The sequence below is a fragment of the Coprococcus sp. AF19-8AC genome, assembly GCF_003603115.1.
GTDB classification, from domain to species: Bacteria; Bacillota; Clostridia; order Lachnospirales; family Lachnospiraceae; genus Coprococcus; species Coprococcus aceti.
On sequence record NZ_QTMI01000001.1, the window covers coordinates 807,399 to 865,069 of the forward strand.

General features: G+C 43.8%; 50 protein-coding genes and 1 tRNA gene (1 of these 51 only partly in view). 5 read left to right on the top strand and 46 right to left on the bottom strand.

What is annotated here, in order from left to right:
* Positions 1 to 58: 58 nt before the first annotated feature.
* From DWX57_RS03665 to DWX57_RS03675, 3 genes are all read right to left on the bottom strand, one after another.
* A complete protein-coding gene (locus DWX57_RS03665) occupies positions 59 to 943 on the bottom strand; it encodes a phosphatidylserine decarboxylase (protein WP_118017579.1) in 885 nt (294 codons plus the stop codon).
* 87 nt (positions 944 to 1,030) lie between these two features.
* Positions 1,031 to 1,723 carry a CDP-alcohol phosphatidyltransferase family protein gene (locus tag DWX57_RS03670; RefSeq protein WP_118017577.1) on the bottom strand — a complete coding sequence of 231 codons (693 nt, stop codon included), beginning with the start codon at positions 1,721 to 1,723 and terminating at the stop codon, positions 1,031 to 1,033.
* 102 nt (positions 1,724 to 1,825) lie between these two features.
* Positions 1,826 to 3,520: a S8 family peptidase gene (locus tag DWX57_RS03675; protein ID WP_165852755.1), complete on the bottom strand. Its 1,695-nt coding sequence runs from the start codon at positions 3,518 to 3,520 to the stop codon at positions 1,826 to 1,828.
* Positions 3,521 to 3,812: 292 nt separating this feature from the next.
* Between DWX57_RS03675 and DWX57_RS03680 the strand changes: the two genes are divergently transcribed.
* Together DWX57_RS03680 and sigE are read left to right on the top strand one after the other, a co-directional pair.
* Entirely contained in the window at positions 3,813 to 4,268 is a 456-nt protein-coding gene (locus tag DWX57_RS03680) for a sigma-E processing peptidase SpoIIGA (RefSeq protein WP_022216507.1), read from the top strand.
* Complete coding sequence (sigE, locus tag DWX57_RS03685; protein ID WP_015534897.1) at positions 4,246 to 4,983, top strand: RNA polymerase sporulation sigma factor SigE; 738 nt, start codon at positions 4,246 to 4,248, stop codon at positions 4,981 to 4,983. The genes DWX57_RS03680 and sigE overlap by 23 nt, the downstream gene beginning before the upstream one ends.
* A 110-nt stretch (positions 4,984 to 5,093) precedes the next feature.
* On the opposite strand, the gene DWX57_RS03690 is transcribed toward sigE, so the two are convergent.
* From DWX57_RS03690 to ruvA, 10 genes are all read right to left on the bottom strand, one after another.
* Positions 5,094 to 5,315, bottom strand: a complete 222-nt coding sequence (locus DWX57_RS03690; protein ID WP_118649130.1) for a hypothetical protein — start codon at positions 5,313 to 5,315, stop codon at positions 5,094 to 5,096.
* A 96-nt stretch (positions 5,316 to 5,411) separates the two neighbouring features.
* A tRNA-Leu gene (locus DWX57_RS03695) sits at positions 5,412 to 5,495 on the bottom strand.
* A gap of 45 nt (positions 5,496 to 5,540) precedes the next feature.
* Complete coding sequence (locus tag DWX57_RS03700; RefSeq protein WP_120123053.1) at positions 5,541 to 6,395, bottom strand: class B sortase; 855 nt, start codon at positions 6,393 to 6,395, stop codon at positions 5,541 to 5,543.
* Between the two features lie 63 nt (positions 6,396 to 6,458).
* Positions 6,459 to 6,911, bottom strand: coding sequence for an NUDIX hydrolase (locus DWX57_RS03705; protein ID WP_022216509.1), 453 nt, complete (start codon positions 6,909 to 6,911; stop codon positions 6,459 to 6,461).
* 121 nt (positions 6,912 to 7,032) lie between these two features.
* Complete coding sequence (locus DWX57_RS03710; RefSeq protein WP_120123054.1) at positions 7,033 to 8,484, bottom strand: peptidoglycan D,D-transpeptidase FtsI family protein; 1,452 nt, start codon at positions 8,482 to 8,484, stop codon at positions 7,033 to 7,035.
* A complete protein-coding gene (locus tag DWX57_RS03715) occupies positions 8,465 to 9,964 on the bottom strand; it encodes an FtsW/RodA/SpoVE family cell cycle protein (RefSeq protein WP_120123055.1) in 1,500 nt (499 codons plus the stop codon). The genes DWX57_RS03710 and DWX57_RS03715 overlap by 20 nt, the downstream gene beginning before the upstream one ends.
* A 23-nt stretch (positions 9,965 to 9,987) precedes the next feature.
* Positions 9,988 to 12,342 carry a peptidase U32 family protein gene (locus DWX57_RS03720; protein ID WP_120123056.1) on the bottom strand — a complete coding sequence of 785 codons (2,355 nt, stop codon included), beginning with the start codon at positions 12,340 to 12,342 and terminating at the stop codon, positions 9,988 to 9,990.
* Positions 12,332 to 12,733, bottom strand: a complete 402-nt coding sequence (locus tag DWX57_RS03725) for a cell division protein ZapA (RefSeq protein WP_015534892.1) — start codon at positions 12,731 to 12,733, stop codon at positions 12,332 to 12,334. The genes DWX57_RS03720 and DWX57_RS03725 overlap by 11 nt, the downstream gene beginning before the upstream one ends.
* Positions 12,734 to 12,746: 13 nt before the next feature.
* Positions 12,747 to 13,754: a Holliday junction branch migration DNA helicase RuvB gene (ruvB, locus tag DWX57_RS03730; protein WP_117548993.1), complete on the bottom strand. Its 1,008-nt coding sequence runs from the start codon at positions 13,752 to 13,754 to the stop codon at positions 12,747 to 12,749.
* A gap of 25 nt (positions 13,755 to 13,779) precedes the next feature.
* Positions 13,780 to 14,382, bottom strand: coding sequence for a Holliday junction branch migration protein RuvA (ruvA, locus tag DWX57_RS03735; RefSeq protein ID WP_120123057.1), 603 nt, complete (start codon positions 14,380 to 14,382; stop codon positions 13,780 to 13,782).
* Positions 14,383 to 14,584: 202 nt separating this feature from the next.
* Here ruvA and DWX57_RS03740 point away from each other — a divergent pair, with 202 nt between their 5' ends.
* Entirely contained in the window at positions 14,585 to 15,643 is a 1,059-nt protein-coding gene (locus DWX57_RS03740) for a ribonuclease H-like domain-containing protein (protein WP_120123058.1), read from the top strand.
* 71 nt (positions 15,644 to 15,714) lie between these two features.
* Here DWX57_RS03740 and DWX57_RS03745 read toward each other — a convergent pair whose 3' ends face one another.
* The 19 genes from DWX57_RS03745 to DWX57_RS03835 all read right to left on the bottom strand — a co-directional run bounded on the left by DWX57_RS03745 (position 15,715) and on the right by DWX57_RS03835 (position 39,964).
* Positions 15,715 to 17,664, bottom strand: coding sequence for a bifunctional 4-hydroxy-3-methylbut-2-enyl diphosphate reductase/30S ribosomal protein S1 (locus DWX57_RS03745; RefSeq protein ID WP_055222594.1), 1,950 nt, complete (start codon positions 17,662 to 17,664; stop codon positions 15,715 to 15,717).
* Positions 17,665 to 17,680: 16 nt separating this feature from the next.
* A complete protein-coding gene (gene cmk, locus DWX57_RS03750; RefSeq protein WP_120123059.1) occupies positions 17,681 to 18,343 on the bottom strand; it encodes a (d)CMP kinase in 663 nt (220 codons plus the stop codon).
* Positions 18,344 to 18,383: 40 nt separating this feature from the next.
* A complete protein-coding gene (locus DWX57_RS03755) occupies positions 18,384 to 19,643 on the bottom strand; it encodes an NAD(P)/FAD-dependent oxidoreductase (protein WP_120123060.1) in 1,260 nt (419 codons plus the stop codon).
* Positions 19,644 to 19,741: 98 nt separating this feature from the next.
* Positions 19,742 to 21,148 (bottom strand): oxaloacetate decarboxylase subunit alpha, encoded by a 1,407-nt coding sequence (locus DWX57_RS03760; RefSeq protein WP_055273021.1) that lies wholly within the window; start codon positions 21,146 to 21,148, stop codon positions 19,742 to 19,744.
* 41 nt (positions 21,149 to 21,189) lie between these two features.
* Positions 21,190 to 22,320, bottom strand: coding sequence for a sodium ion-translocating decarboxylase subunit beta (locus DWX57_RS03765; protein WP_055222592.1), 1,131 nt, complete (start codon positions 22,318 to 22,320; stop codon positions 21,190 to 21,192).
* A gap of 41 nt (positions 22,321 to 22,361) precedes the next feature.
* Positions 22,362 to 22,730 (bottom strand): biotin/lipoyl-containing protein, encoded by a 369-nt coding sequence (locus DWX57_RS03770; protein WP_117548997.1) that lies wholly within the window; start codon positions 22,728 to 22,730, stop codon positions 22,362 to 22,364.
* Between the two features lie 19 nt (positions 22,731 to 22,749).
* Positions 22,750 to 23,727, bottom strand: a complete 978-nt coding sequence (locus DWX57_RS03775) for an OadG family protein (RefSeq protein ID WP_117548998.1) — start codon at positions 23,725 to 23,727, stop codon at positions 22,750 to 22,752.
* Between the two features lie 15 nt (positions 23,728 to 23,742).
* Positions 23,743 to 25,158, bottom strand: coding sequence for an acyl-CoA carboxylase subunit beta (locus tag DWX57_RS03780; protein ID WP_055273023.1), 1,416 nt, complete (start codon positions 25,156 to 25,158; stop codon positions 23,743 to 23,745).
* Positions 25,159 to 25,398: 240 nt separating this feature from the next.
* Positions 25,399 to 25,923: a CDP-diacylglycerol--glycerol-3-phosphate 3-phosphatidyltransferase gene (pgsA, locus tag DWX57_RS03785; protein WP_015534884.1), complete on the bottom strand. Its 525-nt coding sequence runs from the start codon at positions 25,921 to 25,923 to the stop codon at positions 25,399 to 25,401.
* Positions 25,920 to 27,233 carry a 30S ribosomal protein S12 methylthiotransferase RimO gene (rimO, locus tag DWX57_RS03790; RefSeq protein ID WP_120123061.1) on the bottom strand — a complete coding sequence of 438 codons (1,314 nt, stop codon included), beginning with the start codon at positions 27,231 to 27,233 and terminating at the stop codon, positions 25,920 to 25,922. Before rimO ends, pgsA begins: the two co-directional genes overlap by 4 nt.
* Positions 27,234 to 27,261: 28 nt before the next feature.
* Positions 27,262 to 28,104 carry a bifunctional methylenetetrahydrofolate dehydrogenase/methenyltetrahydrofolate cyclohydrolase FolD gene (folD, locus tag DWX57_RS03795; RefSeq protein ID WP_120123062.1) on the bottom strand — a complete coding sequence of 281 codons (843 nt, stop codon included), beginning with the start codon at positions 28,102 to 28,104 and terminating at the stop codon, positions 27,262 to 27,264.
* A gap of 12 nt (positions 28,105 to 28,116) precedes the next feature.
* Positions 28,117 to 29,787, bottom strand: coding sequence for a formate--tetrahydrofolate ligase (locus DWX57_RS03800; RefSeq protein WP_117874238.1), 1,671 nt, complete (start codon positions 29,785 to 29,787; stop codon positions 28,117 to 28,119).
* Between the two features lie 19 nt (positions 29,788 to 29,806).
* Positions 29,807 to 32,704 carry an FtsK/SpoIIIE family DNA translocase gene (locus DWX57_RS03805; RefSeq protein ID WP_120123063.1) on the bottom strand — a complete coding sequence of 966 codons (2,898 nt, stop codon included), beginning with the start codon at positions 32,702 to 32,704 and terminating at the stop codon, positions 29,807 to 29,809.
* Positions 32,705 to 32,725: 21 nt separating this feature from the next.
* A complete protein-coding gene (locus tag DWX57_RS03810; RefSeq protein WP_117549004.1) occupies positions 32,726 to 33,607 on the bottom strand; it encodes an undecaprenyl-diphosphate phosphatase in 882 nt (293 codons plus the stop codon).
* Positions 33,608 to 33,666: 59 nt separating this feature from the next.
* Positions 33,667 to 34,344 (bottom strand): ClpP family protease, encoded by a 678-nt coding sequence (locus DWX57_RS03815; protein ID WP_243106164.1) that lies wholly within the window; start codon positions 34,342 to 34,344, stop codon positions 33,667 to 33,669.
* A gap of 91 nt (positions 34,345 to 34,435) precedes the next feature.
* Positions 34,436 to 36,838 carry a GH36-type glycosyl hydrolase domain-containing protein gene (locus DWX57_RS03820; RefSeq protein ID WP_120123064.1) on the bottom strand — a complete coding sequence of 801 codons (2,403 nt, stop codon included), beginning with the start codon at positions 36,836 to 36,838 and terminating at the stop codon, positions 34,436 to 34,438.
* A gap of 158 nt (positions 36,839 to 36,996) precedes the next feature.
* Positions 36,997 to 39,093: a polyribonucleotide nucleotidyltransferase gene (locus DWX57_RS03825; RefSeq protein WP_120123065.1), complete on the bottom strand. Its 2,097-nt coding sequence runs from the start codon at positions 39,091 to 39,093 to the stop codon at positions 36,997 to 36,999.
* 305 nt (positions 39,094 to 39,398) lie between these two features.
* Positions 39,399 to 39,665, bottom strand: a complete 267-nt coding sequence (gene rpsO, locus DWX57_RS03830) for a 30S ribosomal protein S15 (RefSeq protein WP_004851136.1) — start codon at positions 39,663 to 39,665, stop codon at positions 39,399 to 39,401.
* A 128-nt stretch (positions 39,666 to 39,793) separates the two neighbouring features.
* Positions 39,794 to 39,964, bottom strand: coding sequence for a chorismate--pyruvate lyase (locus DWX57_RS03835; protein ID WP_120123066.1), 171 nt, complete (start codon positions 39,962 to 39,964; stop codon positions 39,794 to 39,796).
* Positions 39,965 to 40,250: 286 nt separating this feature from the next.
* Here DWX57_RS03835 and aroC point away from each other — a divergent pair, with 286 nt between their 5' ends.
* On the top strand, positions 40,251 to 41,348 hold the full coding sequence (gene aroC, locus DWX57_RS03840) for a chorismate synthase (RefSeq protein WP_022216531.1): 1,098 nt from the start codon (positions 40,251 to 40,253) through the stop codon (positions 41,346 to 41,348).
* Between the two features lie 195 nt (positions 41,349 to 41,543).
* On the opposite strand, the gene DWX57_RS03845 is transcribed toward aroC, so the two are convergent.
* From DWX57_RS03845 to recA, 6 genes are all read right to left on the bottom strand, one after another.
* Positions 41,544 to 42,392: a formate/nitrite transporter family protein gene (locus DWX57_RS03845; RefSeq protein WP_055222574.1), complete on the bottom strand. Its 849-nt coding sequence runs from the start codon at positions 42,390 to 42,392 to the stop codon at positions 41,544 to 41,546.
* A gap of 34 nt (positions 42,393 to 42,426) precedes the next feature.
* Complete coding sequence (xerD, locus tag DWX57_RS03850) at positions 42,427 to 43,305, bottom strand: site-specific tyrosine recombinase XerD (RefSeq protein WP_117549009.1); 879 nt, start codon at positions 43,303 to 43,305, stop codon at positions 42,427 to 42,429.
* Between the two features lie 225 nt (positions 43,306 to 43,530).
* Entirely contained in the window at positions 43,531 to 44,085 is a 555-nt protein-coding gene (locus tag DWX57_RS03855) for an NUDIX hydrolase (protein ID WP_120123067.1), read from the bottom strand.
* A 157-nt stretch (positions 44,086 to 44,242) separates the two neighbouring features.
* Positions 44,243 to 45,796 carry a ribonuclease Y gene (rny, locus tag DWX57_RS03860; protein WP_022216535.1) on the bottom strand — a complete coding sequence of 518 codons (1,554 nt, stop codon included), beginning with the start codon at positions 45,794 to 45,796 and terminating at the stop codon, positions 44,243 to 44,245.
* 74 nt (positions 45,797 to 45,870) lie between these two features.
* Positions 45,871 to 46,503, bottom strand: coding sequence for a regulatory protein RecX (locus DWX57_RS03865; protein ID WP_243106165.1), 633 nt, complete (start codon positions 46,501 to 46,503; stop codon positions 45,871 to 45,873).
* A complete protein-coding gene (recA, locus tag DWX57_RS03870) occupies positions 46,484 to 47,542 on the bottom strand; it encodes a recombinase RecA (RefSeq protein WP_022216537.1) in 1,059 nt (352 codons plus the stop codon). The genes DWX57_RS03865 and recA overlap by 20 nt, the downstream gene beginning before the upstream one ends.
* 290 nt (positions 47,543 to 47,832) lie before the next feature.
* Here recA and DWX57_RS03875 point away from each other — a divergent pair, with 290 nt between their 5' ends.
* Positions 47,833 to 49,077, top strand: a complete 1,245-nt coding sequence (locus tag DWX57_RS03875; protein ID WP_117549011.1) for a tRNA(Met) cytidine acetate ligase — start codon at positions 47,833 to 47,835, stop codon at positions 49,075 to 49,077.
* A 480-nt stretch (positions 49,078 to 49,557) separates the two neighbouring features.
* On the opposite strand, the gene DWX57_RS13970 is transcribed toward DWX57_RS03875, so the two are convergent.
* From DWX57_RS13970 to DWX57_RS03920, 8 genes are all read right to left on the bottom strand, one after another.
* A complete protein-coding gene (locus DWX57_RS13970) occupies positions 49,558 to 50,022 on the bottom strand; it encodes a hypothetical protein (RefSeq protein ID WP_147344391.1) in 465 nt (154 codons plus the stop codon).
* Between the two features lie 47 nt (positions 50,023 to 50,069).
* A complete protein-coding gene (locus tag DWX57_RS03890; RefSeq protein ID WP_117549013.1) occupies positions 50,070 to 50,813 on the bottom strand; it encodes a hypothetical protein in 744 nt (247 codons plus the stop codon).
* Positions 50,814 to 50,859: 46 nt separating this feature from the next.
* Entirely contained in the window at positions 50,860 to 51,348 is a 489-nt protein-coding gene (gene coaD / locus DWX57_RS03895; RefSeq protein ID WP_117549014.1) for a pantetheine-phosphate adenylyltransferase, read from the bottom strand.
* Complete coding sequence (gene rsmD, locus DWX57_RS03900) at positions 51,341 to 51,907, bottom strand: 16S rRNA (guanine(966)-N(2))-methyltransferase RsmD (protein WP_117549015.1); 567 nt, start codon at positions 51,905 to 51,907, stop codon at positions 51,341 to 51,343. Before rsmD ends, coaD begins: the two co-directional genes overlap by 8 nt.
* Before the next feature lie 104 nt (positions 51,908 to 52,011).
* On the bottom strand, positions 52,012 to 53,604 hold the full coding sequence (locus DWX57_RS03905; protein WP_120123068.1) for a cellulase family glycosylhydrolase: 1,593 nt from the start codon (positions 53,602 to 53,604) through the stop codon (positions 52,012 to 52,014).
* 20 nt (positions 53,605 to 53,624) lie between these two features.
* Entirely contained in the window at positions 53,625 to 55,661 is a 2,037-nt protein-coding gene (gene recG / locus DWX57_RS03910) for an ATP-dependent DNA helicase RecG (protein WP_120123069.1), read from the bottom strand.
* A 42-nt stretch (positions 55,662 to 55,703) separates the two neighbouring features.
* Entirely contained in the window at positions 55,704 to 57,395 is a 1,692-nt protein-coding gene (locus DWX57_RS03915) for a DAK2 domain-containing protein (RefSeq protein WP_055144575.1), read from the bottom strand.
* A gap of 18 nt (positions 57,396 to 57,413) precedes the next feature.
* Positions 57,414 to 57,671, bottom strand: partial view of an Asp23/Gls24 family envelope stress response protein gene (locus DWX57_RS03920; protein WP_015534873.1) — the 3' portion only. It continues 102 nt past the right edge of the window; only the last 258 of its 360 coding nucleotides appear in the window; its start codon lies beyond the right edge, outside the window — the gene reads right to left on this strand; it ends in the stop codon at positions 57,414 to 57,416.

Sequence of the window (57,671 nt, forward strand, 5' to 3'; positions counted from 1 at the left end):
TAGCTCCATAGCAAGCTATACGCTGTTCCTGTTTTATATGGAATATATAATATTGCTCTTAACGTACATATCCAACCAGCTCGCCCTGTCTGACTCTGGTCTCAATATCTTTTCTAGAATTCTCAACTATTCTGTCTAAAGGAGCGACTTTGTCTTTCTGGATGAGAAGAATGATTGTTGAGCCACCAAACTCAAAATAGCCCTTTTCCTCTCCTCTTCTGACATCCGTGGAATCCACATACCTGTTAACTATACGACCAACCAGAAGTGCTCCAACCTCCATATCAATGATGGTTCCCGCATCCTGCGTCCTTATAAGACAATACTCTCTGGTATTTTCTTTGTAAATGTCGTAATATTCACTGGCTATAGGGTTAACTGTGTGATATAAGCCTTCTATACGTCTGACATCAGACTGCTTTCCAGACACGTTATATATGTATCTGTGATAATCATCGACACACAGTCTGAACAGCCACAATTTTCCACCTCTGTAGTGTCTCGCAAGCTTTTTGTCCCTGAGGAGGGATGCCACCGTGTACTCTGAATCCTTTATATTGAAAGTCTGTCGTTCTGTGTCTTCTATATCATATACCGTAAGCCTGCTGTCACATGGACTCACAAAACCTTCATCGGTAATATCTATGGCCCTTGCTCCCGGCACCAGCTTTCTCTTGAAGAAATCGTTATATGAGTCAAACTCATTCTTCTGACACACAGATATATCAATATCATTTTTCTTAATGAATGGATTGATCATGATTCTGGATAATCCAGTGTCCATGAATCTTCCCACAAGCTTTGACACCTCTGGTCTGATCAGCCATCCCAGCACCATACGTCCCGCTCCGTTGCCATATAACAGGCGCAGGACTCTGTCCTGTGTCGATACACACTCATTATGTTTTGATCTTTTGTATATTGCATATTTGTTCTTTATCATATCTTATACATCATCCTTCATCGCTTCTGTATATCCGGTATAGCCAAATTACTTCTATATCTTTTATTTTCCATAGCTCCTATACACTTATAATAGAAGGGATATAAAATAAGGAATAGTTATGATATGACGTCTGACCATGTATCTTATCATAAGCCAAACTACGGCAACTGCCACAATGACAATTATCACCATAAGTTCCTTTGTGGTTGGCTTAGGGAATCTGAAATCTGTTATGAAAAGTATCATTGCAAGTATCATGATTCCATGAAGCAGAATTGGGAAAGAGGACCCAAGCAAAGGTGACGTAACATATATTATAGGAAGCCCCACCGATATTGCGGTGATCGGCATTCCATGGAAATACTTTCTTCCATCCGACTGCTCTATGACCTCAGCATCATCATCGTCATTGTTCTTCTTCTCCTCGAGCACGTTATAGTATGCAAGTCTTATCATTCCAGCCAGACAGTACAGTGCAAGAATAACCATTCCAAACGGCGTGTTCATTCCTGAATACCAGCACAATACAACAGGAAAAACTCCAAAACTCACCAGGTCACAGAGAGAATCTATCTGGATACCAAATCTCTTCTCATCCATAGTCCTATCCTTCTTGCTCCTTGCGACTTTTCCGTCAAATGCATCAAACAGACCGGAAAGTGCAAGACACAATATTCCTATGCTAAGGTGTCCGGTAAATGTAAAGAACATGCCTGTGATAGATGACACCAGGCTCATATATGTCAAAATAACTGTATAATTATAAAATCCTACCATGTGTGAAATACCCCGTTTTTTTCTTTTATACTTGCAAAAAACACGTACGAATTAAATTATACACAATTACTTGACATAAAACCACATCTTTTTGCAAATCTTTCATACAATTAATCCTTTGAAGCTGTTTTCCATACACACGGTCCCCCAGCCTGTATATCTGTTCGGGTAACTGCCCAGTGAACCGAGAGGCTTTGCTCCCCTTATAAGCTGAGCCTTAACCCTCTCTCCGTACATATATGGATCGTTCCCCAGGACTATCCCCCATTCCATGATAAGTGCCGCACAGCCAGACACAAATGCCGCCGCCAGCGATGTGCCATCGGCATTTCCGTATCCATACTCACCATAGCTGACAGTCACTCCGACACCCGGAGCTGCAATATCCGGTTTTATGGCATTATCCGACGTAAAACCCCTGCCAGAAAATCCCGTTATGGATGCATTTACCTGATCATAGGCAGCCACCGTTATTATATTTGATGCCGTACCCGGGATCGTGAGGGTTCCATACACCGAAGGATTCTCAAATGCAACCTGCCCCGTCACATAACTGTCACCGGGTAGATACGCATTGAATATCCCATTTGTAATGCTCTTCGGTGCAATCCTCACATGCCATATCCCCTGCTCTATATCCCCGGTCTCAGACTGGAAAAATACATATATGAGCTGCTTGACATTGTAAGGTGAAGGTCCCTGGAATATACCAAGCAACTCCGTGCTCCCATAATACGCCCCGGATACTATCTGTCCCTCCGTGAGATACGCCACAAGGTCGTAGGACGGCGAATAGACGAGCACATCGAAGCTGTCGATATAGTTTTTCCATATCTGCAGGCCAAAGTTTTTCACACCGGCCGCCACCGCAATGTCAATACTCGCATAGCTTACATTTCCAAGCATACCGCTGGTATGCAGTTGTCTTCCACCGTCATTTCCTGAACCCGTGACAACACACACCTTAGCCATCTGGGCCACAGAATTAACAAACAGCTCAAGTGTCGACGTGCCATCATGGGCTCCAAAGTTATTTCCATATGAAAGATTTATCACTACCGGAGTTCCAGTCTCTATGCTGTATCTCACAAGCAGATCTATCCCCATCATTATACCTATCGTGTCCGGCAGCGCGCGTTCAAGCGACTGTTCAACGACAATGATCCGGGCTTTTCCCGCCACTCCTATATTGCTCCCGGCGGCCACAGATGCAACCTCCGTGCCGTGCTGCTCTCCCATGACACCGGGCAGCCGCCTGTCCTCATACATTTGCCCGATCTCACTTTGATCATATATCCGTCCAAGACCATAGCGGTTTGGGTAAGTTCTTTCATAATCTGTATTCTGGTTCCAATACATGACTATCCTGGAGCCGGCGTCATCTGCAAATTCCCGGTTGAGGATATTCACGCCGCTATCTATAATTCCGATACATACGCCTTCGCCTGTGAGCCCATACTTTGACATGAAATTTTCCGTTATGCAGGATACGTATCTGTCATAGGCGACACCCGCACCATAACTGTAATATTGAGCTTTATCGATATAAAGTACCCTCGGCTCCTCCTGAAGCCTTTTTATATTGTAGGAATACACGTTCACTATGGCATATCCCCCGAGCAGATAAACGCAGCTATTCAGAATATCTCCCTCAAGATCATCTATGTCACCGGAATGTCTGATTATCAGCATCCACGAATCATCGGATGCGTTATATCCAAGATAAAGACTGCTGTACGGCATGTAACCATCCGCATCCATGGCAAGTTTAAGTTCAGGACTTATTTTGTCATCCATACATATACATTTCTCATTTTTTATCATTATATTGCACAAAATATCGCTCTATGTCGCAAATTGTTTGCTTATTTCGCACTTTTTAGGATGTTTTAGCACTTTTCCACATTATCCACAGATTTATACACATTTTTCAAATATATAGTCGTATATTGAAAAACTTAACCACATTTCCATCAACAAATTAAAAATTCAATCGAAATATCGATGCTTCATTTATTGTAATACGACCATTTTCTTACCAGCCCACATATATAATTCCAATTGCACTACATGAAAAGAAGTGAATTATTTGAACTTTCTGACAAATGTATTACTAGGCAGACATTCAAGGATCACCAATGCTATCGGTTACCTGGACACAGGTAACACGCTAAGATGCAATCTCACAGGACGCAACGTCGCCGTGACTACATACGCCGTAGCCATCGAACTGGCTCCACCGGAACTGACTCCACTGCTCGATGACTACATCAAAAAACCGTCTTCCATATATGAATATGATTACCGTGATGACATTCCGGCCGGAATACACATAATTCCCTACAATACAATATGCTCCGGAAATCAGCTTATGCTCGCCATGGACATTGACTACATGTTCATCGACAGCTCATACATGGAACACAGACCACTGATCGGTATCAGCCCAAATACATTTAATATACTTCACACAGACAAATGTATTCTTTTAAGCAAATATTATATGAAAAGAGGCAAAAGACATGTTAAACACAATAAGGGGTAACGACTTCAAATTTACTGTTGCCAGCAATATTTCACTGCGCTCCCTGAAAAGCGGCAAAGATATATATTATATTGGAGGAACCGAGGTACTTCCCGCCCCGCTGGAGCCCCACGAGGAGGCCGTGGTCATAAACGAACTCACAAACAACCAGTCTGATTCCGCAAAGAAAATGCTGATAGAGCGAAATCTGCGACTTGTCGTATACATTGCTAAAAAATTTGACAACACGGGTGTCGGAATTGAGGATCTGATATCCATAGGCACGATCGGTCTCATCAAGGCCATAAACACCTTCAAAAATGACAAAAACATAAAGCTTGCTACCTACGCATCAAGATGTATTGAAAATGAGATACTCATGTTTCTCCGTCGCAACAGCAAGCTCAGAACAGAGGTGTCCATCGATGAACCGCTGAATGTTGACTGGGACGGCAACGAACTGCTTCTGTCCGACATTCTGGGAACGGATGAGGACGTAGTCTACCGTGATCTGGAGACAGAGGTAGACTACAATCTCCTCGACAATGCCATATCAAAGCTCTGTGAAAAGGAACGCACCATCATAGAACTGCGGTATGGAATAAACACCATAGGTGGGGTAGAAAAGACTCAGAAGGAGGTGGCTGATCTCCTGGGAATATCCCAGTCCTACATATCCAGGCTGGAAAAAAGAATAATCAAGAAGCTTCGCAGAGAGATAATGAAGCAATACTGATACACACAGACAAATATGACCGGGAAGCTGCATACATCCGTTGTTCTGCAGTCTCCCGGTCATAATCTTTCAGTGACGATATTATGTCATTATGACATACTGACATACTGTCAGTGATGATATCCCACCATACGTCTCTTGTAATCATCCACTTTATCCCTCAGTTTGGTGTAGTCCTTTTCCTTGAGCTGCCCCTCCTCATTAAGCTTCGTAACCAGCTCATCAAGTTCCTTCAAGGCTTTATGCGCCAGATCCTTGTAATTGTTCGCCAGATTCATATCCAACTCATTCACAGCCGAATTCACCTGCTGTTTTACCTTTCTACTCATCATAATATATCACCGCCCATTCATTTCAAGATCTTATTCCCACGTATACCAAAAGAGCCTGAAACCCTTGATTCTACTCAGGTTTCAGGCTCAATATAATGCCGGCTGCGGGACTTGAACCCGCACGATGTTGCCACCAACAGATTTTGAGTCTGCCTCGTCTGCCAATTCCGACAAGCCGGCGCTTGCGACATTTGTTATATTAACACATGCCCCATTTAGTGTCAACTACTTATCATCCCCTGTTATCCTTCGCGCAACCACGACAAATCTGCCATCCTCAATGTGTGAAGCGCATGTTGAAAGTGTGATGAGTTCATCACCGTACTCAGCCGTAACACCGCTGTCATATGCTGTGTTTGACTTGACAAAATCAATATATTCATCAAATTCCGCCTTATCCGCAGCGTTAAAGAACTCATAATAATGATAGTGCTCCGTGTCATCGTCAGGATATATCTCCGATCGGAATGCACCGATGACCTCGTATGTTCCGGTCTCATACAACGTGTCAAACTTGATATTCTTATGCTTCTTATAAAAGCTCTCGTCCTCATACTGAAGCAGCTCTCTGAACATTATTCCCGACTTCATGTTATGTCCGTATATGAGAACATTGTCCGTTCTGTCATCAAACGGTCTGCAGTTCGTATCTATGAACGGTGTACCCGGATCACTCCAGTTCTTATCGAAGTCCAGATGCAGATAATAATCGTTGTCATCGGGAGTGTACATGACCGGATAATCTATGGTCGTGCCATCGATCGTGAGCCATCCTGCAATATCACTGTTCTTCTCGTATAACTTCTCGAATTTCTTGAGTATCTTCTTCTCGCCATTGTCCTTACTTTTATCCGAGACCTCCACCGTAACCTTTTCGGTATCATCCCCATCGGTATCGAGCATTCCTTTAAGATCATTGAAGTTATTCTGCGCATTCTTCGCAATATAATAATACCTTACAAGATACGCACCGCTCCCAACTGCTATAAGTAAAAAAACGACCAGCAGTATGTCCAGAACTATATCCTTTGCTGTTCTCTTTTTCTTTTGTTTTGATCTGTCTGCATTCTTTCTGTTCATGTCTTACCCTCAAAAGAAAACTAAAAAGGCTTCTGTACCTGCATACAGAAGTCCTTTTGTTGATTAATAATACTTCTTGTTTCCCCACAGATTCTTTTTCTTAAGATCAACATACTCTGAATATGCCTGTTCAAGTATCTGCTTCTCGTTAGGAAATTTCAGAAGGTGGTAGGCTTCATGGTATTTGTAGTAACCGGAATCCACGAAATACTCTTCTCTCTGTGGCTTGCTGTAATAGCTGTCAGACATCATGAGATACCAATGAACATCCTTATTTACCACATCAAATGCCGTGTTAAAAGTGTAATTGCTCTTTCCCACGTATTTGATTATAGATGCGCTTACACCTGTCTCCTCTTTCACTTCTCGCAAGGCGGTCTCATCGTGCTCCTCGCCCTTTTCAACAGTTCCCTTGGGGAGAACCCATCCTTCGTATTTGTTCTTGTAGTTCTTATACAACAACAATACTTTTCCTCTGAAGATTACCACCCCTCCACAGCTTGTTGCTTCTATCACTGCAATTCCTCCTGTTTCTTCCGGGTGTGTAATTAAAACTTGAAGTCAGTATATCATATGTCAAATTATTTTTAAAGTAAATATGATCACGTATTAAGGGCATACGCATCATTTTGTGCAATTATTTCACATAATTATAGTATGCGTCAAAGAGCTGTCTGGCAATATACTTTGCTGAAGCTCCAGTTGAGCTTGCATTCTCAACTATGACACATACGACAATATCCGGATCATCAACATTTGAGAATCCAACAAACCACGAATGTGAATCCATGTTGTCGTTGAACTCCGCAGTACCTGTCTTTCCGGCTATGGTATATGAGCAATCTGCAAATGCATCCGATGCCGTACCATATGATGTTACGCCAAGCATCAGATCCTTCAGAAGTCTTGCGTCAGATGCAGATATGATCTTACCGTAGGTGTTCGGCTTGAATGTCTTTACAAGATTGCCATCGCATGTCTCTATCCTGTCGATGAGATATGGGGACATCATGACTCCTCCGTTTGCTATGGTGCTCATGATCATGGCACTGTGCAGAGGTGTTATAAGTGTGTCGCCCTGTCCTATGGCTGTCTGCGGTATCTCCGAATCATCTGAGGTTGCATTTAACTCGAATACTGATTTTCTGTAATATCCGTCATAAGGAAGATCCTTGTTAAACAGGAACTTCTCACACAGATCCTTGTACGACTGCTTGTTGAGCTTCATTCCTATATTGGCAAATGAAGTGTTACATGATTTCGCCAGTGAGTCCGCCAGATCCACAGTTCCATGAACCGCATAATCTGAGCAGTGTATCTGTACTCCGTCAAATATATCCTCGCCCTCGCACTCATACGAATATTTCTGATAATTGCTGTTCTCATGAATATACTCCAGAACCGTGAGTACCTTGAAGGTTGAACCAGGTGGATACAGACCCTGTGTTGCACGATTCAACAGATAAGAGCTGTCAGAATCCTGTGAATCCTCTATCACACTGTCTATATAGTTCGGATCAAAATCAGGCTTTGAGACCATGGCAAGGATCTTTCCAGTATCCGGTTCCATAACCACAACAGCGCCGTCATTATATCCCAGTGCATCGTAAGCCGTGCTCTGCAGCGTGGTATTCAGTGTACTTATGACATTGTTTCCCAGACTCTTCTCATTCCTGAGCTTGTTGTATGTCTGCGTGATTATGTTCTGGTTTGATGTCAGGAGATAGTACGCGGAGCTCATCTCAAGTCCCGCCTGTCCGTTGCTGTCATATCCGACAACATGTGCGAACACATTGGAATATGGATAATTTCTGTACTCGTTTCCATCATCATCCGTCAATGTCTCCGCAAGGACATTTCCATCGCTGGATATGATGCTTCCCTTCTTTATCTTCTCCGCATAGAGAGACTGTCTCCCATTGTATGAATTGGCGATGAATGTTCTTGAATCCCTCACCATAAACACGATAATATATGCAAACATACAGATAAAGATTATGACAACAAAATATGTTATAACCAGAACAGGCACATTCTTTTTGTCATTTGTCTTCTTGTCCAGAATGTCACTATTCTCCCCAGAATTCATCTGAGTTCGTCTCTTTCCTGTCGTATCCTGTCTTTGCTTTGCGCTGGACTGGCTTTTTCTGTTTGCGTTGTTTTTCACCGCTGTTTGACTGACCTCTGACCGCGACTGGGGTCTCTGGCCACTCTTCCCTGCTGATACTTTCCTGTCTGACATTTTTATCAACTCCACTGTTCTCTAATACACATATACCCTGAATTATTCCAAATATAATGAGTGTGCTGACAACCGAACTCACTCCATAGCTCACAAGCGGCAGCGTCACACCCGTAGATGGTATGAATTTCACAACACCGCCAACGTTCAGGAATATCTGGAATATGAAGCATATTGTAAAACCAAAGGCTACATTCTTATAAAAAGCATCTCTTATCTTCATCGATATATTGATGAAATATATGAAGCAGCTCAGATACATAAGAAGCAGGCAGAGTCCAAATATAACTCCAAGCTCCTCACATATCGCAGCAAATATAAAATCACTGGACACGACCGGTATCGATGTCGGAAGTCCCTGGCACAGACCCGATCCCTCGAATCCTCCCGAGCCTATCGCAAACAGACTCTGTGCAACCTGATATCCACTTCCATCTATATATTCAATCGGGTTAAGCCATGCATCGATTCTCATGGTGACATGGCTGAAATGATCCTTCAAAAGCATATATCCAACCACAGCAAGAACCGAACCTCCGAGGCCTCCGCCTATGAGTATGCTGTGCTTACCAGTGGCAAGGTACAGCATCATGACAAATACCATGAAAAAGATCACCGCACCACCGAGATCCGTCTCCGCCACCAGAACCAGCATGAAAAGTCCTGCTACACAGATTGTTTTCATCATATCCTTAATGTTCTTTGCCTTTTCAAATGAGCTGGCAAGGAAGAATACAAATATGATCTTGACTATCTCCATAGGCTGCATCGATATTCCGCCTATGCTTATCCAGTTGTTTGAACCATATTTATCAACTCCCACATGCGGGATGAACACCGTGCACAGGAAGCCTATACCAAACACCGCATAGAATATAGTCCATTTCTTTATCTGCGTGAACTTGACCACAAACAATGGCACAAATGCAGTCACCACCAGCATGATCGTGGCAAATAGAAACTGCTTCTTCGCCAGGTCAAAATCAAGTCTTGTCAGCATGACATAACCTATGAGAAGAAGGAATGACATGTTATTCGTTATAAGTCTCGATGAGCCCTTATAAATGGTATGATATGAAACCATATATGTTATGGATACTATCATCTGCAACAGATAAAATATAAGTATGCTCTTCTTCTCATAATGCAGATATAATGTCAGATAGCAAAGAAAGTGTATCATGAACACATAAAATATCTGCACATTAAGCGCCCGCCGTTTCTTATCGGCAGGCACAGGCTTTAAAACCGTAAAGCATTTTACGGTGTATAAAACCATAAAAAATATGATCAAATACTTCGCTATCTCCGTTACTATTGTTATCATGTTTCCACCTTTATCAAAAAGTCTTAATCGATTCCTTTGTAATAATGTCCCCTGGTATACTGATCTACAGACATGGATACCGCTTTCCCCCCTGACAGGGCAATCTCCAGACTGTCCATTATATCCTTCACTTTATTAGTATCCTCAATAGTAAATTCAATATAACAGTCTTTATCTGAAATACCGGTTTCAGCCAGTCTGTCTATCATATTTGTAGGAACACCATTATATATAATGTTATAGCAGTGCGCACAGTCATTTCTGACGTAAAATCTGTTTCCCCTGTCATCCGTCAGGACATTCCTGGACATCTTCCTTGAGGCACAACCGTTCATGTAATTGCCTGCTATACAGTTTGCAGTGATCATAACCTTCTGATGACCATAGAGCTTTATGAGTGTATCATATGAAAGACCATGTATCTCATCAAGTGTGAGCTCGTTTGAGCACATAAAGCACACATCACCCATATTCTCTCTATAGAAATCAAACGCATTATCATTATACGCATAGAGACTGGCATCTGCGATCACGAGTCCCTTATAGTCCAACTTCTTTAGAATTCCCAGCTCGTCATAATTTCTGATCATCACACCGTCAAATGAACCAAGTTCACCGGAAAGACCTGAATATCTGTCAAGCTCTCTCTGCCGCAATACCTCAGGCAGAGCAAGGATCACTCTGAATCCGGCCTGCTTCAATTCATCTGCATATTTTCTGACATTATAATCTACTATTACATTGCTGACCCATTTATAATTCTTAACAATATTTACATGGTCAGCGTCCGACACTCCAACTGTAACACCGTGAACAGTGTTGTTTTTCACATTTTCAAGAGGTCTTTCAGCGCCAGGCAGGCCAGTTCTTACTGCACCGCCATCCCGCCTGTAACTCTGTGAGATCTGCAGTCCAAGCTGTTCAAGCGCCTCCCGCCTCAGGTTGTTCACTGCGCTTATCTGTACAAACAGGTTGTCAGATACATCAGCAGTTATATCCCCGAGCACATAATCTGTACCGCCTGTCTTTTTGATCTTGTCAACTATCTGCGACTTCGTGACAGGCTTGTTAAGTGCCTGTGTACACACAGGCCCCTCGACTGAGACAGAACACTTTCCTTCTACAGTTGAAAGCTTAAGCTCTAATGGCTGATCCGCATACGCACTGACATGTGCAACGAGCTCTATCTTCCTGTCGGCATTTATTATATTATTCTGTATATCTTCCAGAAGCTTACCGTTTCTTGTACGGTATACATCATTGAACTTTGCAATGCTCCTGAATGACTTCGCCTTAAGTCTGACATTCTTTCCCGCTTTTGCCGCCACATTGCATGTGAGCTCCACATCGCCATTTCTGCCTCTTATCTCAAGGACATCGCCTGCGGATACATTCTCGTCAAGTTTTATATCCACATATGGCTTTTCTACCGCATTCACACGCCCAACCTTAATTCCTGTGTGGTTCGGTCTGCTGTTCGCAAGCATCTTTTTGCCATTGGATGTGTAATAATAACCTGAGCAGAATCCGCCCCTGTTATATATGTCGAGAAGCTTCTTCTCCTGCTCCTCTGCCAGTTTCTCCACTGATTCGCCCGCCAGATAAGCATCTCTGACCTCACGGTACGCAGTCACGGTTGCAGCCACATACTCTGGCTTTTTCATTCTTCCCTCTATCTTGAAAGAATCAATTCCCGCATCTATGAGCCTGCTCAGACTCTTCAACATGCACATATCCTTCAGGCTGAGCATATACTCATTTACATCATTTGAGGTATACTGCTTTCTGCACGGCTGGGCACACCTTCCCCTGTTACCGCTTCTTCCTCCGGCAAAGCTGCTCATCAGGCACCTTCCGGAATAGCTGTAACACATCGCTCCGTGGACAAATGTCTCCACCTCTATATCAACATTTTTCTTGATCTCTGTGATTTCTGACAATGACAATTCTCTCGATGGCACAAATCTGGTCATGCCTATGCTTTTCAGAAACGCAGCGCCCTGTGAACTGGACACGCTGAGCTGTGTACTTCCGTGCAGTGGAAGGTCTGGAAACGACTTGCCCAGAACGGAGACAACTCCCATATCCTGTACAATTATCCCATCCACGCCCTGCCTGTAATAAGGCTCCACATATGATGGGAGCCTTTGTATCTCTTCATTCTTAAGCAGTGTGTTGATCGCCATATAGACCTTCACTCCGAATCTGTGACAATAGTCTATGGTATCAAGCAATTCTTTTTCATCAAAATTACCGGCAAATGCCCGGGCACTGAACATACTGCCTCCAAGATATACCGCGTCTGCATATGCATTGACTGCAGCTTTCACCGCCTCCGTGTTGCCCGCCGGTGCCAAAATTTCAGTCTTATTTAACATTTTTCTCCGCTTCAAGTTTTATGATCTGTCTCTGAAGTTCACTTATCTTCTCTTTGTATTCCTCTATCATCTTCTGTGCAGACTCATACTTTATCTGCACCTCGATAACCTCATGTCTCAGATCATATATCTGCTTATCCTTGTCGTCATCCTCGGTGAGCATCTGATTGACCTGATCCTTTGCCTTAAAGTAGTCATCGGCTATATTCAGTGCAAGCAGAACATTCTGATACTCTGCGTTAAATCTCCTGTACGCCTCAGATGACTGACATTCTGCTATCTTGCCATTGATATATGTCGCCACATTCTGGAGATAGTCCTCGCTCTCCTGGCCGCTCAATGTATATACTTTATTGTTGATTACCACCTTGATATCATTCTTCTGTGCCATATCCCATTCTCCTTTACTTATCCTTTATAAATGCATCCAGTCCAAAATGTCTGTAACATAGATCAGTGACAACTCTTCCCCGGGGAGTTCTGTTTATGAATCCATTCATTATGAAATACGGCTCATACACATCCTCTATCGTGCCCGGATCCTCACCGACGGCAGCCGCCAGTGTATCCAGACCGACAGGCCCTCCTGCAAATTTCTCTATCATTGTCATTAATATATTTCTATCGTTCACGTCCAGTCCCACGGAATCGACCTGAAGCTTGTCCAGAGCGGCCTTAGCAACATCGTGATCTATATGGCCGTCATGACACACCTCAGCATAATCCCTGCAGCGCTTGAGAAGTCTGTTCGCAAGTCTCGGTGTACCTCTTGATCTTCTTGCGATCTCAAGTGCACCCTCCTCGTCTATGTCAACTCCAAGAACCTCCGCTGACCTCATCACTATCTCTCTCAGATCGTCATGGGTATAAAATTCCAGCTTGTCCACCATTCCAAATCTGTCCCTTAGGGGAGCCGACAACATTCCGACCCTCGTCGTTGCACCTATCAGTGTAAATCTTGGCAGATCAAGTCTGATCGACCTTGCACCTGCGCCCTTGCCTATCACAACATCTATTGCGTAATCCTCCATAGCCGGATAGAGCACCTCCTCAACCTGTGTGCTGAGTCTGTGTATCTCATCGATAAACAAAATGTCGTTGTCCGACAGATTGTTGAGTATCGCGGCAAGCTCACCGGGCTTTTCTATGGCAGGTCCCGAGGTGATCTTGATATTTACCCCCATCTCATTTGCCACAATGGTCGACAGCGTCGTCTTACCAAGTCCCGGCGGTCCATACAGAAGCAGATGATCCAGTGGCTCATTTCTCTTCTTCGCCGCCTCTATGAATATGTGCAGATTATCCTTGACCTTTTTCTGTCCAATATACTCCGACAGATACTGAGGTCTGAGATTATATTCACTTTTCTGTTCTTCTATGTCCAAGCTTTCTGTTGAAATAATTCTGCCCATTTTTTCTACCTATCTGATCAATATTCTATATCATAAATCTGAGTGCCGCCTTAAGGAGCTGCTCCTCATCCATATCCGCTGAACCATCTACATGCGAAACAGCACGTCCCGCCTCAACACCTGAATATCCAAGTTCTGTGAGAGCTGATATGACATTTGTTCTCACATCGCCTGCAGCGGTCTGCACAGCAACCGAATCATTGTATGCTGCATCTATCATATCCTCCATGCTCAGCTTATCCTTGAGCTCCAGAATGATCCTCGAAGCGCCCTTTGCCCCGATTCCATTAGCCTTTGATATGGCCTTTACATCCTCAGATATGACCGCAAGCCTGAGCTCGTTCACGGTGAGTGTTGACAGAAGAGACATGGCAACCTTTGGCCCCACACCGCTCACTCCCAGCAGTATCTTGAACACATTGAGTTCATCTGCATTCTCAAAGCCAAACAGACATATCTCATCCTCGCGTATATACATGTATGTGCTTACTTTTATCTCTGAATGTACCGGTGGAAGCTTCTCCATAAACTTTCCGGATACCATGAGCTGATACCCTATTCCACCACACTCGATCACTATATAATTGTCACCCTTTATTTCAAGTGCTCCTCGAATATATGAAATCATCCGTTAACTCTTCCTGTCCTGTAATATATGACGGTATATCAAAATCGCATAGAAACCGACATTAAATCTTCGTAATTATATCATATTATTTATCAATTGTGAATATATGTTTGCTTTTTTGAAAAACGACAGCTACTATATATATTGCATAACAATGCACGTTCTATAATGTACCTTACGCAAGGAACCAAAAGGAGCCATTATGATAATTTTTAAATATACTGAAGACATAAATGTAGATACAGCTCACATATCGGACGAGCTGTCGGATATACTCTATTTTGATATAGAAACAACCGGCCTCAGCGCCAAACGTTCGGATCTCTATCTGATCGGATGTTCATATTTCTCAGACAGTGCATTTCGCACCCAGTTGATATTCAATGACAACGGAACTTCAGAGCCTGAAATGCTGTCCCATTTTGAACAGATCCTAAAGAATCACAAAATACTGGTGTCATACAACGGCGATACCTTTGACATCCCCTACTTGCTGAAAAAGATGGAGCAATTCGACGTGGACACTACGCTTGACAATATACAGAGCGTGGATATATATAGAACAACCAGAAAATACAAAAAGCTTCTGCGTCTGGACTCGGCTAAGCAGTTTGACATAGAGCATCTGATTGACTTCCAGAGAAATACTTTTATATCAGGAGGCGATCTTATATCCGCCTACAAGCATTATCTGAGTTCTCACGACGAATCTCTGCTTGACGATATGCTCACCCATAACCATGACGATATAAGAGGGCTTATATCTATATCTGAATTTGTGAATATCCCTCATATTCCTGATGACTTTCAGATAGATGATATATCCGATACCATCGATTCAATAACATACAACTGTTCCATTCCAAAGCTTCCATGCCGCATAACGGAATCCCTGAATGGAATTCTTGTAAATGCATGTGACACACATATGCATGTGGTCGTTCCAAAGACCCGGGACACCGAAATGAAATACTTCTTCAAGGACTACAAAAATTATTACTATCTACCTATGGAGCACATGGCCATACACAAATCAATGGCGGCTTATGTGGACGATGCCCACAAGGAAAAAGCGACAAAGGACAATGCTTTCACCACCAAGACCGGCAGCTTCATACCCTGTCCACCAGGATTTCACGGAGAGATATTCTATGATACAGATCTTAAAGGAAACCGTTTTCTTTCGGACAGCACCGAATTACACGAAAAATGTGAGCAATCCCACGCCTATATCCTTGCAGTCCTGAACAAACTATTCTGATATAAATATTCTGGCATAAAAAAACCGTAGTCATTATCGACTACGGTTTTCTTAACTGTCTATATATCAGATTACTCCTCTGTGTCCTCTGCTACATCATCTGTATACTCTGGAGCTGGAAGTAATTCCTTTACGCTGAGACTGATCTTCTTGTCATCTGCATTGCACTCAACAACAACTGCCTCAACCTCATCGCCTACCTTGTATACATCCTCTGGCTTGTTAACATGCTCATATGAGATCTGTGATACATGGAGAAGTGCGTCAACACCTGGCTCAAGCTCGATAAATGCACCGAAATCAGCCATTCTTGCTACCTTACCTGTAACTACTGTTCCAGGAGCATACTTCTCTGCTGCGTTAAGCCATGGGTTTGTATCATCAAACTTAAGGCTGAGAGCAATCTTCTCGCCGTCAATGTTCTTGATGAATGCCTTAACAGTATCACCAACCTTGAGAACTGACTTAGGATCGTCAACTCTTCCCCATGACATCTCTGAGATGTGAAGAAGTCCGTCTGCTCCACCGAGATCTATGAATGCACCGAAGCTTGTAACGTTCTTTACAACACCCTCAACTATCATTCCAACTTCTATTCTATCAAACAGAGCCTTTGCAGCCTCTGCCTTTCTTGCTGCAACGATCTGCTTTCTGTTACCAATTATTCTTCTCTTCTTTGGCTGGTACTCTGTGAGTACAAACTCGATATCCTGATCAAGGTACTTGTCAAGATTCTTCTCATATGTATCTGAAACAAGACTAGCAGGGATAAATACTCTTGTCTCATCGTACATAACGTTAAGTCCACCGCTTACAACCTGAACAACCTTACCTGTAAGGATCTCTCCTGACTCAAGAGCAGCCTCAAGCTTCTCATTAGCCTTCTCTGCAGCAACTCTCTTGTATGAGAGAAGAACTGATCCCTCGCCATCGTTTGTCTTAACAACCTTGGCTGTTATCGGATCATCAACATGTACAAGCTCTGTCAGATCTGCATTAGGTGTGTTGGTATACTCGCTTCTAGGAATAATACCATCTGACTTGTAGCTGATGTCTACCAGAATCTCATCAGGCTTAACATCGATAACTCTACCTTCTACTATCTCTCCTGTCTTGATTGAGACTCTGCTCTCATCATTCTTTAATAATTCTTCAAAATTCATCTCGTCCATCCTACCATGAACCTCCTTAATAATTTTGTTTGGGGTAGATGCCCCAGCTGTAATACCTACCCTACTAACGGATTCAAAAGTAGTCAAATCCAAATCAACGAGTGTCTGTATATAGTAAGTATTCTCACATTCTTTTTTACTAATCTCATATAACTTCTGAGTATTAGAGCTGTTCCGACCACCTATAACAATCATGGCATCTACCTTTGATGCAATCTCCTGCGCCTCCCTTTGACGCACAGACGTAGCATTACAGATAGTCTTATAAGCAGTAACATTATACAATTTATTTCGAATAATATCAACAATATAATTAAATTTTCTGTAATTAAAAGTTGTCTGACTAACTATCGATATATTATCCGCTGTTTTGACCTCTCCGTCAATATATTTTCTTACAAAAGCCTCAGCCTCCTCCTCGGAACCTATGACTACCGGAGGCTCTACACACCAGCCCACGATTCCTTTCACCTCGGGATGGCTTGAGTCGCCTATGATGACGACTGTATTTCCTTTCTGTCCTTCCTCGCGCACTATGTTGTGTATCTTCTTGACAAATGGACAGGTCGCATCTATCACCGTATTCCCACCAGCCTCCAGAATGTCATATATCCTTTTCTCAGCGCCATGGGATCTGATTATGACCTTGCTGTCTTTTATCTCAAGCAATTCGTCATCACTGTCGATCACCTGCACTCCGTGCTTTGTAAGATCACCAACCACCTCTTCATTGTGTATTATCTGACCATAAGTATACACATTTTCCTCATCAGCATGTTCGTATGCTGTATCCACCGCACGCTGAACGCCAAAGCAGAATCCGGCACTCTTTGCAAGTAATATCTCCATATCTAAACCACCTGTATTACATTCTCTCTCTTGCAAGTCCGACTATAGTGTCTGTAACCTGCTCTATCGTCATATCTGAGCTGTCGATAAGAACCGCGTCATCAGCCCTCTTTAAAGGAGCTGTTTTTCTCTCCATATCCTGCTTATCCCTCTGGATTATATCCTGCTCTATCTTCTCTATATCAATATTCTCGGCGCCCTTTGCGACAAGCTCGTCATATCTTCTTTTGGCCCTCACTGCCGAAGAGGCGGTAAGGTATACCTTGAGCTCTGCTGAAGGAAGTATATTTGTTCCTATATCCCTTCCATCCATGACAACATCATTTGAAGCAGCGAGATCCCGCTGGAGTGACAGAAGCTTTTCCCTGACGCATGGAAGTGCAGATGCCTTTGAAGCCATATTACCAGCAGCCTCAGTTCTCAGCTTTCCTGTTACATTCTCGCCGTTAAGGTAGACCTGCTGTGCTCCATCCTCATATTTTATTTCCACGGAAATGTCCGCTATGCTTTTCTCCACCAGATCTTCATCGCTGGCAGATATATTGCTTTCTGTGAGATATACAGCCACCGCCCTGTACATAGCACCTGTATCCACATATATAAAACCAAGCTCGCCTGCCGCCTTTTTTGCTATCGTGCTTTTGCCTGCACCTGCAGGTCCATCTATTGCTATATTCATATCTTCGTCTCCCTGTAATTAAATTGACTGTCGTCCACGCCTATTGTAAACTCTCGGAAGCAGAAAGTCCAGCCAGATATCCAGTCGACCACGCCACCTGCAGGTTAAATCCACCTGTCAGCGCATCGATATCCAGCAGTTCTCCGGCAAAATACACGCCCCCCACAAGCTTAGACTCCATGGTGGAAGGATTTACCTCTTTTACGCTCACTCCGCCTCTTGTGATTATAGCCTCATCATATCCCCGAAGCCCCACAAATGTAAGTCTGAATTCCTTCAGCACATCTATAAGTCTCTGTCTTTCTTCCCTGGTCACTGAGTTGACCTTCTTATACGGATCGATACCGGATCTCTCCACAACCACATCTATCATCTTGATCGGAAGCAGATCTCCAAGAGAATTCTTGAAGTCTTTGTTTGCATATTTCTTGAAATCCTTGAGGAGTCTGGCATCAAGCATATCTCTGTCCATAGCCGGCTTCAGATCTATGTACATGTCTATATCTTTTCCAATATACCTGTGTATATATGCGGAGGCCTTGATCACCAGCGGCCCACTTATGCCAAAGTGGGTAAACAGCATCTCCCCCTGTTCGTCAAATATTTTCTTCTTTCCACTGCTTATGTGAAGTGCCACGTTTTTAAGCGACAGTCCCATCATCATGGAGCAGCATTTCTCTTCTATCTCAAACGGAACCAGTGATGGACTTAACGGCTTTATCGTATGACCCATATATTCTGCCAGTCTGTATCCGTCTCCGGTAGATCCCGTGAGTGGATACGATCTTCCGCCGGTACAAATTATAACAGCATCACAGTATATCCTGTCATTGCCTGTCCCGCCGTTATCTCCTGATACGTCAACACTCTTTATCCTGCCATCCTCTATATTGATTCCTGTAACCTTCGTATTCAAATACAGACTTATATTTTTATTTCTGTTTATAAGAGTTTTGAATGCTCCTATAACGTCTGAAGAATGATCGCTTGTCGGGAACACTCTTCCTCCGCGTTCTATCTTGAGCGGACATCCGGCCTTCTCCAGATAGTCCATTATCATATTGTTGTCAAATGTATAAAAGGAGCTGTACATAAACTTGCTGTTCGTGACCACTGAATTAAAAAATCCGTCAGCGTCACATGCATTTGTCACATTACAACGTCCCTTACCTGTTATAAATAACTTTTTTCCGATCCTGTCATTCTTTTCAATGAGAATGACCTTATTCTTCTGTGCCGCTGTCAGTGCAGCCATTACCCCTGCAGCTCCTGCTCCTATAACCACTATTTTTCCTGTCATATTATCTCCATATATTAAACAAAAGGACAGAGACTCCGCTCGCGGAGCTCCGTCCCTTTTTATGATCATTTATATATCTGACCTTATGAATTCAGTTATTAAACTGGATAAGCTGTGCTGTCCTTGTCAGCAAGTGTGACATCGACCTTCTTATCCTGAGCCTCTCTGTACTTGAAGAAGTCAGTTGCAACCTGTGGGAACAGTGCATATGTGAGTACATCCTCATCCTGCTTCTTGTACTGGATCATCTCCTTCTCAATCTTGTCGAGCTCGTTCTCAAGAAGATCTGCTGGACGGCATGTGATCTGCTCCTCATCGCCGATAACCTTCTTCTTAACCTCTGGATCAACAGGCTTTACTGACTGACCATACTCGCCACGTACAAGTGCCTTTGACTCCTTTGTACACATCTTGTATCTCTCGCCTGTTACGACGTTGAGAACTGCCTGCGTGCCAACGATCTGGCTTGAAGGAGTAACAAGTGGTGGCTCACCATAGTCCTTACGAACTCTAGGAACTTCCTCAAGAACGGCCTCAAACTTATCCTCAGCACCCATCTCCTTGAGCTGTGATACGAGGTTTGAAAGCATTCCACCAGGTACCTGGTAGAGAAGTGTCTTAACGTTAACGCCAAGAACCTTTGGATTTAAGAGACCGCTTGCGATCCACTCTTCTCTGAGTGGTCTGAAGTAGTCTGCTATCTCAGCCAGAAGCTTCTGATCCAGACCTGGATCAAACTCTGTTCCCTCAAATGTCTTGGCCATAACCTCTGTTGCAGGCTGTGATGTACCAAGCGCAAGAGGTGAGATTGCTGTATCGATGACATCACATCCAGCCTCTACAGCCTTGAGGTATGTCATTGAAGCTACACCTGATGTGTAATGTGTATGAAGCTGAATTGGAAGGCTTGAACCATCCTTGAGTGCCTGTACAAGCTCTGTAGCCTTATTTGGAACAAGAAGTCCGGCCATATCCTTGATACAGATTGAATCTGCTCCCATATCCTCGATTCTCTTTGCCATATCCTTCCAGTAATCCAGAGTATATGCATCACCGAGTGTATATGAAAGAGCTACCTGGGCATGTCCACCCTCTTTATTACAAGCCTTAACTGATGTCTGAAGGTTTCTAAGATCGTTCAGACAGTCAAATATTCTGATGATATCAATACCATTTGCGATTGACTTCTGTACGAAATACTCTACAACATCATCTGCATAATGACGGTATCCGAGGATATTCTGTCCTCTGAAGAGCATCTGCAGCTTTGTATTCTTGAATCCATCTCTGAGCTTTCTGAGTCTCTCCCATGGATCCTCCTTAAGGAATCTGAGTGATGCATCAAATGTTGCACCGCCCCAGCACTCTACTGAATGATAACCAACCTTATCCATCTTGTCGATGATAGGAAGCATCTGCTCGGTTGTCATACGAGTAGCTATAAGTGACTGATGCGCATCACGCAGTACAGTTTCCGTAATCTTTATCGGTTTCTTATCTGCCATTTTATCGTCCTCCTATATAATTTCATTGCCTAAATTCTTAATTAAATTCCAAATATTGCAAGGAATGTACCAGCTGCTACGGCTGTACCGATAACACCTGCAACATTTGGTCCCATAGCATTCATCAGAAGGAAGTTTGTAGGATCATACTGTGCTCCAACCTTCTGTGATACTCTGGCTGCCATTGGAACGGCTGATACACCAGCAGAACCGATAAGCGGATTAACCTTGCCCTTTGTCGCCCAGCACATGAGCTTACCGAAGAGAACTCCGGCTGCTGTACCAACTGCGAATGCGACAAGACCAAGGAATACTATCTTAAGTGTACTCATCTTAAGGAATGCCTCTGCACTTGTAGAAGCACCTACTGAAGTACCAAGTAAGATAACTACGATATACATAAGAGCGTTTGAAGCTGTCTCTGTGAGCTGCTTAACAACGCCGCACTCTCTGAAGAGATTACCAAGCATCAGCATACCTACAAGTGGTGCTGTTGTTGGAAGTATAAGAACTACCACAAGTGTAACGATGATAGGGAAGAGGATCTTCTCGATTTTGGTTACAGGTCTGAGCTGTGGCATTCTAACAAGTCTCTCCTTCTTTGTTGTGAGAGCCTTCATGATAGGTGGCTGTATAACAGGTACAAGTGACATATATGAATATGCCGCAACTGCTATAGGTCCGAGAAGTGTTCCACCCATGCCGAGCTTACCGGCAAGGTAGATAGATGTAGGACCATCTGCACCACCGATGATCGATATAGCCGCAGCCTCTTTGCCGTTGAATCCCATAAGGAATGCAAGGAAGTAAGCTGTATAGATACCGAACTGAGCTGCAGCGCCGAGCAGGAAACTCTTCGGGTTCGCGATAAGCGGACCAAAGTCTGTCATAGCACCTACGCCCATGAATATAAGTGAAGGTAAGATACTCCACTCGTCAAGCAGGTAAAAATAATGTAACAAGCCGCCCTCTGCCATAATATCTGGGAACATGTTTACAAGAAACATACCAAATGAGATAGGGACAAGAAGAAGTGGCTCAAAACCCTTTCCGATCGCAAGATACATGAAAGCAAACGCTATAAGGATCATAACGTAATTCTTCCAGTCAAGACTTGCAAAACCGGTCTGATTAGCTAAATTTGTCAAAACGTCAACTATTGTGCTGCCCATTTAGTTGTTTCCTCCTATAAGATTTATTCTAATTCAAGCAATTAGTTGAGTGTTGCAAGTGTGTCGCCTGACTCAACACTAGCGCCTACTGTAACATCTATGCTTGCGATAGTACCATCTTCCGGAGCAACAACTTCGTTTTCCATCTTCATAGCCTCAAGGATGAGGATTACCTGACCCTTCTTTACTGAATCGCCAACATTAGCCTTTACTGCAAGGATCTTACCAGGCATAGGTGATGAAACCTTAACGCTTCCTGCGCCGCCTGCTGCTGGTGCTGGTGCTGCAGGAGCTGCTGCTGGTGCAGGTGCTGCCACTGGAGCTGCTGCTACTGGAGCTGCGCCACCTGATAATTCTTCAACTGATACATCGTATGATGTGCCATTAACTGTGATTCTATAATTCTTCATAACAATTATCCTCCTATAATTATCTCTTATTCTTTTTTCTTGGTCTTACAACCAACTTATCGTTACTTGGATAGTTTACACGAACTCTTGTCTTTCCGCCCTGTGCCGCCATAACCGCTGCTGATATAACCGCAACAAGCTCTGAGTCGTTCATAACGCTCTCACCGGTCGCTGTGTTGACAATGTCTACTATTCCAGCTGGAGCAGGTGCGCTTCCTGCAGGAGTCTCATCCTCCTTGTCAACATTTAATGTTGCAACGCTTCCAAGAGCCTTCTTTGCCTTCTCAGCCTTTCTCTTCTCTCTTGTCTCCTTGTCCAAAAGAGCCGGAACATACTTGAGAAGTGAAATTATGAATGATATGAAGATAAGTGCTATAAACACGATACCCATACCTATGAGGGTATTTGCTCCCGCATCCTTCATCTTGTCCTTAAGTGTCTGATTAGCAGCAACTTCAAATTCGGAAATCTTGTATGGATAAACACCATTTGATGCAAGCATCTGATCAGCCTCTTCTTCTGAATACTGATTCTGAGCCATCACTGAATACTTCTGAAAATTGTAAGTTACCGAATTGTCTACAAATGTTGCCTTTACTATAGCTTCTTTTTCTGCACATTCTGCATATAATGTAACAACAACCTTGTCATCAACTTCTTGTATTGTTTTATCATCTTCATCTTCGAGATTGACCGGCTTAAACTGCTGGAATTTACCATAGTCAGACTCAATCGTTGAAAAAACCTTTAATGCATCAGCAGTCGTTTCATCTACCTGACCGCCATTTGCCTCTTCATCTACATAGAAATTATATACATCTTCAACCTGCGCAATCTGCATGTAATTCGTAGCCTGTGTTTCTGCTATCTGAACCAATGTGTTTCCGTCATAGTCAAATTCTACTTTCTTGTCTGAAGACGAACATCCGGCAAGTGCAAATGTAACAGCTAACATAGAAACTATCAATAATAACTTTTTCTTTATTATCTTTTCCATTAAGTTGTCACTCCTTTATATTGTTCCATGCTTCTTGAATGGTCTGTCCTCACTCTTTGAAAAAAGCATATCGAGTGCTGCTATAACTCTCTTTCTTGTTGCATCAGGCTCGATAATGTCATCCACATATCCTCTTCTTGCTGCTGAGAGAGCTCCTGAAAGCGCCTCTGTGTACTCTGCCTTCTTATCATTGATATAAGCAAGCTTGTCACCGGCTGCTGCGATCTCATCTTCATACATGATCTTTACAGCCATCTCTGGATCCATTGTTCCGATAACTGACTTAGGCCAAGCAAATACAACATCAGCTCCGATAGCCTTTGAACACATAACTGTGTAGGCTGTACCATATGCCTTGTCAAGCATAACAGTTACCTTTGGCACTGTTGCGTTGGCATAAGCGTAAGTAAGCTTTGCAACAGCCTTTGAGATAGTCTTCTCTTCCTTTACAGTTGCTGCAAATCCCTTGATGTTTACAAGTGTGACAACTGGGATGTTGAATGAATCACAAAGCTTTACGAAATCCTCTGCCTTATATGCACCGGCTGTTGTCATGACATCCTTCTGGTTTCCGACAACACCGACTGTCTCACCGTTAAGTCTGATAAATGCAGTAACAACGTCATCTGCAAAATCCTTCTTGAGCTCGAATACAAACTCATCATCAGTGATATCTGCTATAACAGCCTTCACATCCCCTGCCTTTGTAGCAAGATCTGGAATGATTCTGTTCACATCATCCTCACATACTGCGCAGTCGCCATCATCCTCATTGTTTGATGGAAGAAGACCTACCATAGTTCTCACTGCACCGAGAAGCTCTGCCTCTGTGTCGTATACTGCGTCAACATTTGCTGTGTTCTCTGCAACATAATCTGCTGCTGCAGTGTCAAGCTTCTCTGCACGGTTCTCATCCAGTGCATTTGGACTGTTAACAAAGAGCTTAGCTCCTTCCTTAGTCATGAATGTTACGTCTGTGAGATTAGGTATAAGTGCTGCACCACCACCGCATGTACCAAATATAGCTGTGATCTGTGGTATTACACCTGATGCAAGAGTCTGCTTCATGAATACCTCTCCAAATGCATTAAGAGCATCTGTAGCCTCCTGAAGTCTGAGTCCGGCACAATCGATCAGCCCGATAACAGGTGCACCCATCTTCATTGCCATGTCGTAAAGGTTTGCGATCTTCTTGGCATGCATCTCGCCTATAGAACCGCCGAGCACCTTTGCATCCTGGCTGTAAACATAAACTAAATTGCCATCGATCACTCCATAACCGGTTATTACGCCGTCTTTTGGAGTATCCTTGTCCTGAATGTTGAAATCTGTATTTCTAGCAGTTACATATGCGCCGATTTCAACAAAACTTGAGTCATCAAGTAACATTGAAATTCTGTCACTTGCTGACAAGCTTGGTGTGTTGCTCATTTTTAGCCCTCCGTTTAATTTATTTTAGGACTATATATAGTCCAATTTTCGCCGAGTATAATTGTAAAGCCTTTGTCGTCATATTTCAAGTAAAATCGAAAAAACCACCAAAGGTTTATCGGCGTTGTAAGCGATTATTTTTCAAAATAAAACAGGGAATCTGTGTAAAATATACCCTCAAACAAAAGTATACCCCAAATTCCCCGTTGAATTATAAAATCTGTTTTATTTTTTACTGTTTTAGTCCTTGAGAACTTCTCTGTTGTGATACAGATAATCTCCAAGAGATATAAGTGTCAGTGCAAGTGCAAGGTAGATGAGCACCTGATCAAAGATGTAGAACACCTTGAGATCAGCTATCAGAAATCCTACCATGATCATCTGAACCGTTGTCTTGATCTTTCCCCACCATCCGGCAGCAATAACAATTCCCTTTTCTGCCGCAATAAGTCTGAATCCGCTTATTATGAAATCACGCGCTATGATCACTATAACGATCCATGCTGGGATCCTGTTCAGATCCGACAGTGCTATGAGTGCCGAACATACCAGCAGCTTATCTGCCAGAGGATCCATGAATTTTCCAAAATTGGTGACCAGATTGTATTTTCTTGCAATCTTTCCGTCAAGCATATCTGTAAGTGATGCGGCTATGAATATTCCAAGTGCCACCCACTTCGACCATCCCGGTGACATATATAAAAACACGAGAAAGAATGGAATCATTATAGCTCTTAGTATTGTCAATTTGTTTGGTAAATTCATTCTACTATCACTCCTGTCAAGTCATATTCATTTGCCTCGGTTATCTTCACATCCACAAATGAACCGGATATCAATTCATATGGTGCGCTGACGAACACTATTCCGTCAACCCCCGGAGCATCTCTGTAGGTTCTTCCCACATATACATCATCGTCGACCAGATATCCCTCAATGAGAACCTTCTGGGTGCTTCCGATCATCTGCTGGTTCTTCTCATAGGAAATCTCCTGCTGAAGCTCCATGATCTCATCGCGCCACTTTACAGCCAGCTCTCCATCCACCTGATCCTCGTACTCCGCAGCCGGAGTGCCCTCCTCAGGCGAATAAGTGAATACTCCAAGCCTGTCAAACTCGCACTCGTCAACAAAGTCGACCAGACCATCGTGCAGTTCCTGTGTCTCACCTGGGAAACCAGATATGAGCGTGGTTCTGATGGTTATATCCGGCATGGCTGTCCTCAGTCTGCCGACAAGCTCCACAATGTCCTCTCTGCTGGTCCGTCTGCCCATTCTCTTAAGTATCGCATTCTCAGAATGCTGGATAGGTATATCGACATAATGGCAGATCTTCGGATTCGTGGCCATAACCTCTATTAGTTCATCTGTTATCTCCTCCGGATAACAGTACAGAAGTCTTATCCACTCTATGCCTTCTATCTCACTGAGTTTTGTGAGAAGCTCTGGAAGCTTCTTCTCACCATACAGATCAACTCCGTACAGCGTAGTCTCCTGTGCCACAAGGACAAGCTCCTTTATACCATCAGACGCAAGCTTTTCAGCGGATGCGATCAGGCTGTCCATCGGCATGCTTCTGTATCTGCCTCGTATGTGAGGTATTATACAATAAGTGCACAGTTTATTACAACCTTCTGCGATCTTAAAATACGCCATCGACGCATTTGTCGTTACTATTCTCTCGGCAATCGGCCTTGGAGTATAATTTATATCATCTACGATCGACTCCTCGTCGGTTCCTATTGCCTCAACTATCTTATCGTAATTGGTCGCACCAATAATGACATCGATCTCCGGAAGCTCCTTCATTATCTCGTCCTTGTATCTCTGGGACAGACATCCCGCAACGATAAGCTTTTTTAGTTTTCCGGTTTTCTTCAGTTCTCCCATCTCGATGATGGTGTTGATGCTTTCCTCTTTCGCATCGCTGATGAACGCACAGGTATTTACAACTACTACATCTGCCTCTGTCTCATCATTTGTAAGCTGGTGGCCGGCTTTGTTCAGCAAACCGAGCATGACCTCGCTGTCCACCAGATTTTTATCACAGCCTAGTGATATGAGTAATACTTTCATCTGTTCTCCAATAATTTTGCACTTGTTCTTAGTTTATATTTATTGATTCCACGCAGTTTGACATGAGCATGGCTATGGTCATAGGGCCGACTCCGCCAGGTACAGGAGTTATCGCTCCGGCAACCTCCTTGGCTGATTCAAAATCCACATCACCGCAGAGCTTATTATTCTCATTCCTGTGGATTCCCACATCTATAACTGTTGCGCCTTTCTTGATGTAAGATGCATCGATCATTTCTGGCTTTCCTATTGCCACCACGAGTATATCAGCACGTCTGCACACTTCCTTGAGATTCTTTGTTCTGGAATGGCACACGGTTACGGTTCCGTTCTCGCGGAGCAGCAGCATGCTCATAGGCTTGCCTACTATATTGCTTCTGCCGAGTACCACGCACTCCTTACCCTCTATCTCTATTCCTGATCTCTTGATGAGCTGGATAACTCCGGCTGGTGTACATGACACAAAGCCCGGCTGTCCTATGCTGAGCGCACCAACACTCATCGGATGGAAGCCGTCCACATCCTTCTTTGGAGATATGGTCTTTATGACCTTATCCTCATCTATATGCTTTGGAAGCGGGAGCTGTACAAGTATTCCGTTCACCTTGTCGTCAGAATTGAGCTTCTCTATAAGTGCAAGAAGCTCCTCCTCAGTTGTCTCCTCTGGGAGCTCGTATGACAGTGAACCTATTCCTATATACTCACATGCCTTCTTCTTGTTGCCAACATATACTGATGAAGCAGGATCATTGCCGACCTGAATAACAGCAAGGCATATCTCTACACCCTCTGCCTTAAGCCCTGCAACCTTCTCCTTGAGCTCATCCTTTATCTGTTTTGATATAACCTTACCATCTATAAGCTTATACATTTATCTGTCCTCCTAGAATAATCCGACGATCTTGCCGTCATCATCCACATAAATTCTCTCTGCAGCCGGAGCCTTTGGAAGTCCAGGCATGGTCATGATCGTTCCGGTAATCGCTACCACAAATCCTGCTCCTGCACTGACATAAACCTCACGGATATTTATATCGAATCCTGTAGGTCTTCCAAGCTTCTTTGGATCATCTGACAGAGAATACTGGTTCTTTGCCATACATACAGGGAAATTGCCGAAGCCCATCTCCTCGATCTTGGCGATGGCCTTGCTGGCCTCTGCGCTGTATGTAACACCATCCGCGCCATATATCTCTGTAGCGATACAATTTATCTTATCCTTTATTGAAAGGCTGTCATCGTAGAGCACCTTGAAGTTGCTCTTCTTGTTCTCCAGCGTGTTGAGCACCGCATTTGCAAGGTCTATACCGCCCTTGCCGCCCTGTTCCCATACATTTGCAAGAGCAAAATCACAGTCTCTGTCCTCGCAGAACTTCTTGACAAAGTCAAGCTCTGCCTGGCTGTCTGTGACAAATCTGTTCAGTGTAACAACAACAGGAACGCCATACTTCTGAAGATTCTCAATATGCTTTTCAAGGTTTACTATACCAGCCTTAAGCGCGTCGAGATTCTCCTCGCCGAGATCTGCCTTTGCAACTCCGCCATTGTACTTGAGTGCTCTTACTGTAGCAACCAGAACCACCGCATCCGGCTTAAGGTTGTTCATACGGCACTTGATATCAAAGAACTTCTCAGCTCCGAGATCTGCGCCAAATCCTGCCTCTGTTATTACATAATCTGCAAGCTTTAATGCTGTCTTTGTAGCCATTACACTGTTACATCCATGTGCTATATTTGCAAATGGTCCGCCGTGTACGATTGCCGGTGTATGCTCAAGTGTCTGGATAAGGTTTGGCTTGATGGCATCCTTTAAGAGCGCTGCCATAGCTCCTACAGCCTTGAGATCAGCCGCTGTCACAGGCTCATTGTCCATGTTGTATGCAACGATTATTCTGCCAAGTCTCTCCTGAAGATCCTTCATGTCACTTGCAAGACAGAGAATAGCCATGATCTCCGATGCAACTGTGATGACAAATCCGTCCTCTCTAGGCACTCCGTCGACACGCTTTCCAAGTCCGACAACTGTGTGTCTGAGAACTCTGTCGTTCATATCCATACATCTCTTGAACACTATTCTGTTCACATCTATTCTCAGTGCATTTCCCTGCTGGATATGGTTATCCATCATGGCTGCAAGGAGATTGTTTGCAGATGTTATAGCATGAAAATCTCCTGTAAAGTGGAGGTTGAGATCCTCCATAGGTACTACCTGTGCATATCCGCCGCCGGCTGCACCACCCTTGATTCCAAAACATGGTCCAAGTGATGGCTCACGAAGTGCGATAACCGCCTTCTTTCCAAGCTGTCCCATAGCCTCACCAAGTCCTACAGTGATTGTCGTCTTTCCCTCTCCTGCAGGTGTTGGATTGATGGCTGTAACGAGGATAAGCTTTCCGTTCTCGTTGCCCTCAACCTTCTTTATAAGCTCATCTGAGAGCTTTGCCTTATACTTTCCATAGAGATCGAGGTCATCCTCTGATATTCCGAGCTTTGCAGCAACCTCCCTTATGTGCTTCATCTCAGCCTTCTGTGCAATTTCAATGTCTGTCATCATAGCTCTTATCCTCCGCTTTTTATAAATTAGTGTCTATATATTCATCAAACTGTTCCTGAGTCATCAGGATCTTTCTGGCCTTTGTGCCCTCCTCCGGGCCAACTACTCCCGCGGCCATCAACTGATCCATGATCCTTGCGGCTCTGTTAAAGCCTATCTTGAACGTTCTCTGAAGCATACCTATAGAAGCTTTTTCTTTCTCTATAATGAATCTTCCCGCTTCCACGAAATATTCATCCTTATCACTGGCTGAAGCCCCACCTATCGCTGTGGCTCCTGATCCACCATTTCCGGATATCGATTTGGATATCTCCTCATCATATGTTCCCACGCCATTGTTCTTCTTGAGGAAATCAACAACCGCTGTAACCTCATCATCCGACACAAATGCGCCCTGTACTCTGACCGGCTTAGGATAGCCTGTCGGATAGAACAGCATATCTCCCTTTCCAAGAAGTTTCTCTGCTCCTACCATATCAAGTATGGTTCTGGAATCAACTCCCGACGAAACAGCAAATGCTATTCTCGATGGAACATTTGCCTTTATGAGACCTGTTATGACATCAACCGACGGTCTCTGTGTTGCTATGACAAGATGTATACCCGCCGCTCTGGCAAGCTGTGAAAGTCTGACTATTGCATCCTCGACCTCGCCGTGTGCAACCATCATAAGATCCGCAAGCTCATCCACTATAACCACTATCTGTGGCATCTTGGTCAGTTTCTCTCCATCGGCTCCTGCTATAACGGCATTTTCAATCTTGTCATTATATCCCTGTATATTACGTACACTGTGCTCAGCAAAAAGCTGGTATCTTCTGGTCATCTCCATAACTGCCCAGTTGAGTGCCCCTGCCGCCTTCTTTGGATCTGTTACGACCGGTATCAAAAGGTGTGGTATACCATTGTAACATGCAAGCTCAACCATCTTAGGATCTATCATGATGAGCTTAACCTCCTCCGGTGTGGCTTTGTACAGTATACTCATTATAAGTGTATTGATACACACTGATTTACCTGAACCTGTGGCTCCGGCGATCAGAAGATGTGGCATCTTGGCAATATCGGTTGCGATAACCTGTCCACTTATATCCTTACCAACCGCAAATGCCACTTTGGACTTGAGGTTCTTGAAATTATCTGATTCTATAAGCTCCCGGAACGCCACAATTGAGTTCTCCTTGTTAGGGACCTCTATTCCTATGGCTGCCTTGCCAGGTATCGGTGCCTCTATACGTATATCCGCAGCCGCAAGGTTGAGCTTTATGTCGTCCGCAAGGTTCAGTATCTTGCTGACCTTGACACCCTGCTCCGGCTGCATCTCAAATCTCGTTACAGCAGGACCGCAGCTATAGTTTGTTATGGTTACATTAACACCAAATGTCTCGAGGGTATTCTTAAGCTTGATGGCTGTCTCCCTGACATGGGCATCCCTGTTGGAATTGTTCGCCTTTTTAGGCTGGGACAGCAGATCTGCCGTTGGGAATTTATACTTTCTTCCCTCCTGATACTGCTTTGAGCTCTCAGTCTGTACCGCCGGCTTCTTTTTGCTTTGAGCCGCGGTATCCGTCTTCTCCTCCTCCGCAAATGCAGAGTCGTAGAGCGGATTGTAATCTGACACACTCTCTGGATGCATATTGCCATTTACCGCTCCCGCAAGGACATCCTCCGCATCATCAGTAAATGAAAGTATCTCTGCATCCTCCATATCAGTGTCCACAGCAGCCAGCTTTGGTTCTTCAGGAGTTACGACCATCGGCTTTCTTCTCTTCACAGGTGCAGGCTTCCGCACCGGTTTATGCACAGGATCCTCTCTGTCTATCTGAACTGGATTGACGATCTCCTCTCTGTCGGTCATGACGATCTTCTCTATATCATTGTTAAATTCATCGTAGGACATATCCACAGCGCCATCTCCAGGAGTGAGCTCGTGGACATCCTCCATGGCAAAGAAATCCCTGGCAGGCTCCCTCTCTACACCCTTCTGTGTCTTAGTCTTCCTTGGCTTAACCTGCGTTGCAGCAGTCCTGTCGGAAGCTCTGTCATCCTTGGTCTTATCGCTGCTGTACACATTGAGATTTGCCATCGATGGTCTCACTCTGCGAACCGGAGTATCATTTACATCATGTGAGTAATAACCATCGTCATATCTGTCACTTTGATACTCCTCATCTTCATACTGTTCGTCATCATCATTTTCTCTGCGCTCACGGATAGATGCTATGAAAAGTTTGATCTCGTCTATAACTGATATCTCCGTTATGAGAATGAACATGATAACCGCAGCTATAAATATTACTATGCACGCACCCGGAACTCCAAGCAGTGTCCTTATCGCAAAGAATATTCCTCCGCATATAACTCCTCCGCCTGATCTGTCCTTATACCCATCCATGTACAGAACCTTGACCGACTCAAAGGTCGATGAATATATAGCCTGAAATACCATGGACAACAGGATGAGCACAACGCCAAAATATACAACCTTTTTGACGATCTTTCTCCTGAAATCATTTGATATAAGATAGGCAGCCGACACAAACAGATATACCGGGAATATGTACTCGCTGAAACCGATTATTCCAAAGAAAAATCCCGATACGGTATCTCCCACTATTCCGCAGATCCTGAAGTTTGCAAGCAGCAGAAATACCGAAAATGCAAAGAGAACTATGAGTATGATCTCACTTCTCATCTGCTTCTGCCTAGCTAGTTCCTCTTCCCGGGCTTTGCGTTCTATGGCAGCCTTTGATCTGGCAGATGTTTTTTTCGATGCAGTATTCTTCTTCGCAGATGTCCTGTTATTTGATCCGCCTTTTGAAGAGTTCTTTGCCACAGTCTTTTTAGACGCAGCGTTTTTGGACGTGCCATTCCTTGATGTATTGTTCTTGTATGACTTTTTATTACCAGCAGCCATTTTCTACCTCTATTCTAAATCTTAAGCAACAAAATACCATATTACAGACACGATTCCCGCGATCATACAATATATGGAAAATCCCTTAAAATTCTTTTTCTTGACCGTATAAAGCATAAATTTTATACATATGTATCCGACAATGCCGGCAACGATCATACCAACTATGTAATTAACGACATCCGCCCCTGAGATTGATGCCTTAAACAGATCAGGTATCTCCAGTATGACAGCGCCAAGAACAGCCGGTATGGACATTATAAACGAATACTTTACTGTAAATTTTCTTGTGTAGCCGCACGCCATACCTGCAGTTATCGTACTTCCGGATCTGGATATTCCGGGAAGTGTGGCAACAGCCTGTGCCAGTCCAACAAATATGGCATTTCTGTATGTAGCCTTTGCCACACTTTTCTTACCAGCCGGCAGTCTGTCCGCAAAATACAGGATAACAGATGTTATACACAGACAGATACCCGGTATCAAAAGTGTATCTCCCGCATGTCCTATAGCTTTGTCAAATGGGACTGCGATCACCGTCGTCGTAAGAGTTGACACGAGTATGAGCATAACAAACTTTCTGTATGCCGTACACACAATCTTCCTATACGGATATATCTGTCCCTCCTTCGAGGTCTTGTTCTTTATGAAATTTACCAGATTGACACAGCAGTCTCCAACTATCTTGAGTCCCTCTATAACAAGCTTCTTTATATCTGCCCAGTAGACTATAAATATGGCAACCAGCGTGCCAAAATGGAGCAGTATGTCAAATAATATACCCGTATCGGTCTTCACTCCAAAAATATTCTTGAAAATAGCCAGATGTCCCGAACTGCTGACTGGAAGAAATTCTGTAGCTCCCTGTATTATTCCCATCAAAATTGCCTGTAATAAGCTCATGACCAACCTCCCTTGATCGATATTTATACAATATCCTATGGAATTTTACTATCATTTTCTTAATTAATCAAGTCATACAGCGTTTTTAAAGCCGCCGACATACCACCGATCCTGTCTATAACCCTTTTTTCGACAGCCTGTTTTCCTATCAGGACCGAGCCCACATCCTTGGTCAGCTCTGTCGTGTTAAACATAAGCTTCTCCAGTTCTTTCCTGTCTATAGATGAGTGATCCACTGTGAACTGTATGATCCTCTCCTGCATCTTCTCTATATATTCAAAGTTCTGCTTAACTCCAAGCACCGCCGTATTTGTCCTTATTGGATGAACTATCATCGTTGCGGTCGGCACTATAAAAGACACATTTCCCGACACCGCCAGAGGAACTCCTATGGAATGTCCGCCGCCAAGCACGATATTGACGACCGGCTTTGACAGGCTGGACAACATCTCAGATATGGCAAGTCCGGACTCAACATCGCCTCCGACCGTATTTATCAGAGTCAGGACTCCCTTTACATCTCCGCAGTTTTCTGCCTGGGCTATCACCGGAAGCAGCTTCTCGTAGCTTGTACTCTTCATACCGGCAGGAAGCTTGTCATGCCCCTCAATCTCTCCATATATTCCACATAACAGGATATAACCTCCACCTGGAACATCCATAACATGTATGTTGTCAGTGAGTTTTAACCTCTCAGCGATCGATACCGATTCCACTTCGCCTGCACCACCTTCCAACCCCGATCCACTCATTCCGCATCAGGGCAAAAATTAAGAAGGGCTGAGCCCTTCTTAACTTAATATGGTATAAATAATGTATTTATATTCATTACATTACAAGCACGATATCGTTTGTATCAGCAAGCTTGTCAGCAGGGATATAATTGGCCTCAAGTTTCTCACCATTTAATGTGAGGCTCTGGAAACCGCTCTCATGTCCATCAGGATTCTGAACCTTGATTGAGAGCTTCTTACCCCTGAACATCTTCTCGATCTCAAACTCCTTCCAGTCTGATGGGACTGAAGGCGCGATCTTGATTCCGCCAAAGTCTGGTCTCATACCCATGATACCCTCAACGCAGCCAACCATACATGTGGATGCTGTACCTGTAAGCCAGTGTACATGAGCGCGACCCTCAAATGGACTTCCAACAGACTCTGTGAACTGTCCATGGCAGTATGGCTCAAGCTTTCTGATCTCTGCCTTATCATTCATGGATGCAGGAGAGCTCTCGTTGAAATACTCAAACGCTCTGTTTCCATGTCCCATGAGCGCCTCGGCAAGTATTATCCAGCCCTGTGGCTGTGAGAATATACCCGCATTCTCCTTTGTTCCTGCATTGAACAGAAGCATGAGTGCTCCGTCAAATGCATGCTCTCTGTATGGTGGGAACATAAGTCTCACACCGTACTCTGTGTTAAGCTCCCTGTGAACAGACTCAAGGGCAATCTCAGACTGCTTTCTTGTGGCAAGTCCGCTTATAACTGCCCATGACTGAGGATTCAGCCACATGCTTGCCTCAGGATCATTCTTTGAACCGATGACCTGTCCGCCTTCCTTGTATCCACGGATGAATCTGTCATCCTCCCAGCACTTCTCCTGAATGGTCTCACCCATCTTGTACTGAATGCTGTTGATGTAATCTATGTACTCTGCATCATCCTTCATCTCAGCAAAATACTTGATAACTGTCATCGCATAGTAGAGCTGCATTGCAACAAATGTTGACTCGCCTCTCTTTCCAAGTCTCAGACAGTCATTCCAGTCTGCCCAGAGTCCTGCCGGCATACCATTATCTCCAAGTCTGTTCATGGAGAAATCTATCGCTCTCTTAAGATGCTCATAAACTGTACCCTCATCCTTGTTGGCAAATGGAATAACCTCGTCTATGAAGTCAAGGTTGCCTGACTCAGCAATATACTTATATACAGTTGGGAACAGCCAAAGTGCGTCGTCTGCACGGTATGCAGGATGTCCTGTCTCCTGTACATATGATGGATCATCCGGTGTATCCTCATGACCTGCGTTATGTGTGAACTTTACAAGTGGGAGTCCACCGCCGTTGTCAACCTGTGCTGACAGCATGAATCTGATCTTCTCAAGAGCCATCTCAGGTGCAAGGTGGATAACGCCCTGGATATCCTGAACTGTATCTCTGTATCCATATCCGTTTCTCAGACCACAGTATGAGAACGATGCAGCTCTTGACCATATGAATGTCATGAAACACTGGTATGCATTCCATGTATTTACCATGTTGTTGAATGAATCACTAGGTGTGTGCACCTGGAAGTTGTTGAGCTTTGAATGCCAATACTCGATCAGCTCGTCAAGCTCCTTCTGACATGCTGCGGCAGGATCTGCGTATCCGGCTATGACAGCATTTGCAGCGTCATTGTCCTTCATTCCGACTATGAATGCAAAATCCTTTGACTCGCCCGGAGCAAGTGTGAACTTTGTCTGGAGTCCACCGCAGGCATTGCTGTTGTAGTTGAGCTTGTTGCCAAGATCTCCATTTATAACTCCGATCGGATTGCCGTAGCCGTGATATCTTCCAAGGAACTCCTCCTTGTCACCACAGTATGATGCAACATCACTTCCGGCAAGTGCAAAGAATCTTCTGTTTGCCTTACTTCCATTGATCTCAGCCTTCTCAACATTCTCATTGATGACCTGAAGGATCTTGTTGTTATCCATGAAATATGTTCTGGTTATGAACAGTGTATACTGGAGATTTACCTGATCCTGCTCATAATTGCAGTCATTGGTAAACTCACAGTATCCGATAGCTGAAAGGTTACGAGGCTTATCAGAGTTGTTGGTAACTCTCACCTTCCACACTTCATGTGTCTTGTTAAGTGGAACATAATACAGCACCTCTGACTTGATATCAGAATAATCTGCATACATCTTTGTATATGCCGTTCCATGGTGACATTCACTCTTATACACATCAAGACTCTTGCCTACCGGCTGCCATGATGCTGACCAGTAATCCTTTGTGTCATCATCGCGAAGATATACATATCTTCCAGGCTGATCAAAGCTGTTAAATATGTATCTCAGTATTCTTCCGTTTGCTCCTGACTTCTCAAAGCTGTAGCCTCCTGCGTTGTTGGAGATTATAGCTCCGTATTCCGGTGAACCAAGGTAGTTTGCCCAAGGTGCCGGGGTGTCTGGTCTGTCAATTACATACTCTTTGTTCTGTTCGTCAAAATAACCGTATCTCATATGTTCCCCCTTAAATCTGCATTTATTTTTTAGTTTGTTCATGTATGCCTTTATTTACTACAATGCCCCGGAACCGGCCATATGACAGACCGGCTTCGAGACATCAAATTTACCCTTATAAAAAATATCCTTATTATAGTTTAGCTCAGAACTGTTATTTACTGTACATCCTTGAGACTCAGGCTTATTCTTCCTGCTCTCTCGTCGATCTTGATGACCTTAACGTCAACCTCATCACCTACATTTACAACATCCTCAACCTTTGCAACTCTCTTGTCTGAAAGCTTTGAGATGTGGATGAGTCCATCCTTGTTAGGTGCAAGCGATACGATAGCTCCACAGTCGATAACTTTTACAACCTTACCATGGTAGTTCTTGCCAACCTCAAGAGGCTCTACGATCATGTTGATCATCTCGATAGCCTTGTCCATACCTGCCTGCTCTACGCCACAGATAAAGATTCTTCCCTCATCATCGATATCAATCTTAACACCTGTCTCCTCTATGATAGTGTTGATAGTCTTACCTCTCTGTCCGATAACCTCACCGATCTTCTCTGGATCTATCTTGATCTGCTTGATCTTTGGCGCGAACTCATTGACCGTTGGTCTTGGAGCTGCGATGGCCGGCTTCATACATGTCTCCATGATGAAGAGTCTTGCCTCACGTGTTCTTGCGATAGCCTCCTCAACGATAGGTCTTGTAAGTCCGTGAATCTTGATATCCATCTGGATAGCTGTGATACCCTCTGTTGTACCTGTTACCTTGAAGTCCATATCTCCGAAGAAGTCCTCAAGTCCCTGGATATCTGTGAGTACGATGTAATCGTCGTCTGTATCACCTGTTACAAGTCCGCATGAGATTCCGGCAACCATAGCCTTGATAGGAACACCGGCAGCCATGAGTGACATACATGATGAACATGTTGATGCCATTGATGTTGAACCATTTGACTCAAATGTCTCTGATACGGTTCTGATCGCATATGGGAACTCTTCCTCACTTGGAAGTACAGGAAGAAGTGCTCTCTCAGCAAGTGCACCGTGTCCAATCTCTCTACGTCCAGGTCCTCTTGAAACCTTTGTCTCTCCTACTGAGTATGAAGGGAAGTTGTAGTGGTGCATATATCTCTTGGATGTAACGTTCTCGTCAAGTCCGTCAACTCTCTGGATCTCAGAAAGTGGAGCAAGTGTACATACGTTACAGATCTGTGTCTGTCCTCTTGTAAACATAGCTGAGCCGTGGACTCTAGGAATGATGTCAACCTCAGCAGCAAGTGGTCTGATCTGGTTGATAGCTCGTCCATCAGGTCTCTTGTGATCCTTGAGGATCATCTTTCTTACTGTCTTCTTCTGATACTGGTATATAGCGTCTGGAAGGACTGCAAGCCACTCCTCGTTGTCTGCAAATGCCTCCTCAAGCTTCTCTGTGATCTGTCTGATGTTCTCCTCACGAACCTGCTTCTCGTCTGAGAATACAGCCTCCTCCATAGCCTCTGGAGGAACGATCTCCTTGATCGCTGCAAAGAGCTCCTCTGGAACTGCACAGCTTACATATGAATGCTTTGGCTTTCCAACCTCAGCTACTATCTCATTGATAAATGCGATGATGTCCTGGTTGATATCATGAGCCATGTAGATAGCTTCGATCATCTTAGCCTCAGGTACAATATTTGCACCGGCCTCGATCATGATAACCTTCTGTGATGTAGATGCAACTGTGAGCTTCAGATCACCCTCATCCCACTGCTTCTGTGTTGGGTTGATGATGAACTCTCCGTCGATGAGACCTACCTGTGTCATGGCACATGGTCCGTCAAATGGAACGTCTGATATACATGTTGCGATAGATGATCCGAGCATTGCAACCAGCTCCGGTCTGCACTCTGGATCTACTGACATAACAAGGTTGTTGAGTGTTACGTCATTTCTATAATCCTTAGGGAAAAGAGGTCTCATAGGTCTGTCGATTACTCGTGATGTGAGGACAGCGTTCTCTGATGCCTTACCCTCTCTCTTATTGAATCCTCCAGGTATCTTTCCTACTGAATATAACTTCTCCTCATACTCTACTGAAAGTGGGAAGAAATCGATTCCGTCTCTTGGCTTCTCTGAAGCTGTACATGTTGAAAGCACTGTTGTGTCACCGTACTTGATAAATGCAGCACCATTTGCCTGTGCAGCTACTCTGTTGATATCAACAGTGAGCATTCTGCCAGCGATCTCTTTCTGGTATCTCTTGAATTCCTTACTCATCTCAAAATCTCCTTGATTTAATATTTATTTGTATTGTGGAAGACGTCGAAACAACTATAAAAAACACCATGTCTTATAACCTTTTTGCCATCTTTCACCGATGATCCATGATATTCTTTATAGAAGTCTCGATATGTCATTCCACAATCTTTTAAATTTTATCATACGAATATAAAAAATACAATATCCAAACGCCTCTGTTTACACTATTTGATACCATAAAAATGTGTCCGGGCAAATAAAAAGGAATCATGCGTGTACACATGATTCCCATAATTGTTATTGTATTAAGGCTCGAATAGAAATTACTTTCTAAGTCCAAGGCTCTCGATGAGCTTTCTGTATGCCTCGATATCCTTGCTCTTGAGGTATGCAAGAAGGTTTCTTCTCTGACCAACCATCTTAAGAAGACCACGGTTTGAGTGATGATCCTTTGGATTAGCCTTGAAATGTCCGTTGAGATCGTTGATTCTTGCTGTAAGAAGTGCGATCTGAACCTCTGTTGAACCTGTGTCGTTTGCATCCTTGCCGTACTTAGCTACGATTTCCTGCTTCTGCTCTTTTGTTATCATAATAACAATCCTCCTATAAAATAATATACATGACTGACACCGGGCAAAAGGCCTAGAGGTGTCCTCAAACTAAGTGTCAGTTGACCTTGTGTAGGATAACATATGTGTCTGGTTTTGTAAAGAGGAAATTAATCCGCAATTTCATACTGCAAAAATGCATAGTGCAGCCTTGTTCCTTCCGCTATACTTTCCGGAAGCAGCGCCCTTGCAACGAGCTTTGTCTCACCGTCAAGATCATTCTCATCAGCAAGATTTGCGTAATCTCCGTCTATCGATTTTACTATATAATATTTCTCCATTTTCTTGACCACCTTATGTCCGGCTGTGCTTTCAGCCGTGTTCTTTCATTCATTTCATAGATATTTTAATATATAACATATTTCATTACAACCCCGGCCGGTAATATTCCCGGTTTGACATTCACCTTATACGCTTTCACACTTTACAGCATCCCAACTTATTTCTTGTTATCACAAACTTATCTATGCTATAATAGTGCGCGCGGACATTTGCGCTGCAGGATTCTGCAGTTCATTTGCCGAATAGAGAGCGGCAGGTTTCGCCGCATTTGAAAGGAGATATATTATGGCAGGTTCCACCATAGGAAATAAATTTACCATCACCACATGGGGAGAATCCCACGGAAAGGCTCTGGGAGTTGTCGTTGACGGCTGCCCTGCCGGTCTTCCACTGTGTGAGGAAGATATACAGGTATTTCTGGATCGCAGAAAACCCGGATTTTCACAGTTCTCAACGCCTAGAAAGGAATCCGATACCATAGAGATACTGTCAGGAATTTTCGAGGGAAAGACAACCGGAACTCCTATATCCATGATGGTGAGAAATACATCCCAGCGCTCCGGGGATTACGGAGATATCGCCACATATTACAGACCAGGCCACGCAGATTATACATTTGATGAAAAATATGGCTTCAGGGATTACAGAGGCGGCGGCCGTTCATCGGGACGAGAGACCATCGGCAGAGTTGCAGCCGGTGCGATCGCCTCAAAGATACTGAAGGAACTCGGTATCACCATAACTACCTACGTATCTTCCATCGGTGATGTACATATAGACAGGAACAATTTTGACGCTGACTATATACTTAAGAACGACCTCAACATGCCGGACCCGGATGCCTACGAGAAGGCATCAATCCTTCTTCAAGACTGCATGGCGGAGAACGATTCCATAGGCTCTGGTGTTGAATGTATCGTGCATGGAATGCCGGCAGGTATCGGTGAACCGGTATTTGACAAACTGGATGCATGCCTCGCAAAGGCAGTTATGTCCATCGGAGCTGTGAAAGCTGTCGAGATTGGCGACGGCACCGAGGTATCCACTGCAAGAGGCTCATATAACAATGATGCATTTGTCATGAACGGTTATAACGTAGACAAGGAGACCAATCACGCCGGAGGTATTCTCGGCGGAATGAGCGATGGTTCAGACATAATCATCAAGGCGCATTTCAAGCCGACCCCATCCATCGCATCCACACAGAAAACCGTTAACAAGTCCAGGGATAACATAGAGGTCTCGATCAGAGGCCGCCACGATCCTATCATTGGGCCGAGAGCTGTTGTGGTCGTCGAGGCCATGACCGCCCTGACGATCCTTGATCTTATATTTGAGAATATGTCATCCAGAATGGACAAGATAATTGACTTTTATAAGTAATTGTCAAACAAACTGAAAATTGCGGCAAACAATAATGCGATAAAATGTAAGTAATAAAAAACAGATGTGATATGATCCAGGGTGATTCCTCAAATCATGCCACATCTGTTTTTTATTTATCTATCTTATTTTTCAATCCATCATTTATTCAGTCCATCATTCTGACCTTGTTGCCTATAAGTCTGGCGCCAAATTCTACTCTTCCACCTTTTTAGGCTTGTTGATGATGTAAAGTCCAATTCCCACTATCAGACCACCGCCGATGATATTACCAAGCGTTACAGGGAGGAGATTTTTACTGAAGAAATGTCCCACTGTGAGCTGGTCACTTATCTGCTGTGCGGTATATCCATAGAGCTCGCATGCCTTGTCCACGTACTTGCTGTTTGATGCAGCCATCAGACCTGCAGGTATATAGTACATATTTGCAACGCAGTGCTCAAAACCTGACACGACGAATACCATTATCGGGAAGAAGCATGCAAACAGCTTTCCAATTATATCCTTAGCCGAAGATGACATGAGAACCGCGATACACACGAGAACATTACACATTATTCCCGACATGAACGCATTGCAAAAATCAAGGCCTGTCTTACCCATAGCCACCTTGATGGTATAAGCGCCAAGGCCGCCTGCTGAATTATCAAACTGACCGCTTCCATATATAAGAGCTGCAGTCACAACTGATCCAAGCATATTGCTGAGATATACAATAACCCAATTCTTGAGCATCTGCACAAGCTTTATCCTACCATCAATAACCGCTGTTATCATCATACAGTTTCCGGTAAACAGCTCTGCACCGATAATCGATAACATCATGAGTCCTACAGGGAATATACATCCTGCAAGAGTCTTCGCAAGTCCGAAATTGTCCACCGTATGCACCGCAAGGTTTGATCCCTCAGCTCCTATCGCAATGAACATTCCTGCAAAGAATCCCATCATAATCATCTTGTACAGCTTGAGATTTGCCTTTCCAACAGCACCCTTGAGATTATTCTCAATGATCTGTGCCGGAACGTAGTAATTGTTTTCCATGATTTAATTGTCTCCTTAGTTTATAAGTTATTTGTTAGGCCCTCGGATATGCCTTTGCATATTCTTCCTTGAGCTTACTCTGCTTATTTGTAAGATATATCTGGGTTGTCGCAATATCCACATGTCCAAGCATCTCTTGAACAGACTTTATATCCGCTCCATTCCCCAACATATGCGAGGCAAATGAATGCCTTATCATATGAGGTGTTATATCCTTATCTATGCCGGCCTTAGCCGCATAATACTTTATTATCTTCCAGAATCCCTGTCTCGTCATAGGTGCACCCTTGCAGTTGAAGAACAGATAATCACTGCCTCCACTCATATCATCGCGCACCTCAGTAATATATCTGCTGAGGGCTCTCTGAGCAACCTCCGCAACCGGAACAGTCCTCACCCTGTCGCCGTCGTGGCACTCAATGAACCCAAGCTTTATGTTGACATCCGTGAGTTTCAATGTCACAAGCTCTGTAACACGTATTCCTGTAGCATACAACAGCTCCAGCATCGCCTTATCCCTGATCTCCTTTGGAGTCTTGTTGGTAGGCTGGTCGAGAAGCTTGTTCACCTCACTTATGGTAAGCGTCTCAGGAACCTTCTTCACGATCTTCGGAGGCTTGATATTCTCCGTTGGATCCTCATTCACAATCCTCTCCCTCATGAGATAGGCATAGAATGACTTTATGGATGCAATGTTACGTGACACCGTAGCCATGGACATCCCCTGTTTCTCCATTTCCAACACATACGAAGTGATATAAGTTTCATTAATATCATCAATCCTCGTTATGCCCTTCTCGTCAAAATACCTGTAGAATTTTATCAGATCTCTCCGATATGATGCAACAGTATTCTCGCTGGATTTTTTTACATTTCTTAAATAATCAACATATCTGTCTATGTATTGTTCCACTAATTTATCCCCTTAGTTATGTAGACTGAATTATATTATAAATATAAATGTAAATAAAATCAAACACTATTTTAACAAGTAAAATCAAGGCTTCACGGCATTTTTAGCAAAAGTACAAAATGCGGTGCGCGATCAAATTATGTATACTAGATATTGACATAATTCTTTTCAAAAATATTTCACATTTTTTAATTCCGACAATGTTTCAGTTGAATTTTCTATGTTTCAAATTATGTGATTGCTTGTTTGGGAGCATTTCTTACCCCAATATGCGTAGATTGCAATTATTGTTTTGGAATCCACTATCCTGCCATCTCTTATCATATTGAGTGCATCATCAAGACCTATCTCCTCGGTCTCTATAAATTCATTCTCGTCCAATGCACATATTCCTCTGGTAAGTTTCCTGCCTATATACACGTAAGTCTGTTCATCACTTGTACCGATAGCCAGAACTGTTCTAGTCACATACTCCACAACCTTCGCGGTAAACCCTGTCTCTTCCCTGAGTTCTCTTCTGGCTGCATCTTCAGGAGACTCTCCCTCATCGATAAAACCAGCCGGAACCTCGTAGGTTATATCATCAATAGAATTCCTGTACTGTTTTATCAATATGATCGATCCATCGTCTTTCACCGGAAGGATGCACGCTCCCGGATGATGCTTTATCAGATCATATACAACATTTCTGCCGTCAGGCAGTTCAAGATAGTCGTTATATACATCAAACACATGCGCCCTGTAAGCCTCTTCAGTTTTTATTTTCTTAAATTTTTCCATTTATCGATCACCTATCTTCCCGTTTTCATAGTTCATCATGCATACAAATTACGAAACATATACACCTCAATTATCTTCAAGCACCGGCTTGATGTTATCTTCATTATATGACAAATCATAAAAAGGGTTTGTAGATCATCTCTACAAACCCTAATTTTTATTTTGCGTAATCTGTCACGCGTGACTCTCTTATAATATTTACCTTAATCTGTCCAGGATACTCAAGCTCGTCTTCGATCTGCTTTGCAATATCTCTAGCCAGCAATACCATATCAGAATCGCTTACATGCTCAGGAACTACCATTACACGAATTTCTCTACCTGCCTGAATAGCAAATGTCTTATCTACACCCTTATGAGAATTAGCAATATCCTCTAACTTCTTAAGTCTTGTAGTATAAGTCTCCAAGGTCTCTCTTCTTGCTCCCGGTCTTGCAGCAGAAATTGTATCTGCAGCCTGTACCAGAAGTGCTATCAATGACTCAGGCTCAACATCACCGTGATGTGATTCTACCGCATTGACAACAAGCGCTGACTCTTTGTACTTTCTACAAAGATCTGCACCGATCTGAACATGTGAACCCTCCATCTCATGATCAAGTGATTTACCTATATCATGGAGTAATCCAGCACGCTTTGCAACCTTGATATCGACACCTATCTCTCCGGCCAACAAACCACACAACTGAGCTACCTCAACAGAGTGCTTCAATGCGTTCTGTCCGTAGCTTGTTCTAAATTTCAACTTTCCAAGAAGTCTTACCAGCTCTGGATGGATTCCGTGAATTCCTACCTCAAGAGTAGCAGCTTCACCTTCCTCGCGCATCATGTTTTCAACTTCCTTCTGCGCTTTCTCAACCATCTCTTCGATTCTGGCTGGATGGATTCTACCATCCACGATGAGTTTCTCAAGTGCAATTCTTGCTACCTCACGTCTTACCGGATCAAAGCTTGATAAGATAACTGCCTCAGGAGTATCGTCTATGATAAGATCTACGCCTGTGAGAGTTTCAAGGGTACGAATATTTCTACCCTCTCTACCAATTATCCTACCCTTCATCTCGTCGTTAGGTAACTGAACTAATGAGATCGTTGTCTCTGAGATATGATCAACCGCACATCTCTGTATTGCATTGACAACATACTCCTTCGCCTTCTTGTTCGCTTCTTCTTTAGCTCTGGTTTCTAATTCCTTGACCATAACTGCTGTTTCATGCTTTACTTCATCTTCAACAGTCTTTAATAAGTATTCTTTTGCTTGTTCAGAGGTCAAACCTGAAATTCTTTCAAGTTCCTGTAAACGTTTCGCCTGTAACTCTTCAACCTTAGCCTTCTGCTTGTCCAGCGCGCTTTCCTTGTTAGCTAAACTAGCTTCCTTCTTCTCAACTGCCTCAGTCTTCTTATCAAGATTCTCTTCACGTGCAAGAATTCTCTTCTCCATACGTGAAAGTTCTCCACGTCTGTCCTTTACTTCCTTTTCAAGGTCATTACGTGTCTTAAGGGAATCTTCCTTTGCCTCAAGCAGTATCTCGCGCTTCTTAGCCTCGGCGGTCTTCTGAGCTTCGTCAATAATCTCTCTTGCCTGTGACTCTGCTCTTCCTATCTTGGTCTCTACTATGTTCTTGCGATATGCAATAGCGATAAACCATGTAGCAACAAGCAGTGCAACTACAACAACAGCGATTATTCCCCATACTATTGGTGAATTCACAGGAGCACCTCCTTATTAAGTTTTCATTGTACAAGAATACAACTATTTAAGTTTAATATTTTTAAGATGTTATGTCAAGTAATATCAGAGACAATATTTCGTATACACTCAGAAACCTTACGCCTGTCAAAACCCTTGCTGTACATGTATGCATAGACTTTATCACGCTTTTCAGTCAGTTCTTCCACAGTGTATTTTTTTTGTAAAATGTGTGTTATCCTGTCGCTTTCGTCTGATATGTCTGAGTCTTCCACAGCCAGATCGATAATATCCTGGCCTATATGCTTTGCCTGCAATTCAAATCGTATGACACGAATGCCTTTTTTAGCGGAGTTTCTGCGTATATATCCACATGCATACCTGTAATCATCTATATATCCATACGACTTCAGTTTGTCGATGGTCTGATCCACGATCTCTTCGTCGTAATACAGATCCTTAAGCTTCTGCCTGATATCGTATTCACACTTGTCCGAAAACTTTATGGAGTTCACAGCCTTGTTCATGGCACGTTTGAACAGATAGTCCCGTCTGAATTTCTCAAGTTTACTCCATTCTATCTCACCGTCACAGGCAAGATGTAATCTTCGTATATCCGATGCATAGACCGATGAAAAAGGCTCATAGTCCACAAACAGACAAAACCTTTTATCATCGATCTTCCTGATATCAGTGACAGTTGCGATCCTACTCATCTGCTCCATCATCTACAGTGTTCTCGGCAGACTCTCCGGCAACACCAACCGCCTCTCTTACCTTCTGCTCTATCTCATCACAGATAGCTGTATTGTTCTCAAGATATGCCTTCGCATTCTCTCTTCCCTGACCTATCTTATTGCCGTTGTATGCGTACCATGCACCGGACTTATCCACTATGTCGTTCGCAACAGCAAGATCAAGAATATCTCCAACCTTAGATATACCCTTGCCGAACACGATATCGAACTCAGCCTCCTTGAATGGAGGAGCCACCTTGTTCTTAACTATCTTAACTCTTGTTCTGTTACCTACGATCTCACCGCCCTGTCTGAGCGTATCAATTCTTCTTACGTCAAGTCTTACGGAAGCATAGAACTTAAGTGCACGACCACCTGTTGTAACCTCAGGGTTACCGAACACAACTCCAACCTTCTCTCTAAGCTGATTGATAAATATGACAACACAGTTGGTCTTACTGACAACAGCAGTGAGCTTTCTGAGCGCCTGTGACATAAGTCTGGCATGAAGTCCCATATGCGAATCGCCCATCTCTCCGTCTATCTCTGCCTTTGGTACAAGTGCAGCAACAGAGTCCACGATAACGACATCAACCGCTCCCGATCTGACCATGGTCTCTGTGATCTCAAGCGCCTGCTCTCCGCAGTCAGGCTGTGATATGTAAAGATTGTCTATATCTACACCTATGTTCTTGGCATATGTCGGATCAAGTGCATGCTCGGCATCTATAAAGCCTGCGATTCCGCCTCTCTTCTGTATCTCAGCAACAATGTGAAGTGCTACCGTCGTCTTACCACTCGACTCAGGTCCGAACACCTCTATGATTCTTCCTCTAGGCACACCGCCAAGTCCAAGTGCTATATCAAGGCTGAGGGATCCTGTAGGGATCACATCTATATTCATATTCGCATTGGAATCGCCAAGCTTCATCACCGAACCCTTACCATACTGCTTCTCTATCTGTGCTATAGCGGCATCCAATGCCTTTCTCTTATCATCAATATTTACATTACCGGAATTATTCGCCATTGTATCTTCCTCCTAAACATATGTTCGATTATCTTTTAATATAGTATTAGATTATTGCCACTTTGTCAACCATAAATTGGCTGCCTTCACTTAATTAATCAATATCTGTCTGGTATGTGGGGATCATCGGCATCAGAACAATGCCGCATCTTGAATTTTTCACTTAACATCTTTATGTCCGTCATTATAACACACTTTACAGCCATTAATTATTAAGATAGAATAAACTTTACCGACAAAGGCATTATAAATCGTGACAGGTTATAAAACACGCATTTCAAGGAGGAGCCATGAGCACAGTAGGCATAGTTTGCGAATACAATCCATTTCACAAGGGACACGAATATCAGATACAGCAGGCGAAGCTTCTAACTGGTGCCGAACATGTCATATGCTTTATGAGCGGCAATTTTCTTCAGAGAGGCGTTCCTGCCATAGCAGATAAGCACACAAGAACCGAGATAGCTTTGAGATGCGGTGTAGACGCTGTGTTCGAGATTCCATTTGTATACGCATCATCAAGTGCCAGAGACTATGCACATGCCGCAGTCTGCATGATGAACGCTCTTGATGGCATAGACTATATCTCATTCGGCGCAGAATGTGATGACATTGATCTTCTGCAAAAAATTGCCGAACTCACCGTCAATGAACCGCCACAGGTATCGGAATCCATAAAAAAATCCGTATCTTCGGGCATCTCATATGGATCAGCCAGAGCAGCCGCCATCTCCGAGTATCTGCAGAACCAGAACCTTACCGGTTATACCAGCGCTGATCTTGACCGTATCCTGGCAAGCCCGAACAACATTCTGGCCATAGAGTATATTGCTACTCTTATACAGACAGACTCCAGGATCAAAACTGTCCCGATCAGAAGGATCTTATCAGAATACAACAGCACTGCCACCGACAACGACATCTGTTCGGCCTCAGCCATACGTGAGCTACTCCGGTCAAGTGATGTTGAAAGCTTAAGGCGCCACATTCCTGACAGTTGCTACAACATCCTGCAAAACGCGTACAGAAAGTCATTTCCGATGTTCGACGACGACCTGTCTCATCTCCTGTCAGCACGAAGGATACTTGCTCCGTGCACGGATGACATCGTTGACATGGATAGAGATCTCTGCAACCGTCTCTCCAGGCTTGACACAAATCTATCCTTTACTGAGACCGCAACAGCACTTAAATGCAGGAATTATACTCTCACGCACATTCAGAGAGGTCTGCTGCACACCATCACAGACCTGAGATGTGATGACTATTCCCATTTTAAAGAAAACGGCTGGATAGCCTACATCAAGCTTCTTGGACTAAAAAAAGATGCAGGTGCCGTGATAAAAAGCATGAAAAAGGCTTCGCAGGTACCGATCATAACCCGTTCAGCCGAGATATACAAAAATACAGATTCCACAGGTCTGTCCATGTTCTCATACGACATAAAAGCCGCAGACATATACAGAAACATGGTATACAACAAATACAAAATCAGTATAAAGACCGATTTTGAACAACCTGTCATAGTTATATGACATATTCTTATTTATCATATTTGCTCTATAAAATGAATACAATTGGCATATGAAGAACGTATGTTATATAATTCTAACAGCTTCAATTATAATATTTGCATGTTTAAATTCAGACATCATCAGATCCGGATGCACCCAGGGGTTACAGCTATGGTACTCATCCATTGTGCCTATTCTGCTCCCCTTTATGCTGCTGACCGGTGTTATAACCAGCTTTCTCAGATCGATACAGGTATCAAAATGCTGCGCATATGCGATCATCTTTATAATAGGCCTGCTATGCGGTTTTCCCACAGGCACGATCATCATAGCTTTCTTTTACCGAAAGAGGATCATCTCTGAAAACGTATGTCAGAGCCTACTCCCGATGTGCAACAATATAAGTCCGATGTTTCTTTACAATTACATATACAGGGATCATTTGATGGAATATATATCGTTTGCACGGCTGATCGAGGCTGTATATCTTCCACAGATCATTTATACTGTAATAGCGCTTACTCTGTCATGTATGTCATCCCACCGCTCCAGCACTTCCACGGAGCTGCTTACTGCCGCAACAGTCCAGGTATCATCAGACAACCAGAGCCCCAATTCAGGGAATCCAGAAAATACGTATTCTGACATAATAAGCAGCTCGGTACACAATATAACTGTGATCGGTGTGTACATGGTCATATTTGCCATTGCAGGAAATCTTATGTGCAGATACTTTTCAGGCGATGCATGCACCATCATATCCGCATATCTGGAGATAGGCAGCGGTGTTCCAATATTATACGGCATGGATATTTCCACAAAAATAAAGACAGCCCTCATTCTCTCACTCACTGCCTTTGGAGGGCTATCAGCCTTGTTCCAAAGCCGTGATATGATAAGAATATCCAGGCTGTCATTCATAAAATACACAACAGGGAAAACAGTATGTGCCTTCCTGTGTTTCATTTTCTATATGATGTTTCTGTAAATACATCCTGTATCATCTGGCGTGATTACTCGTCGAGGAACTCCTCATCATCCTCATCCTCGTCGTCATATTCATCATCATCCTCGTCATCATAATCCTCATCGTCAGAGTCGTCTGATGAATACTCTGTCTTGCCGTATACATTGTAATCTGTGTTGTCATCATCAGCAAATGCTGAATCGTCAGCACTTGGCTGTACCTGCTCAGGAACGCCATTGATCTGAGCTATGCTTGAATCAAGCTCTGCCATATTGTCAGCAACTCTTGCCGCATTGTCCTCAAGAGACTTAATGAGATTCTCATAGTTTGCTCTCTCTGCCTGAAGTGTTGCATTTATATACTGGCTGATCTCTGTGAGCTTGTCCTTTGAATAGTACATAGAACCTGCTCTGACTTCCCTGGCATCTGCATTCGCCTCAGCGATGATCTGTTCAGCCTGACTTCTCGCCATGTCTGTTATCTCATTCGCTCTGATGTTGGCAAGCTCAACTATCTGGCTCTGATCAACCAGTCTGTTTGCCTCTGCAACAGACTCTGTGATGATAGAATCAGCTCTCGCTCTTGCATCTGCAAGTATAGCCTCCTTGTTTCTCATGATCTTCTTACATCTCTCTATCTCATTAGGCAGCTTGAGCTTGAGTTCGCCCACCATCTGCTCCAGATCTTCCTTTGGTACAATAATCTTACTGGATGACAATGGCTGATACTTACAATTGTCAATAAATATCTCTATCTCACTGATCATCTCTTCAATACCTTTTCTTGCCATGTTTTTCTCCTCCTAATAATCTATCCAAAAATTCTTCCTTCGTCTGTCAGTCTCTGTCTGTCGAATATCGGTCTCTCAATGTATCCCTGATCTCCTCCGGGATAAAATCATGTACATCCACACCAAAGCTCGCATATTCCTTGACCACGCTTGAGCTAAGGTACGAATACTCAATACTGGTTGCAAGAAAAACCGTGTCAATATCCGGGGCAACTTTCCTGTTGCTCTGGGCAATCTGTAATTCATACTCAAAATCCGACACAGCCCGAAGGCCTCTCACTATGACCTTCACGTCGTTCTGTCTTGCAAAATCCACCAGCAGTCCTCCAAAACCCATAACTTTCACGTTCGGGATATCTGAGACTACATTCTTTAACATATTAACACGTTCTTCCAAAGAAAACAATGGAGATTTTGCGGTATTATTGAGCACCCCGACTATAAGCTCATCAAACATTTCCGCAGATCTCTTAATTATATCCAGGTGGCCAAGTGTCACCGGATCAAAACTTCCCGGATAAATAGCTCTACTCATCTTCCAGTCTCCTATATATAAATGTATGTTTATTGGTCTTATATTTCTTCGTCTTATAAAGCTCCAGTCCCAGATCATCAAGATAATCAAAATCCGTGTCAAGATCCGACTCCACAATGACCATTGTGTCATAATCCATCAGAGGTGAACCTGCAAGCCTTTCAAGCACAGCCTTTTCCAAAAGCTTTCCATATGGAGGATCCATAAATATTACATCGAATGCCTTCCCCTGTCTCCCCAGCATCCCCACTGCCTGAACAGCATCCGCTGACAATACCTGCGCCCTGTCGGCAAGCTTTGTAAACGCAAGGTTTTTATTGATACACTCCACTGCCTTTCTGCTGTTCTCAACAAATACTGCCATGTCTGCCCCACGGCTGAGCGCCTCTATTCCAATAGCTCCACTTCCGCTGAACACATCAAGGAACCGACATCCCGGAATATCATTTGAGAGCATATTAAACAAGGTTTCTTTTATCCTGTCCGTTGTCGGTCTGGTATCCATCGAATCAACCGTCACCAACTTCAGACTTCTTGCACTACCGGCAATAACCCTCATATTAATCTCCTATCTATATGTACTGTTTATTGTAAACGTTCTCCGCCAGACATTCTTATACCATGCCTTCTGCGAAATTACAAGAAGAGCTTCCAATCTTCACTCTATTTTCCCATTATTCTGTCTCTCACGTATTTTCCGGTATCCGACAGATCTCCATCGGAAAAGCTGCCCGTGGCTGTTGAATCAGACTTTATAAGTGCCGATGTCTCATTCTTGTTACACAGACTCCATGATGAATAGCTGAGATTATTCTCGTTTATAAGCTCGAACCACTCGTCAGATGAATCGTAATCAATACCTCCATTGCCCGATGCATCGCACAGGCTGAACTCACTCACAAATACAGGAAGTCCGTTGTCCAGAGCCGTCTTAACCTTATTTCTCAGGTCATCCTTGTGGGTAGCCGCATAAAAATGCACTGCGTACATGATGTTGTCATAACCGGTTATCGGATCCTGTGACGCAATATCGACATCCTGGCTCCAGTTTGGAGTTCCCACGATTATCAGAGCATCTTTGTCGTTTGCCCTGATGACCGGTATTATAGTCTCGGCATACGACTTGACACTGCTCCACTGGGTTCCACCATTCGGCTCGTTGCAGATCTCATATATGACATTCTCCTGTGCCGCATATTTCTTAGATACCTTGTCAAAGAATTCTTTTGCATCATCTATATGATTATTCGGATCACTGTCGCTTAGTATGTGCCAGTCAACTATGACATACATGCCAAGCTCAGTCGCTGCACTAACTCCTTTGTCGACAAGAGCAAGTATCTCGTCCTTATCTCCGCCACTGCAGTATCCGTAGCTGTCTCCTGTATCCGTATACATCGCAAGTCTTATAAGATTTGCACCCCAGTCATCCCGCAGAGTCTCAAAGGCTTCCTTATTCACATAATCAGGGAACCATGTGATTCCATGGGTGCTGACACCCTTAAGCTGATATTTGTCTCCATTCATGTCCACTATATCCGTTCCTTTTACCGAAAGTTTTCCATGTGTTTCAAATGGGATCTCTCCCGGAACATTTGTATTGTTTTTCTTCTCAGTGGCAGCGGATTCTGTATTTTTCCTGCCTCCGCTTGTTTCATTGCTGTCGGTCTTCTCAGGCGCTGAAGCTACCATCTTAAGACCATCTCCGCTGTACTGTGTGTCATTTACATACAGCACGTATTTCTCAACGGCGAGGTCATCTGAAGAGAAATTATATCCGAGGTTGATACTGCCCTTAGCAGGTATCTCCTGGGTGTAATCCACGGCCTTTATTGACACTGTTTTGCCTGATATCTTGTACTCTCCGCCCCATATCTGATCTACAGCCGGAGTTCCCTTATATGTAATCTCAAGCTTCCAGTCCTTTGCAGACGCAGATGTGTTGTTATATATGTTGATGCTCTCTGTAGCACACTTTTTGCCATCTGCCTCCCACGTGGTATCATGTCCTATCTCAGCATAGAAATCGCCTGCAATATCCAAGGATTGGTCATCCTGTTTTTCTGACGACTCAGTTGTATCGCCCATATTGTCATCACTTTTCACTTCTTCTGTGCCTGCAGAAGTCTCCTGCAGCGTTTCTTTCTTAACGGAATCACCTTTCTTTCCCGAAGCGATCACATATCCCATAACCGCTATAATTATCAGCAAAATGCCAATAATTATTCCCATAACTATCGTTTTCTTATTTTTCATGGTATACCCCCTTTTTTTATTTATAATACAGGCATAGTGTACAGCCTGTCATCCCCTTTGTTTATCAGTTTCGCATCTATCTCCTGTCCATAGCGGTCGTATACGTCCTGCGCCGCCCTAAGCATGTCAGCATGATTGTATATATCCCCAACCTTGAACATCAGCTCCCCGCTCTGTCTTATTCCAAAGAAATCGCCCGGGCCCCTCATCTTGAGATCCTCACCGGCTATATAGAAGCCGTCATTTGACTTCTCCAGAACATTCAGTCTCTCCATAGTATCCTTATCCTTTTTTCCGCTCATGAAAATACAGTACGACTGGAGATTTCCTCTTCCTACACGTCCCCTGAGCTGATGGAGCTGCGCAAGGCCAAAACGCTCTGCATTCTCCACCATCATAACTGTGGCATTTGGATTGTTTATTCCAACCTCTATGACCGTAGTTGAGACAAGAATGCTTATCTTACCATCCGCAAAGTCCTGGAGTATCCTGTTCTTTTCCTCCGCCTTCATCTTACCGTGCAAACATACCACCGAAGTGTCAGCGCCATATCCATCCCTGATGGACTTCTTCAGCTCCTCCGTATACTCAGTCACATTTGCAACATCGTCCAGAACTTCGCTGGCCTCCACCATCGGGCAGACTATATATATCTGATGCCCCTGTGAGACCTCCTTCATGATAAAGCCGAGAGCCGTCTTCCTGTAGCTCTCATCCACAACGCAGTTCTTGATCGGGATTCTTCCCGCCGGGAGCTCATCTATAACTGAAATGTCAAGATCGCCATACATGATGATCGCAAGGGTTCTCGGAATAGGTGTGGCACTCATAACAAGCGTGTGCGGAGCTTCTCCCTTTGACGCAAGTCTCTCGCGCTGCTTTACACCGAATCTGTGCTGCTCATCAGTTACAACAAGCGCCAGTCTTCCATACTCCACCTTGTCCTGTATGAGGGCATGTGTTCCGACCACAACCTGCACATCCATATTCTTGATACGGCTGTACATCTCTCTTTTCTCTTTCGCTGTCATGGAACCAGTCAGAAGTCCCACAGATATTCCGTATGGCTCAAACAGTGAACTGAGCTCCTTGTAATGCTGAACCGCCAGAACCTCAGTCGGTGCCATGATCACTCCCTGATAGCCACTTGCAGCCACTGCGTATAATCCGGCTGCTGCAACTATGGTTTTTCCTGATCCGACATCCCCCTGAACCAGCCTGTTCATGACATGTTCAGAGCGCATATCGCCAAGCATATCACGCACCGCATTCATCTGCGCCCCGGTAAGCTTGAACCTCAAGTTCTCAATAAACGTCCTGACCTCCTCATCACAGTTTATTATACATGTATTTTCTGCATACACATTGTCGTCTTTTATCCTGTGAAGGTTTGATATAAAGCTGTAAAATTCATCAAATGCCATCCTCTTCACAGCCCCCTTGAGCTTCTGCTCATCCTGAGGAAAATGAATCGAGTGGATAGCCTTTTGTATACCCATAATATGGTACTCATCAAGCACATTGTCATGCAGGTAATCCTCAAGCCTGTCTATGGCTTCCTCTGCGCCTCTCACAGCCTTCTGTATGGTCTTTGAGGTTATACCGGGCGTTACCGTGTACACCGGCTGCCAAACATGCGTAAGTTCGCCGTATTTATCATCAGTGTAGTATTCCGGCTGCGTCATGGTCATCATACTGCCCTTATAAGCCACATTTCCTACAAACACAAACTCCTGACCTATATGAAAGAAATTACGCAAAAAAGGACAATTAAACCAGGTAAGTTTAATTGTCCCAGAGAAATCCTTTGCGTACAATATTACTATGGTCAGTCCATGTACTTTTCTGACCTCCGCACGGCTGTTCACAACAGCCCTCACGGACTGCCTGCTTCCCGCCTGCAGATCTGATATATCCACCGGATCCTCATAGGTGACATATGTCCTGGGGTAATTGAGAAGCAGATCGTTCACCGTCTCTATCCCAAGCCGGGCAAATGCCGACGCAGTCTTGTCACCTATGCCTTTTATTGTCTTTATGGAGTCATTCAATTCCATACATACACCTCTTCACAACGGATCTCACAGATACACAGAAAGTTATTCCACAGATACTATATAATAGTATATCGGCTGTCCGCCATAGTAGCACTGCACATCAACGTCCGGATATGCCTCCTCCACTCTGCCAGCAAGCTTCTGCGCATCCTCCTCAGACACATCAGCACCATTATATATGCTTATAACCTCTGAATCCTCATCGACCGCATCTGCGATCAGTTCAAATGTTACATTCTCTATATCATTTCCAACACTGACAAGCCCCTTATCGCCGATACCCATGATATCGCCCTCCTTGATGGCCTTTCCATCGATCGAGGTATCTCTTACGGAATAAGTTACCTGTCCGCTTTTGACATTCTTGACAGCCGACTTCATGGCAGATCTGTTCTCGTCCACATCGACTGTACTGTCGAATGCGATCATGGCGCTTATGCCCTGAGGAGCATTCGCGGTTGGAATCACAATTATATTCTTATCTTCACACAGAGTTGCAGCCTGATTAGCCGCAAGAACAACATTCTTATTGTTCGGAAGTATAAATATATTCTCGGCATTCACATCATCGATCGCATTGAGCATATCCTCAGTGCTTGGATTCATGGTCTGTCCGCCTTCTATAACACGGTCTGCTCCAAGCTCTTCAAAAAGAGTCTTGAGACCATCACCCATGGATACCGTAATAAATCCATACTTCTTACGAGGCTCCTTATGCTCCTGCTTTCTGTGCTGTCTCTCTTCCTCCTGCTTCTCGGCCTCATCGCGCTCTGCCTGACCGATAACACGCTCATGATGCTCTATCCTCATGTTGTCTATCTTCATATTAGTAAGGTATCCAAGTGTAAGACCCTTTTCAAATGCCTGACCAGGATGGTTGGTATGCACATGTATCTTAACTATATCATCAAGAGATACACATACTATCGAGTCACCTATAGACTCGAGGAAGCTCTTCAGATCATCCTCCTCAGCCTCGCCATATGGCTTCTCAAGATTGATAATAAACTCTGTACAATATCCAAACTTTATATCCGCTGTGGATATGGAATCGTTGCCTGCGCCTGTGGATGTTCTTGCCACATTCACTGTTCCTGTGTTCTTGCTGAGTTCAACTGTAACTCTGCCCATGAGACAGTCGACAGCACCCTTGAGCACCACCATGAGTCCCTGTCCACCTGAATCGACCACGCCGGCTTCCTTCAGAACCGGAAGCATCTCAGGAGTGGAATCAAGAACGGCATCTCCATATTCAATAACCTCGTCACAGAACTGTGCAAGGGACATATCTGCATCAGCACACTCCCTTGCCTTGGACGCCACGCCCTTGGCAACTGTGAGAATCGTTCCCTCCTTAGGCTTCATGACAGCCTTATATGCAGTCTCCACAGCCTTCTGAAAAGCGTCTGCTATAACGTGAACATCTATGGTCCTTGCGTCCTGCACTTTCTTGCTGAAGCCTCTCAAAAGCTGTGACAAAATTACACCTGAGTTACCTCTGGCGCCTCTGAGCGAACCTGTGGACATGGCCTTTGCTATGGACTTCATATCATCAGGTGCCGCCTCAACCTCCTTCACTGCAGACAGGATTGTCAGCGTCATATTGGTTCCTGTATCTCCGTCAGGCACAGGGAACACATTAAGTTCATTGATATATTCCTTGTTCTTATCAAGATTATTGGCACCGGCAATAAATGCTTTCTTCAGTGCAAGCGCATCAATCGTATTACTCACTTTACTCTATCCTCCAAACTAATCAAGTACTTTAACATCTTCAACATAGACATTGATATGGCTGACCTTAAACGACGTAAAATCCTCTACCTTGTACTTTACCGACTGCATAAGATTGTCTGTGACAGCCTTTATACTAACGCCATAAGCAACAACTATGTGCAGCTCAATGACTATATCACCATTCTCATCAAAACGTACATTTACGCCCTTAGAAACATTGTCTCTGCGGAGCTGCTTTACAATTCCGTCCTTGACACTGACTATTCCCATTCC

Bases quoted from the DNA above. Each gene is read 5' to 3' on its own strand.
- DWX57_RS03770 (WP_117548997.1), bottom strand. From the start codon at position 22,730: ATGAAGAATTATAGAATCACAGTTAATGGCACATCATACGATGTATCA.
- ruvA (WP_120123057.1), bottom strand. From the start codon at position 14,382: ATGATTTCATATATTCGAGGAGCACTTGAAATAAAGGGTGACAATTAT.
- DWX57_RS03670 (WP_118017577.1), bottom strand. From the start codon at position 1,723: ATGGTAGGATTTTATAATTATACAGTTATTTTGACATATATGAGCCTG.
- DWX57_RS03720 (WP_120123056.1), bottom strand. From the start codon at position 12,342: ATGTTAAATAAGACTGAAATTTTGGCACCGGCGGGCAACACGGAGGCG.
- DWX57_RS03690 (WP_118649130.1), bottom strand. From the start codon at position 5,315: ATGATGAGTAGAAAGGTAAAACAGCAGGTGAATTCGGCTGTGAATGAG.
- cmk (WP_120123059.1), bottom strand. From the start codon at position 18,343: ATGAATATAGCAATAGATGGACCTGCAGGTGCAGGCAAAAGCACGATA.
- rimO (WP_120123061.1), bottom strand. From the start codon at position 27,233: ATGAAAGTATTACTCATATCACTAGGCTGTGATAAAAATCTGGTGGAC.
- folD (WP_120123062.1), bottom strand. From the start codon at position 28,104: ATGTATAAGCTTATAGATGGTAAGGTTATATCAAAACAGATAAAGGAT.
- DWX57_RS03745 (WP_055222594.1), bottom strand. From the start codon at position 17,664: ATGGAGATATTACTTGCAAAGAGTGCCGGATTCTGCTTTGGCGTTCAG.
- DWX57_RS03765 (WP_055222592.1), bottom strand. From the start codon at position 22,320: ATGGGCAGCACAATAGTTGACGTTTTGACAAATTTAGCTAATCAGACC.
- DWX57_RS03855 (WP_120123067.1), bottom strand. From the start codon at position 44,085: ATGGAAAAATTTAAGAAAATAAAAACTGAAGAGGCTTACAGGGCGCAT.
- DWX57_RS03835 (WP_120123066.1), bottom strand. From the start codon at position 39,964: ATGGAGAAATATTATATAGTAAAATCGATAGACGGAGATTACGCAAAT.
- DWX57_RS03820 (WP_120123064.1), bottom strand. From the start codon at position 36,838: ATGAGATACGGTTATTTTGACGAACAGAACAAAGAGTATGTAATTGAC.
- DWX57_RS13970 (WP_147344391.1), bottom strand. From the start codon at position 50,022: ATGAAACACAGGAAGGCACATACTGTTTTCCCTGTTGTGTATTTTATG.
- DWX57_RS03905 (WP_120123068.1), bottom strand. From the start codon at position 53,604: ATGAAAAATAAGAAAACGATAGTTATGGGAATAATTATTGGCATTTTG.
- DWX57_RS03675 (WP_165852755.1), bottom strand. From the start codon at position 3,520: ATGGATGACAAAATAAGTCCTGAACTTAAACTTGCCATGGATGCGGAT.
- DWX57_RS03805 (WP_120123063.1), bottom strand. From the start codon at position 32,704: ATGGCTGCTGGTAATAAAAAGTCATACAAGAACAATACATCAAGGAAT.
- DWX57_RS03780 (WP_055273023.1), bottom strand. From the start codon at position 25,158: ATGAGCAACACACCAAGCTTGTCAGCAAGTGACAGAATTTCAATGTTA.
- DWX57_RS03810 (WP_117549004.1), bottom strand. From the start codon at position 33,607: ATGAGCTTATTACAGGCAATTTTGATGGGAATAATACAGGGAGCTACA.
- DWX57_RS03665 (WP_118017579.1), bottom strand. From the start codon at position 943: ATGATAAAGAACAAATATGCAATATACAAAAGATCAAAACATAATGAG.
- DWX57_RS03710 (WP_120123054.1), bottom strand. From the start codon at position 8,484: ATGAATTCTGGGGAGAATAGTGACATTCTGGACAAGAAGACAAATGAC.
- ruvB (WP_117548993.1), bottom strand. From the start codon at position 13,754: ATGGGCAGAATTATTTCAACAGAAAGCTTGGACATAGAAGAACAGAAA.
- coaD (WP_117549014.1), bottom strand. From the start codon at position 51,348: ATGAGTAGAGCTATTTATCCGGGAAGTTTTGATCCGGTGACACTTGGC.
- DWX57_RS03865 (WP_243106165.1), bottom strand. From the start codon at position 46,503: ATGATGGAGCAGATGAGTAGGATCGCAACTGTCACTGATATCAGGAAG.
- DWX57_RS03700 (WP_120123053.1), bottom strand. From the start codon at position 6,395: ATGAACAGAAAGAATGCAGACAGATCAAAACAAAAGAAAAAGAGAACA.
- DWX57_RS03875 (WP_117549011.1), top strand. From the start codon at position 47,833: ATGAGCACAGTAGGCATAGTTTGCGAATACAATCCATTTCACAAGGGA.
- recA (WP_022216537.1), bottom strand. From the start codon at position 47,542: ATGGCGAATAATTCCGGTAATGTAAATATTGATGATAAGAGAAAGGCA.
- DWX57_RS03775 (WP_117548998.1), bottom strand. From the start codon at position 23,727: ATGGAAAAGATAATAAAGAAAAAGTTATTATTGATAGTTTCTATGTTA.
- recG (WP_120123069.1), bottom strand. From the start codon at position 55,661: ATGGAATTGAATGACTCCATAAAGACAATAAAAGGCATAGGTGACAAG.
- DWX57_RS03800 (WP_117874238.1), bottom strand. From the start codon at position 29,787: ATGATGACAGACATTGAAATTGCACAGAAGGCTGAGATGAAGCACATA.
- DWX57_RS03890 (WP_117549013.1), bottom strand. From the start codon at position 50,813: ATGGCAAGAAAAGGTATTGAAGAGATGATCAGTGAGATAGAGATATTT.
- DWX57_RS03825 (WP_120123065.1), bottom strand. From the start codon at position 39,093: ATGAGTAAGGAATTCAAGAGATACCAGAAAGAGATCGCTGGCAGAATG.
- DWX57_RS03760 (WP_055273021.1), bottom strand. From the start codon at position 21,148: ATGGCAGATAAGAAACCGATAAAGATTACGGAAACTGTACTGCGTGAT.
- pgsA (WP_015534884.1), bottom strand. From the start codon at position 25,923: ATGAATTTACCAAACAAATTGACAATACTAAGAGCTATAATGATTCCA.
- rsmD (WP_117549015.1), bottom strand. From the start codon at position 51,907: ATGAGGGTTATTGCCGGTAGTGCAAGAAGTCTGAAGTTGGTGACGGTT.
- DWX57_RS03715 (WP_120123055.1), bottom strand. From the start codon at position 9,964: ATGATAACAATAGTAACGGAGATAGCGAAGTATTTGATCATATTTTTT.
- DWX57_RS03725 (WP_015534892.1), bottom strand. From the start codon at position 12,733: ATGGCACAGAAGAATGATATCAAGGTGGTAATCAACAATAAAGTATAT.
- DWX57_RS03740 (WP_120123058.1), top strand. From the start codon at position 14,585: ATGATAATTTTTAAATATACTGAAGACATAAATGTAGATACAGCTCAC.
- rpsO (WP_004851136.1), bottom strand. From the start codon at position 39,665: ATGATAACAAAAGAGCAGAAGCAGGAAATCGTAGCTAAGTACGGCAAG.
- DWX57_RS03755 (WP_120123060.1), bottom strand. From the start codon at position 19,643: ATGACAGGAAAAATAGTGGTTATAGGAGCAGGAGCTGCAGGGGTAATG.
- DWX57_RS03845 (WP_055222574.1), bottom strand. From the start codon at position 42,392: ATGGAAAACAATTACTACGTTCCGGCACAGATCATTGAGAATAATCTC.
- sigE (WP_015534897.1), top strand. From the start codon at position 4,246: ATGTTAAACACAATAAGGGGTAACGACTTCAAATTTACTGTTGCCAGC.
- aroC (WP_022216531.1), top strand. From the start codon at position 40,251: ATGGCAGGTTCCACCATAGGAAATAAATTTACCATCACCACATGGGGA.